Source organism: Noviherbaspirillum sp. ST9 (genome assembly GCF_048799745.1).
GTDB lineage: Bacteria > Pseudomonadota > Gammaproteobacteria > Burkholderiales > Burkholderiaceae_D > Noviherbaspirillum.
Map to the genome: position 1 here is coordinate 115,343 of NZ_JBLWFR010000005.1, position 55,857 is coordinate 171,199.

At 61.4% G+C, this 55,857-nt stretch carries 57 protein-coding genes (2 of these 57 only partly in view); 16 read left to right on the top strand and 41 right to left on the bottom strand.

The features are described from left to right. The 12 genes from ACNOHI_RS12440 to ACNOHI_RS12495 all read right to left on the bottom strand — a co-directional run. A protein-coding gene (locus tag ACNOHI_RS12440) for a hypothetical protein (protein ID WP_420474988.1) crosses the window boundary here: on the bottom strand, nt 1-183 show its 5' end (the start). It extends 462 nt beyond the left edge of the window; 183 of the gene's 645 nt are visible here — the first part of the coding sequence; it begins with the start codon at nt 181-183; its stop codon lies off the left edge, out of view. A 10-nt stretch (nt 184-193) separates the two neighbouring features. Continuing rightward, nucleotides 194-727, bottom strand: a complete 534-nt coding sequence (locus ACNOHI_RS12445; protein ID WP_420475358.1) for a nitrous oxide reductase accessory protein NosL — start codon at nt 725-727, stop codon at nt 194-196. Further along, complete coding sequence (locus ACNOHI_RS12450; protein WP_420474989.1) at nt 718-1,542, bottom strand: ABC transporter permease; 825 nt, start codon at nt 1,540-1,542, stop codon at nt 718-720. The genes ACNOHI_RS12445 and ACNOHI_RS12450 overlap by 10 nt, the downstream gene beginning before the upstream one ends. Further along, nucleotides 1,535-2,455: an ABC transporter ATP-binding protein gene (locus tag ACNOHI_RS12455; protein WP_420474990.1), complete on the bottom strand. Its 921-nt coding sequence runs from the start codon at nt 2,453-2,455 to the stop codon at nt 1,535-1,537. The genes ACNOHI_RS12450 and ACNOHI_RS12455 overlap by 8 nt, the downstream gene beginning before the upstream one ends. Next, a complete protein-coding gene (locus ACNOHI_RS12460; RefSeq protein WP_420474991.1) occupies nt 2,427-3,719 on the bottom strand; it encodes a nitrous oxide reductase family maturation protein NosD in 1,293 nt (430 codons plus the stop codon). Before ACNOHI_RS12460 ends, ACNOHI_RS12455 begins: the two co-directional genes overlap by 29 nt. Next, entirely contained in the window at nt 3,719-5,932 is a 2,214-nt protein-coding gene (locus tag ACNOHI_RS12465; protein WP_420474992.1) for a 4Fe-4S binding protein, read from the bottom strand. The genes ACNOHI_RS12460 and ACNOHI_RS12465 overlap by 1 nt, the downstream gene beginning before the upstream one ends. A gap of 299 nt (nt 5,933-6,231) precedes the next feature. Continuing rightward, complete coding sequence (gene nosZ, locus ACNOHI_RS12470; protein ID WP_420474993.1) at nt 6,232-8,169, bottom strand: TAT-dependent nitrous-oxide reductase; 1,938 nt, start codon at nt 8,167-8,169, stop codon at nt 6,232-6,234. 251 nt (nt 8,170-8,420) lie between these two features. Next, complete coding sequence (locus ACNOHI_RS12475) at nt 8,421-8,822, bottom strand: putative zinc-binding protein (RefSeq protein WP_420474994.1); 402 nt, start codon at nt 8,820-8,822, stop codon at nt 8,421-8,423. A 6-nt stretch (nt 8,823-8,828) separates the two neighbouring features. Then, the gene (gene ubiT / locus ACNOHI_RS12480; RefSeq protein WP_420474995.1) at nt 8,829-9,308 is read right to left on the bottom strand and encodes a ubiquinone anaerobic biosynthesis accessory factor UbiT; all 480 of its coding nucleotides are present in this window, start codon (nt 9,306-9,308) and stop codon (nt 8,829-8,831) included. A 26-nt stretch (nt 9,309-9,334) separates the two neighbouring features. Next, nucleotides 9,335-10,225, bottom strand: a complete 891-nt coding sequence (gene ubiV / locus ACNOHI_RS12485) for a ubiquinone anaerobic biosynthesis protein UbiV (protein WP_420474996.1) — start codon at nt 10,223-10,225, stop codon at nt 9,335-9,337. 11 nt (nt 10,226-10,236) lie between these two features. After that, entirely contained in the window at nt 10,237-11,232 is a 996-nt protein-coding gene (gene ubiU / locus ACNOHI_RS12490) for a ubiquinone anaerobic biosynthesis protein UbiU (RefSeq protein WP_420475359.1), read from the bottom strand. 60 nt (nt 11,233-11,292) lie between these two features. Further along, nucleotides 11,293-12,522 (bottom strand): NAD(P)H-dependent flavin oxidoreductase, encoded by a 1,230-nt coding sequence (locus ACNOHI_RS12495; RefSeq protein ID WP_420474997.1) that lies wholly within the window; start codon nt 12,520-12,522, stop codon nt 11,293-11,295. 224 nt (nt 12,523-12,746) lie between these two features. On the opposite strand from ACNOHI_RS12495, the gene ACNOHI_RS12500 reads away from it, so the two are divergent. From ACNOHI_RS12500 to ACNOHI_RS12510, 3 genes are read left to right on the top strand one after another with little or no spacing between them, the layout of a single operon-like run. Further along, complete coding sequence (locus tag ACNOHI_RS12500; RefSeq protein ID WP_420474998.1) at nt 12,747-13,193, top strand: hemerythrin domain-containing protein; 447 nt, start codon at nt 12,747-12,749, stop codon at nt 13,191-13,193. Continuing rightward, complete coding sequence (locus ACNOHI_RS12505) at nt 13,190-13,426, top strand: DUF2249 domain-containing protein (RefSeq protein WP_420474999.1); 237 nt, start codon at nt 13,190-13,192, stop codon at nt 13,424-13,426. The genes ACNOHI_RS12500 and ACNOHI_RS12505 overlap by 4 nt, the downstream gene beginning before the upstream one ends. 2 nt (nt 13,427-13,428) lie before the next feature. After that, on the top strand, nt 13,429-14,724 hold the full coding sequence (locus tag ACNOHI_RS12510; RefSeq protein WP_420475000.1) for a hypothetical protein: 1,296 nt from the start codon (nt 13,429-13,431) through the stop codon (nt 14,722-14,724). A 149-nt stretch (nt 14,725-14,873) separates the two neighbouring features. Here the strand turns inward: ACNOHI_RS12510 and ACNOHI_RS12515 are convergent, their stop codons facing one another. Both ACNOHI_RS12515 and ACNOHI_RS12520 read right to left on the bottom strand, forming a co-directional pair. Next, nucleotides 14,874-15,557, bottom strand: coding sequence for a Crp/Fnr family transcriptional regulator (locus tag ACNOHI_RS12515; RefSeq protein WP_420475001.1), 684 nt, complete (start codon nt 15,555-15,557; stop codon nt 14,874-14,876). Between the two features lie 7 nt (nt 15,558-15,564). Further along, nucleotides 15,565-15,990 (bottom strand): universal stress protein, encoded by a 426-nt coding sequence (locus ACNOHI_RS12520; RefSeq protein ID WP_420475002.1) that lies wholly within the window; start codon nt 15,988-15,990, stop codon nt 15,565-15,567. 169 nt (nt 15,991-16,159) lie between these two features. Between ACNOHI_RS12520 and ACNOHI_RS12525 the strand changes: the two genes are divergently transcribed. Further along, nucleotides 16,160-17,488, top strand: a complete 1,329-nt coding sequence (locus ACNOHI_RS12525; protein ID WP_420475003.1) for an NAD(P)/FAD-dependent oxidoreductase — start codon at nt 16,160-16,162, stop codon at nt 17,486-17,488. Here ACNOHI_RS12525 and ACNOHI_RS12530 read toward each other — a convergent pair. Next, nucleotides 17,485-17,949, bottom strand: coding sequence for a Spy/CpxP family protein refolding chaperone (locus ACNOHI_RS12530; RefSeq protein WP_420475004.1), 465 nt, complete (start codon nt 17,947-17,949; stop codon nt 17,485-17,487). The genes ACNOHI_RS12525 and ACNOHI_RS12530 overlap by 4 nt on opposite strands. Nucleotides 17,950-18,164: 215 nt before the next feature. On the opposite strand from ACNOHI_RS12530, the gene ACNOHI_RS12535 reads away from it, so the two are divergent. Then, on the top strand, nt 18,165-18,884 hold the full coding sequence (locus ACNOHI_RS12535) for a response regulator (protein ID WP_420475005.1): 720 nt from the start codon (nt 18,165-18,167) through the stop codon (nt 18,882-18,884). After that, the gene (locus ACNOHI_RS12540) at nt 18,881-20,227 is read left to right on the top strand and encodes an ATP-binding protein (RefSeq protein ID WP_420475006.1); all 1,347 of its coding nucleotides are present in this window, start codon (nt 18,881-18,883) and stop codon (nt 20,225-20,227) included. Before ACNOHI_RS12535 ends, ACNOHI_RS12540 begins: the two co-directional genes overlap by 4 nt. Here the strand turns inward: ACNOHI_RS12540 and ACNOHI_RS12545 are convergent. The 7 genes from ACNOHI_RS12545 to mltG are packed head-to-tail and all read right to left on the bottom strand — an operon-like array spanning nt 20,224 to nt 25,304. Beyond that, the gene (locus ACNOHI_RS12545) at nt 20,224-20,904 is read right to left on the bottom strand and encodes an ankyrin repeat domain-containing protein (RefSeq protein ID WP_420475007.1); all 681 of its coding nucleotides are present in this window, start codon (nt 20,902-20,904) and stop codon (nt 20,224-20,226) included. The two genes, ACNOHI_RS12540 and ACNOHI_RS12545, sit on opposite strands and share 4 nt — an antisense overlap. Further along, a complete protein-coding gene (locus ACNOHI_RS12550) occupies nt 20,901-21,686 on the bottom strand; it encodes a TatD family hydrolase (protein ID WP_420475008.1) in 786 nt (261 codons plus the stop codon). Before ACNOHI_RS12550 ends, ACNOHI_RS12545 begins: the two co-directional genes overlap by 4 nt. A gap of 24 nt (nt 21,687-21,710) precedes the next feature. Further along, nucleotides 21,711-22,208, bottom strand: a complete 498-nt coding sequence (locus ACNOHI_RS12555) for a GNAT family N-acetyltransferase (RefSeq protein ID WP_420475009.1) — start codon at nt 22,206-22,208, stop codon at nt 21,711-21,713. Nucleotides 22,209-22,227: 19 nt separating this feature from the next. Continuing rightward, nucleotides 22,228-22,620 carry a PilZ domain-containing protein gene (locus ACNOHI_RS12560; protein ID WP_420475010.1) on the bottom strand — a complete coding sequence of 131 codons (393 nt, stop codon included), beginning with the start codon at nt 22,618-22,620 and terminating at the stop codon, nt 22,228-22,230. Nucleotides 22,621-22,639: 19 nt separating this feature from the next. Further along, entirely contained in the window at nt 22,640-23,680 is a 1,041-nt protein-coding gene (locus tag ACNOHI_RS12565) for a DNA polymerase III subunit delta' (protein ID WP_420475011.1), read from the bottom strand. 5 nt (nt 23,681-23,685) lie between these two features. Continuing rightward, entirely contained in the window at nt 23,686-24,294 is a 609-nt protein-coding gene (gene tmk / locus ACNOHI_RS12570; protein WP_420475012.1) for a dTMP kinase, read from the bottom strand. A 29-nt stretch (nt 24,295-24,323) separates the two neighbouring features. Next, nucleotides 24,324-25,304, bottom strand: coding sequence for an endolytic transglycosylase MltG (mltG, locus tag ACNOHI_RS12575; RefSeq protein ID WP_420475360.1), 981 nt, complete (start codon nt 25,302-25,304; stop codon nt 24,324-24,326). 119 nt (nt 25,305-25,423) lie between these two features. On the opposite strand from mltG, the gene ACNOHI_RS12580 reads away from it, so the two are divergent. Genes ACNOHI_RS12580 through ACNOHI_RS12590 form a run of 3 tightly spaced genes read left to right on the top strand, consistent with a single transcriptional unit; the run spans nt 25,424 to nt 27,498 of the window. Beyond that, the gene (locus tag ACNOHI_RS12580; RefSeq protein WP_420475013.1) at nt 25,424-26,473 is read left to right on the top strand and encodes a YgfZ/GcvT domain-containing protein; all 1,050 of its coding nucleotides are present in this window, start codon (nt 25,424-25,426) and stop codon (nt 26,471-26,473) included. 21 nt (nt 26,474-26,494) lie between these two features. Continuing rightward, entirely contained in the window at nt 26,495-26,782 is a 288-nt protein-coding gene (locus ACNOHI_RS12585; protein WP_420475014.1) for a DUF4936 family protein, read from the top strand. Further along, the gene (locus ACNOHI_RS12590) at nt 26,773-27,498 is read left to right on the top strand and encodes an NRDE family protein (protein ID WP_420475015.1); all 726 of its coding nucleotides are present in this window, start codon (nt 26,773-26,775) and stop codon (nt 27,496-27,498) included. The genes ACNOHI_RS12585 and ACNOHI_RS12590 overlap by 10 nt, the downstream gene beginning before the upstream one ends. Here the strand turns inward: ACNOHI_RS12590 and ACNOHI_RS12595 are convergent. The 10 genes from ACNOHI_RS12595 to ACNOHI_RS12640 form a co-directional block, all read right to left on the bottom strand. After that, nucleotides 27,491-27,916 carry a GNAT family N-acetyltransferase gene (locus ACNOHI_RS12595; protein ID WP_420475016.1) on the bottom strand — a complete coding sequence of 142 codons (426 nt, stop codon included), beginning with the start codon at nt 27,914-27,916 and terminating at the stop codon, nt 27,491-27,493. The two genes, ACNOHI_RS12590 and ACNOHI_RS12595, sit on opposite strands and share 8 nt — an antisense overlap. Next, complete coding sequence (locus ACNOHI_RS12600) at nt 27,913-28,350, bottom strand: acyl-CoA thioesterase (protein ID WP_420475017.1); 438 nt, start codon at nt 28,348-28,350, stop codon at nt 27,913-27,915. Before ACNOHI_RS12600 ends, ACNOHI_RS12595 begins: the two co-directional genes overlap by 4 nt. 60 nt (nt 28,351-28,410) lie before the next feature. Then, nucleotides 28,411-29,307, bottom strand: coding sequence for an alpha/beta fold hydrolase (locus ACNOHI_RS12605; protein ID WP_420475018.1), 897 nt, complete (start codon nt 29,305-29,307; stop codon nt 28,411-28,413). 14 nt (nt 29,308-29,321) lie between these two features. Continuing rightward, nucleotides 29,322-30,227, bottom strand: a complete 906-nt coding sequence (locus ACNOHI_RS12610) for an SDR family oxidoreductase (RefSeq protein ID WP_420475019.1) — start codon at nt 30,225-30,227, stop codon at nt 29,322-29,324. A gap of 21 nt (nt 30,228-30,248) precedes the next feature. Next, nucleotides 30,249-31,178 (bottom strand): glutathione S-transferase family protein, encoded by a 930-nt coding sequence (locus ACNOHI_RS12615; protein ID WP_420475020.1) that lies wholly within the window; start codon nt 31,176-31,178, stop codon nt 30,249-30,251. Nucleotides 31,179-31,192: 14 nt separating this feature from the next. Further along, a complete protein-coding gene (locus ACNOHI_RS12620; protein WP_420475021.1) occupies nt 31,193-32,188 on the bottom strand; it encodes an NADP-dependent oxidoreductase in 996 nt (331 codons plus the stop codon). Nucleotides 32,189-32,207: 19 nt separating this feature from the next. Beyond that, nucleotides 32,208-32,642, bottom strand: coding sequence for a PaaI family thioesterase (locus ACNOHI_RS12625; RefSeq protein ID WP_420475022.1), 435 nt, complete (start codon nt 32,640-32,642; stop codon nt 32,208-32,210). After that, nucleotides 32,642-33,427, bottom strand: coding sequence for an SDR family oxidoreductase (locus tag ACNOHI_RS12630; protein WP_420475023.1), 786 nt, complete (start codon nt 33,425-33,427; stop codon nt 32,642-32,644). Before ACNOHI_RS12630 ends, ACNOHI_RS12625 begins: the two co-directional genes overlap by 1 nt. Nucleotides 33,428-33,452: 25 nt before the next feature. Continuing rightward, complete coding sequence (locus ACNOHI_RS12635) at nt 33,453-35,267, bottom strand: acyl-CoA dehydrogenase (protein WP_420475024.1); 1,815 nt, start codon at nt 35,265-35,267, stop codon at nt 33,453-33,455. A 90-nt stretch (nt 35,268-35,357) separates the two neighbouring features. Next, a complete protein-coding gene (locus ACNOHI_RS12640; protein ID WP_420475025.1) occupies nt 35,358-36,536 on the bottom strand; it encodes an acetyl-CoA C-acyltransferase in 1,179 nt (392 codons plus the stop codon). A 331-nt stretch (nt 36,537-36,867) separates the two neighbouring features. Between ACNOHI_RS12640 and ACNOHI_RS12645 the strand changes: the two genes are divergently transcribed. After that, nucleotides 36,868-38,532, top strand: a complete 1,665-nt coding sequence (locus ACNOHI_RS12645; protein WP_420475026.1) for an MFS transporter — start codon at nt 36,868-36,870, stop codon at nt 38,530-38,532. A gap of 150 nt (nt 38,533-38,682) precedes the next feature. Here ACNOHI_RS12645 and ACNOHI_RS12650 read toward each other — a convergent pair whose 3' ends face one another. Beyond that, entirely contained in the window at nt 38,683-41,115 is a 2,433-nt protein-coding gene (locus ACNOHI_RS12650) for a penicillin acylase family protein (RefSeq protein ID WP_420475027.1), read from the bottom strand. A gap of 142 nt (nt 41,116-41,257) precedes the next feature. Here ACNOHI_RS12650 and nadB point away from each other — a divergent pair, with 142 nt between their 5' ends. Then, the gene (gene nadB, locus ACNOHI_RS12655; protein WP_420475028.1) at nt 41,258-42,859 is read left to right on the top strand and encodes an L-aspartate oxidase; all 1,602 of its coding nucleotides are present in this window, start codon (nt 41,258-41,260) and stop codon (nt 42,857-42,859) included. Nucleotides 42,860-43,012: 153 nt separating this feature from the next. Next, complete coding sequence (locus tag ACNOHI_RS12660) at nt 43,013-44,287, top strand: EAL and HDOD domain-containing protein (protein ID WP_420475029.1); 1,275 nt, start codon at nt 43,013-43,015, stop codon at nt 44,285-44,287. Between the two features lie 5 nt (nt 44,288-44,292). Here the strand turns inward: ACNOHI_RS12660 and nadC are convergent, their stop codons facing one another. Beyond that, nucleotides 44,293-45,159 (bottom strand): carboxylating nicotinate-nucleotide diphosphorylase, encoded by an 867-nt coding sequence (nadC, locus tag ACNOHI_RS12665; protein ID WP_420475030.1) that lies wholly within the window; start codon nt 45,157-45,159, stop codon nt 44,293-44,295. Continuing rightward, complete coding sequence (gene nadA, locus ACNOHI_RS12670; RefSeq protein ID WP_420475031.1) at nt 45,156-46,295, bottom strand: quinolinate synthase NadA; 1,140 nt, start codon at nt 46,293-46,295, stop codon at nt 45,156-45,158. The genes nadC and nadA overlap by 4 nt, the downstream gene beginning before the upstream one ends. A gap of 388 nt (nt 46,296-46,683) precedes the next feature. On the opposite strand from nadA, the gene ACNOHI_RS12675 reads away from it, so the two are divergent. Next, entirely contained in the window at nt 46,684-47,253 is a 570-nt protein-coding gene (locus ACNOHI_RS12675; protein ID WP_420475032.1) for a hypothetical protein, read from the top strand. Between the two features lies 1 nt (nt 47,254). Here ACNOHI_RS12675 and ACNOHI_RS12680 read toward each other — a convergent pair whose 3' ends face one another. Genes ACNOHI_RS12680 through ACNOHI_RS12695 form a run of 4 tightly spaced genes read right to left on the bottom strand, consistent with a single transcriptional unit; the run spans nt 47,255 to nt 51,264 of the window. Beyond that, nucleotides 47,255-48,853 (bottom strand): ABC-F family ATPase, encoded by a 1,599-nt coding sequence (locus ACNOHI_RS12680; RefSeq protein WP_420475033.1) that lies wholly within the window; start codon nt 48,851-48,853, stop codon nt 47,255-47,257. Between the two features lie 49 nt (nt 48,854-48,902). Further along, nucleotides 48,903-49,535: a 2-dehydro-3-deoxy-6-phosphogalactonate aldolase gene (locus ACNOHI_RS12685; RefSeq protein ID WP_420475034.1), complete on the bottom strand. Its 633-nt coding sequence runs from the start codon at nt 49,533-49,535 to the stop codon at nt 48,903-48,905. 6 nt (nt 49,536-49,541) lie between these two features. After that, the gene (locus ACNOHI_RS12690; protein ID WP_420475035.1) at nt 49,542-50,450 is read right to left on the bottom strand and encodes a 2-dehydro-3-deoxygalactonokinase; all 909 of its coding nucleotides are present in this window, start codon (nt 50,448-50,450) and stop codon (nt 49,542-49,544) included. A gap of 28 nt (nt 50,451-50,478) precedes the next feature. Beyond that, nucleotides 50,479-51,264, bottom strand: coding sequence for an SDR family NAD(P)-dependent oxidoreductase (locus ACNOHI_RS12695; RefSeq protein WP_420475036.1), 786 nt, complete (start codon nt 51,262-51,264; stop codon nt 50,479-50,481). A 94-nt stretch (nt 51,265-51,358) separates the two neighbouring features. Here ACNOHI_RS12695 and araD point away from each other — a divergent pair, with 94 nt between their 5' ends. The 3 genes from araD to ACNOHI_RS12710 are packed head-to-tail and all read left to right on the top strand — an operon-like array spanning nt 51,359 to nt 54,873. Continuing rightward, nucleotides 51,359-53,080 (top strand): L-arabinonate dehydratase, encoded by a 1,722-nt coding sequence (gene araD / locus ACNOHI_RS12700; protein ID WP_420475037.1) that lies wholly within the window; start codon nt 51,359-51,361, stop codon nt 53,078-53,080. Nucleotides 53,081-53,094: 14 nt separating this feature from the next. After that, nucleotides 53,095-53,967: an SMP-30/gluconolactonase/LRE family protein gene (locus tag ACNOHI_RS12705; protein WP_420475038.1), complete on the top strand. Its 873-nt coding sequence runs from the start codon at nt 53,095-53,097 to the stop codon at nt 53,965-53,967. A gap of 9 nt (nt 53,968-53,976) precedes the next feature. Then, nucleotides 53,977-54,873 carry an aldose 1-epimerase gene (locus ACNOHI_RS12710; protein WP_420475039.1) on the top strand — a complete coding sequence of 299 codons (897 nt, stop codon included), beginning with the start codon at nt 53,977-53,979 and terminating at the stop codon, nt 54,871-54,873. Here the strand turns inward: ACNOHI_RS12710 and ldcA are convergent. Next, entirely contained in the window at nt 54,856-55,773 is a 918-nt protein-coding gene (gene ldcA / locus ACNOHI_RS12715) for a muramoyltetrapeptide carboxypeptidase (RefSeq protein ID WP_420475040.1), read from the bottom strand. The two genes, ACNOHI_RS12710 and ldcA, sit on opposite strands and share 18 nt — an antisense overlap. Nucleotides 55,774-55,845: 72 nt before the next feature. Continuing rightward, nucleotides 55,846-55,857 carry the final stretch of an esterase/lipase family protein gene (locus ACNOHI_RS12720; RefSeq protein ID WP_420475041.1) on the bottom strand. The gene runs 840 nt beyond the window's last position, so 12 of the gene's 852 nt are visible here — the last part of the coding sequence; its start codon lies off the right edge, out of view; the stop codon is at nt 55,846-55,848.

A 55,857-nucleotide genomic window follows, 5' to 3' on the forward strand; every position in this document is an offset into this window, starting at 1 on the left:
GGCGGGATGTTCGCTCACCTCGCCTGCGCGAATTCTGTCCAGTAATTGCGCTTCGTCGCTGACGCCATACCTGTTCAACAAGGCCTTGCGCGACTCCCGCAACCGGTACAACGCCTTCGCATACAGCGACTGCATCGCTGCCGGGTCCATGCCGCTGTCCATGTCATCGGTCAAGTCCTTCATTGTCTTTCCCTCAATGCATCTTGCTGTCGTGCGATGCGCCCTTCTTGGGCTGATTGACCATGTCCAGCGTCATCTGTTCATAACGGTGGATCGTTCCGCCTTCCATCTTTGCAAAGGCTTCCGCATCCGGCAGGCTGGCAAACGAGCCGAAGGTGGCGCCCATCGACCCAACCTTTTTGCTGCCGACGACGTAATACGCCGCTTTTGCGTCGATCCAGTGCCCCTCGGGATGCGCCCAGTCTGTCTTGCCCATGTCCTGGACGAAGACGCCGGCGACCGGCCGCTTCTGTTCGGGCGCAAGCAGCATGCCGAACAGTTCAACGAGGTCGCAGAAAAACTCCGGCGGGCCTTCCTTGTAGTGGATCTGCGCTTTCGGTCCCGGATAATCCTTCAGCACCATGCCGTCCAGCGCGCAGGCGGTTCCCTGGTCCGGCTCGACGGCAGCGACCTGCACGACTTCCTTGCCGCAGGCCGCCAGCAATGCCACGATGGCAATCAATGCCGGCTTGCGCAGCGCAGCGAACGATAGTGCTTTCATTTGAATCTCCAACGGGCAATCAGGAATGGGGTGGCGATCCAGCCGAACATGATGGCCGTCAGGATCATGGGGTCGGTCAGGCGTTCGGGCATCACGGTCGCCAGGCCGTACATGGACTGAACCTGTTCCGAGCTGAAAATATTCAGCAGGCGGAATACGTCAGCGGGATTCAGCATCAGCAAGGCGCCGAACACGCCGCTGCCAAGACCACCATCGCTGACGACGAGCGCACCGGTCAGCACGAGGTCGAAGATCAGGACAAAGAAGAACCAGAGCGCAATCGCTACGCCTGATGCACGCATGCGGTCCGAGGCCAGCACCGACACCAGCAGCGACAGGCTGAGGAAAGCCATGCCCATCAGGATCGCGGAGAACACGAAACCGGCATAGTGGTAGACATCGCCGGTACTCAGCTGCGAAACCATCGGCAGCAATCCCGCGCCAAAGCCAACGAGTGTCGACACCGCCAGGGCGCCGGACAGGCCGATATATTTCCCGAGCAGGATTTCAAAGCGCGTGATCGGCATCGACAGCAGCAGCTCCATCGAACCGCGTTCGCGCTCGCCGACGATTGCGTCATAACCAAGGATGAGCGCGATCAGCGGTACGAGGTAAATGACGAGGCTCACCAGGCTGGCGATCGTCACGTCAATGCCGCGGAATCCCACCGTCCCCTGCTGCGCCGTGCCGAAGTACGCGATGGCAAGTGCGAACAAGGAAAAGATCAGGGCCACCGACAACACCCAGAGGTTGCGGATGCGGTCGCGGAATTCCTTGCCGGCGATGATCCTCACCTGGGCGCAATCGAAGAACTTATGCATGCTGGCCTCCATAGCCAAGGAACAGGTCTTCCAGCGAAGGTTCGTGGATGCTGATGTCGCGTACGGCATGCGCCATCGAGGCAAGCAGCTGCAGTACCGCCACCTTTTCCGAAGGCGGGCACGAAATGCGCGCCACGTTCTCGTCCATCCGCATGTCCAGTCCATCGGTTCCGGCAAATGCCCCGTGGATCTGCTGCTGGTAGCCTGGATTCAGGCTGACTTCGATCACTGAAGGCAGCACCAGTTGCGCGCGCAGTTGCGCGATCGTGCCTTGTGCCGCCACGCGGCCGGATGTCAGGATGACCAGGCGGTCAACGCGCTCCTGGATCTCGGCGAGGATGTGCGAAGTGATGACGATGGTCGCGCCCTGCGACTGCACCTCGCGCAGGATGCGATAGAAGTCGTGGATGCCTTCCGCATCAAGGCCATTGGTCGGCTCGTCCAGGAAGATGAGGTCGGGATTGCCCAGCAGGACCTGTGCAAAACCCAGGCGTTGCCGCATGCCTTTGGAATAGCCCCGCACCCGACGGCCAGCCGCTTCGCCAAGGCCGACACGCTCCAGCAGCGCCTCGCACTCACGGCGCGGTACCCGCTTGAGATCGGCGAACAGCCTCAGCACTTCCAGTCCCGTCAGGTTGTCATAGGTGACGAAGTTCTCCGGCAGGTAGCCGATACGCCGGCGCACATCGCGGAAATCCTTGCCGGCTGTCGATGCGCCATGCACGCGCACCTCGCCTGCCGACGCCGGCAACAGCCCGAGCATCAATTTGAACAAGGTGCTCTTGCCCGCGCCGTTGTGGCCAATGAGGCCGAACATTTCACCTTTGCCGACGCTCAGGCTGACACCGTCAAGCGCCTGGACGTCGCCGAAGCGCTTGGTGACTTCAGTCACCTGGATAGGGACGCTTGTCATTCCACTTTCTCCAATCCTGATTCAAGGGGCGCGTGCGCGGATTCTTGTCGACGACGCTGGGGGCGCGCAGCACAGGGAACTGACGCGCGACGAAGCGCAGCGTCTGGATCGACGGGCTGGTCAGCAGGAGCTTGAGCAAGGGGTACTGCCCATTGAGCCGGTCCACGACGTCGTTGGCTTCGTAGGCAATGTCACCCTTGCCGTCGCCGTCCTGGTCCCACCCGCTGTAATTGCTCCAGTAATTGCCCCTGGCCTTGCCCCATTCCACATCGCGCGAGGCCACGTACTTGACCTGCTGGCGGTTGTCGATGAAATCATTGCCATCGACCTTGTTGTTGCCCGAACCTGCTGACAGGTGGACGCCGACGTCGTTTCCCGTCACCAGGTTGGCGCGGACGATGTTGTACTCGGCGTCGTAGATGAAAAAGCCGCGTCCGTTGCCCGCGACGATATTGTTCTCGACGGTCGAATCCTGGATGGTGCGCAGCATGATGCCGTGGTCGGTGTTCCCCCAGGCGATGTTGTTGCGCACGGTGAGATCCTTCACCTCCATCAGCGCCAACCCACCGCGGTTGTTGTACACCTCGTTGTTTTCCCACACGCTGTTGTTGGTATTCATGTAATGCGTGCCATACCGCAGGTGATGGATGCGGTTGCCGCGGAAAACGGATTTGCGCGACAGGTCGACATAGATGCCGTCGCGCGCGTAGCTGATGTGATTATTGAGAACCTTGGCGCCGGCCGAGTTGTAGAGCTGGATGCCGTTGCCGCGCGCGGCAGTCTGCAGGTCGCGGCGGCCGACAATCGTATTCCGCTGGATAAGCGCATCGTCCACCTTCTCGACCCAGATTCCGAACAGGTTGTGCACGACGTCGCAGTCCTGCACCACAGGGCGGTGCGCGCCCGGCTCGAAGTAGATTCCGGAATTTTGCGCGGTCTGGTCGGTGCCGCTGTCGCGGATGATGATGCCCTCGATGGTCACGTCGCTCGCGCGCACCCGGATCACGTCACCGGAAAGGCCGCCGCGAATGGTCGGCCGTCCCACGCCGCGCAAGGTCAGCGGCTTGTCGATCACGACATGTTCGTCGTACTCGCCACGCGCAATCTCGACGGTATCGCCTGCCTTCGCGGCACTGACGACTGCGGCAATCGAGCCGCCCGTCTCCACTTTCAGGACGGCTGCCCAGGCAGTATTGGCAAGCCATAATGCCGCCGCCAGCACCGCCATCCTGCAACCGTTTTTCCTGTCGTCCTGCAATTGCATTACTCCTGTCTTGCTGCCATCTGCGCCGTCTTCTCGGACAGATTGCGCCGCACGCTTTCGAGCGGGATGAAGTAGCCCTTCGCATCGATGGCGGTAAGCGGCAGCCCTTGCTTCTCGCGCGACTTGCGTTCCTTGACAAGCGGCGGGCAGGCGTGATCGTCGTAATACATCACCATGCAGTCCAGGCACAGCAGGCATTCCTTCTGGTCGATGTTGCCCGCCGCATCGATCGCATGAGAACCGCAACCCGATGCGCAGGCGTGGCAAGTCTGGCATTCGCTCTTGCGCTTTAACCCGAACAGCCGGAACTTGCCGGGAATCGCGAGGCCGGCGCCAAGCGGACAGATGTATTTGCAATACGGCCGCTCGCTCAGGATGGAAATGGCCAGGATCACACCGACGAACAACACGAAGGGCCAGGAACGATTCCATGCACCGACCAGGAAGGTGGTCTTGAACGGTTCGATCTCGGCCAGCACCTCCGCCGTCTCCATCGAGTAGAACGACACCAGCACCAGCACGGCGAACACAACGTACTTCAGCCACTTCAGCTTGTCATGCAGCTTTTTCGGCAACAGCTTCTGGAAGCGTTTCAAGCCTAGCCACTGGCCGCCTTTGAAGGCCAGGTGCTGCAGCGAGCCGAACGGGCATATCCAGCCGCAGAACAGTCCTCGTCCCCACAGCGCGATCGTGGCGATCATGAACCACCAGAAGATGAAGATGAACGGATCCGACAGGAAAAGTTCCCATTTCCACTGGTGGATGAGCGAATGGAACCACGTCATCACCTGTGTGATGCTGGGCTGCGCCTTGAGGTAGAAGCCAATGAAGCCGACGCTGAGCACCCACAGCAGCGTGCGCGGGATGGAGATCAGGGGTTTGTGCTTGCGATTGGACGCGCGTACCAGGCGGTCGCGTTGCGAATAGATCAAGGCCGTCGCGCCGAGGATGAGGGCGAACAGCGCGATTTCCAGCATCCGGCCATTCCAGATCGCCTTCCATGCGGCCTGCGGCCTTTCCACGTGCGGACGTCCGCCTTCGAGGTAGCGCGCCGGCAGCCAGTATTCGCGATCGAAATGCGCGAACGTCCTGGTGCCCTTCTGCGTATCGATCTTGTTGGCAAGGAAGCTCAGGTCCCAGGGGTACGCCGGATTGAAGTCGGCCGACCGAAGGATGAAGATGGCGGATTCCTTGAATACCGGTGTTCCCGCCGCAGCCAGCTTGTACAGGTTGAAGTAGTCGGTATCGCGGAACGTGAACGACGCCGGGTCCTGCCGGACCTGGATGCGGTCGTAGATACCGCCGCGGACGAAGCCTGATCCCTTGAACGAAGTCTGGCCATTGGCGACGATGAAAATGGCGTGTTCGTTCGGCTTCAGGTCGTGCATCAGGCTGGCATAGCCTTGTTCGCCGAGGACGCTCTTGCCGATTGCAGGCGCGTTCAGGTAACCAAAATACAAGTCGATATACGGCTCGCCGTTTTCGATGCCGCCGGCATCCTTGGGCTCCACGCGCAAGTGCTCGATGCTGCCTTCCTTGACCATGGCCTCCCAGTCAAGCTTCTCATTGATGGCTGCGAAGCGGGCGGGCGGACGCGGTTCGGCCTTGATGATGCCGACCTGGCGCGCGATATCGTAGGCGCTGCGCGAGATCACCTGGTTTTCCGCAATCGCGGTGACGGTCGCGCCGCTGATGCCGTCGAGGCCGGTCACGCCGCTGCGTCCCTGGCCGATCTCCAGCTTGGCGCCGGCGCTTTTACCGTGGTACTGGTGAATGAAGGTCACGAGCACCGATTCCGGAATCCCGGCCAGCAGGATCGGTTCGGAATGCTTGAGGATCTGGATGCCCGTGATGACGCCGCGCGTATCCATGCCGATCAGCGTGACGATGGGCTTGCCTGAGTAGGCCGGAATATCAACGATGTCCGTCGACAGGAATACGTAACCGACCACGCGCTTCTGGCCGTTGTCGGTTGCGTATGCCTCGACGTAGGTCGGCATGCCTTTGCGCTTGGAGAATTCCTGCGCGGCGGGCATGACGTCCTTGCATGGCGCTTGCGCGCACAGGTCGGGGCCATGCAGCAGCTCTTCGGAGAGCACGGTGTCGTACATCGATGCCAGCGCTGCGCGTGGAATGGAGAAAAAGACAATCAGCGTTGCCATCAGCACCAGCAGGTGCGGCAGCATTTGCGCGCGGTCAAACCTGAGTTTCATATGCGGATGGGTGCAGGGTTAAATGAATGGGCCCTGCTGAATAGTGAATCATGGGGTGCTGGCGGGCGGGTGCTTCCGTAAAACGTTTCACGTCCCCTCCCCCCGTCATTCCCGCGAAGGCCTCGGCGGCCCCGCGGCAATCCATACTGACGCTGCCTCGACAACCTGTCCATGGATTCCCGCCTTCGCGGGAATGACGGGTGTCTTGGGTGCGATGCGCCGAACGAACCACCCGCCTGCAAGCAGGTGGCCCGCCCTGCCGTCGTCCGACATCCGGACGCGGCAGAGAGACAACTACATCAAGCCTCAACCAGGAACCGGCTGCGCATTTCCAGATGCAGCGCGTGGCAGAAGTGTGTGCAATACAGCCAGAACGCACCAGGCTTGTCAGCCTTGAAGGTCACCGACTTGGTTTCCTGCGGGTTGACGATGAAGTTGATGTTGTAGTTCGGGATCGCGCAGCCGTGGGCAAGATCTTCGATCTTGTCATGGTTGGTCAGGGTCAGCGTGACTTCGTCGCCCTTCTTGACCTTGATGATCGGCAGGCTGAACGCCGGCGCCTGCGACATCATGCGCACGTGCACCTTGTTGCCCTTGCGCTCGATGCCCATGTTCTCCGGCGTGACCTTGTTCGCGAAATCGTCCAGGTTGTAAATCTTGCGGGTCTTGACGACGTCGCGCTTGACGATGATGCCGTCATGCGGTTCCGGATAGGCGGTGTGGTCGGCGATCAGCTTCATCTTTTCGCCGCTGATGTCGAGCAGCTGTTCCGTTTCCGGATGCAGCGGGCCAACCGGCAGGAAGCGGTCCTTCGAGAACTTGTTGCCGGAGTTGAAGTACTTGCCGTCCGCTTCCTTGGTTTCGCCCATGGAGGCGAAGCCGTGGCCGGGCTGGTAATGCACGTCGATGCGGTCCACGACATATTTCGCGGACTTGTCGCCCTTGCTGAAGGCGATCGCCTTTTCCACGTTCCACTTGACGACCTGGCTGTCAAGGAACAGCGAGGTGTAGGCATTGCCCTTGCCGTCGAAGCCGGTGTGCAACGGGCCGAGGCCGAGTTCCACTTCGGCGACGACAGCGTCGCGCTCCTTGGGCAGTTCACCGGCGAACCACTTGTGCACCTGGGCGAGTTCGATCACGGTGCCCGTCGGGGACAGCTTGCCCGAGCAGACGAAGTACTTACCGTCCGGGCTGGCATTAACGCCGTGCGGGTTCTTGCCGACCGGGACGTAGCAGGTGACCGCAGTCTTCGGATCGCTGTTGGCGGTCTTGCGGCCGTCGACGACCGGCACTTTCGATTTGCCGATGGTGGTGAACTTGCCGTCCTTGACCAGCTTCTCGATGCGCTCCACGTTGAGGAACACGCAAGCATCATGTTCGGACGACATCATGCCGCCGAGTTCAGCCGAGTTTTCGACGTTGTACTGGTTGGAGGCAACCAGTTTGCCGTCATACGAAGTCGCGGTCAGGTCCATGTTGCCGTCGACGCGCACTTGCCAGCGGACTTCCATGGTCTCTGCATCGACGCAGGAGAACAGTGCGCCCCACTTGCTCGGATCGTCCAGGTCGCGGCCATCGTTCGGCAGCGGGCAATGGAATTCGGCGCCGCAGAATACGCGGGTGGTGTAGTTGATTTTTTCATCCACCGGATCGCGCTTGTCCGGGAAGATGCCGTGGAAGCCCATCACATTGGGCAGCTCGGTGATCTTGTCGACTTCCATCGTATCCATGCGGATGCGAGCGATACGGGAATGGATCTTGTCGTTGACGAACAGCCAGCGGCCGTCGTACGTGCCATCCTTGTAGCTGCCGTGCACGTGGTGGGTGTCACCCGTCGTGTACCGCAGGCTGCCATCGGGATTGGTGCCGATGATGGCTTTCGATTCATTGGTGATGCCCCAACCGACCATCGGGTCGATGTTGAACACCGGGATGCGGCGCAGTTCGCGCCCGGAAGGAACACCGATCACGCGCACTTCACCGGAGTGGCCGCCGCTCGAGAAGTGGTAATACTCGTCCAGCTGGCCCGGCTGCACTTCGTGGCTGCCGGCGGCATGTGCCGGTGCGGCAGCGGGAGTCGCCGCCGCTGCGGGCTTGGCATCGTCCTTGCAGCCTGCGAGGCCCATGGAAACGCCGGCGCCGGCCAGGCCCAGCAACGCGCTGCGGCCGAGGAAGCGCCTGCGGTTTTCCATCACCGGCGCGTCTTGTGTGTTCAGGTCCTTCTTGTCCTTGCCCATTAAATTTTCTCCGACATGTTTGCTACCACGAATCAAATAGGGAAACGTTGATTTCCGTCCCAGTGCACTTCTGCGGTGCATTCTCCGATTTGATACATTAAAAATACATGATATGTATCAAGAATCCGGGATACGCTTCGGCAAGCTTTCCAGAGGGAAGTTCGACAAATTTTTTCCAAGGCGCACGACAGCCCCGCTCCGCGGATGCAGAACGGCGAAGCACAGTGATCGGAATGGAATGAAGAACGGCCTTAGGTGGCCGCCGAAGTGTCTGACGCAGGCGACAGTTCGGATTGCAGGGTTTGGGTTATTTGCGCGGTGACTGCGTCGACCTGTTCCGGCTCGAAGTCCGAGTGGTAACGCTTCTTGACGCCATGCTCATGCAACTGGAGGTACCAGCGCGGCGCAATGTCATGGCGGGACAGGCAACTCTTGACGCAGGCGAGCACGCAGCCGTCAATGCCGACGATCGGCCGGCCTGACTTGGCGATCTTGACGAGGTGCGGCACATCCCCGCCGACGCCGGCGATGCAGGACATTTCCGCAACGCCGAGCCGGTCGAGTTTCAACGCAACCTGGTTTGCCGTCTGCGCGGCGCTGGAGCATCCCGAGCAGGAATACACCAGCGGCAGGTCAGGATTGCGCGCGGCCATGGGCGATCAGGAGTTGCTGTTGCCGCTGCCCGTCTTGATGCGGCCGAAGACGCGGGAAGGTGCCAGCTTGCCCAGTTCAAACACGGGAAGGTCGATCGCATCCAGCGTGTTCTTCACAAGCAGCCCGAGCTCGGTGTCGCCTTCCATGGACAGGCGGCGGCTGAAGAACAAGGTGTCCGGGTCTTCCTTGCGTTGTGCCAGCAACAGGAAATCATGCGCGCTCGCACCGATGGTGAGATCCGGCTCTCCCTGACTGCTGCCCGCGGCAAAGCGGCTGCCGTTCCACACGAAGTCGAACGAAAGGCAGGCGTCGGTGACTTTGATGCGCAGCTTCTTGCCCGACAGCGATTGCTGCACGTCGGCCGGGAGGTTGCTCTTGAGCGCGAGGTTCAGGCCGGTCGCAAACAGCAGCGAACCGGGATACACCGGCAGCAGGGACAGGAGCTTGCCTACGGGTTCAGGCAACAGAAAGCGATTCGGGGTCATGTTTTACCTTTAATCTAAACGGGCGGTCATGCCACCATGCGGTCGAGGCCGGGCTTGCCATGCCAGTAGCCGTTGCACGGCTGTTCCGGCATCAGCGCTTCCATTTGTTTCAATGCATCGGCGCCGGCCAGCTTCTTGTCCAGCACGTCGCGGAACAGGCTTGCGATCCGGTCCGTATGCTGTGCTTGCGGGCTGATGCGCGCGACGTCGACACCGAGGGCTTCCATCGCGCCGAGTTCGTTGACAAGGTTGTACACCAGTGCCGACTGCGTCTGGATGCCATTGAGCGTCAGGAAATGCTGGCTTTCGCGTGTCTTCAGCGGCAGTCCGTCCGGATATTCCATGCAGGCGAACTGGCAGTCGTCCTTGGCCAGGTTGCGATGACGGGCCGTGAAGCAGCGCGCGGAGAATGCGAGCGGCATGCGGCCATAGGCAAACACCTCGGTCTCGATGCCGGCGGGACGATCCTTCTGGACGTGCGACAAGCCGGCCTGGCTCATTTCAAGCGGCATGACCCAGCGCTTCGCGCCCGTCTCCGCCATGAATTGCAGCGTCGGCGCATTGAAGATGTTCAGGTGCGGACCGGCGACGAAAGGCACCTTGCCGGCGACGCAGTTCACCGCACCCATGTCGTTCGCTTCGACCGTGAAGCGGCCGTTTTCTGTGATCCGGTGCAACGTGCCCATGTCGGTCTTGGATTCCAGCAGCGCCTGCGTAGACAGCACGACTTCCTTGCCGGCGGATGCCAGCATGTCGGCGATGTCGATCCAGTCGGACAAGCGCAGTTCGCGGCGGCGCGAGCAGACCGCTTCACCCAGGTAGACAATGTCGACCGGGGCTTTCGCCATGGTCTCGTAAAAATCGAAAACGGTATTCTTCGGCCAGAAATAGAGGATGGGCCCGAGAGAGAGCTTCACGTTGTTATTCCTTACTTCCAGGGACGGTGATAGGCGCCGAGCGTGTGCTGCTGGCCTTCCGCAACCTTGTTGAGCTCCGACATCCAGAGCGGCTTGACCGAGTAGCGCTGCGAGCTGTCGAGCGCATTGTCGATGGCTTCACGCCAGACCTTGGTCACCTGGGCAACGTACGCCGGGCTGCGCTGGCGGCCTTCGATCTTGATGGCCTTCACGCCGAGTGCCAGCAGTTGCGGCAGCAGTTCCAGCGTGTTGAGACTGGTCGGCTCCTCGATCGCGTAATAGCTTTCGTTGTTGACGTCGAAACGCCCCTTGCACAGCGTCGGGTAGCCGGCATTCTCGCCTTCGCCGTAGCGGTCGATCAGCACGCCGTTCAGGCGCGACTCGAGTCCCTTCGGCGTCTGTTGCCAGCGCACCGCCTTCGCTGGCGAGCACACGCCGTGCGTATTCGGCGCTTCGCCCGTCACATAGGACGACAGCGCGCAGCGGCCTTCCACCATCACGCACAGACTGCCGAAACCGAAGACTTCGATTTCCACCGGCGTGTTGGCGGTCACATGCTCCACCTGCTCCATCGACAGCACGCGCGGCAACACGGCGCGCTGGATGTTGAAACGCTTGTGGTAGAAGTTGATCGCTTCGTAGTTGGTCGCCGAGCCCTGCACGGACAGATGCAGGCGCAGTTCCGGATACTTGTTCGCCGCGTATTGCATCAGCGCGGGATCGGCCAGGATGATGGCATCGATGCCCGCCTGCGCGGCGCGGTCGACAGCGGTGCGCCAAGGCGCCCAGTTTTCCGCCTGCGGATAGGTGTTCAGCGCGAGCAGCACCTTGCTGCCCTTGCTGTGCGCGTAACGGATGCCTTCGGCGATCGCGTTGTCGTCGAAATTCAGGCCCGCAAAATTGCGCGCGTTGGTCGCGTCGCGGAAGCCGAGGTAAACACAGTCGGCGCCGTTATCGACGGCGGCCTTCAGAGCCGGCAGGCTTCCTGCCGGCGCCACGAGTTCCATCTTGGTTGTCGTTTGCTGCACGAGTTTTATTTCCTGGAAACAGGTCAGTTGGTTCGCCGCTCAGGCAGGCGTCGCGTCCTTGTACACCATGATCGGCGCGGTTTGGGCTTTCGGTTCGGGTTGCTTGCCGGCGAGGAGGAATTCCACCAGTTCGCGTACCGAGCGGATCTCGCTGCCGAAGGGAAGCTTTTCGGAGCCGCGGAAGAACAGGCCGCGCTTGACGTCGCCTTCCAGTGCGAACGCCAGCTGCGTGTCGATGCAGAACTGGCCAGCCTTGGCGATGCCGTCACGCAGGCCGCACTGTGCGAGGCAGTCGAAGCCGACGGTGCACTGCTTGGGACCGGCCTTGCTCTGCAGCTTGGCTTCCTTGTCGAGGTAGTTCATCAGCCACGGGGTGCGCACGCCGCGCGCCGGCAGTCCGGCCACGCTCATGAAGGTCACGATGTCTTCCGGCTTGGCTTCGGCCAGGATCTTCTTGAAGTTGATGTGCGCGTCGCCTTCTTCGGTCACGGCGAATGCGGTGCCGAGCTGGATGGCGCTGGCGCCCATCTTGAACAGTTCCTGCACCTGCTCGTGCGAGTTGACGCCGCCGGCAGCGATCAGCGGAATGCGCTCGCGCTCGATGCCGAGTTCCTTGAACAGTTCCAGCGTACCTTCCAGCACGGCGGGGAAGGCGAAATGCGGCGCATTCACGTCTTCCGGCTTCGCTGCGCCGAGGTGGCCTGCTGCGTACTTGGGGTTTTCGATGACGATCGCGTCCGGCAGGCGGTTCTTGCGCATCCACTTCTTCATGATGAGCGCAATGCCGCGCACGTCCGACAGGATCGGGATCAGGGCGATATCGGGATAGTCGACGGTCAGTTCGGGAAGGTCGAGCGGAAGGCCGGCGCCGACGACGACGGCATCGATGCCGCTCTCGCAAGCCTGCTTCACGTAGTTTGCGTATTCTGCGACGGCGCGCATGATGTTCACGGCGACCATGCCGTTGCCGTCTGCGATGACCTTGGCTGCCTTGATCTCGCGGTCCAGCGCGATCAGGTTGACGCGGTCGATCAATTCCTTGTCGCGCGACTTCTTGGTCTGCGCCATGAGGTCCGGATGATGGCGGCGCAGGTCGACGCTGGAAATGGTGCCGACGCCACCCAGGCGGGCAACGTTACCGGCGAGCCTGTGTGCGGAAACACCTACACCCATGCCTCCCTGAACAATAGGAAGCAGGGGCCGACCCCTGACGTTAAAAGTATCAAAAGCAGTTTTAAGCACAGAGGTCCTTCCAGTTCCGATAAGCAACGACGGAATGTAGCAAAAGCGAAATCCAATTAGTTTGATCTCAGTCAAGTAATCCGGACTTGCCTCTGCTAAGCAGCATTGCAAAAAAAATGTTCAGCTTTTATGGCAATTTTGATCACTGTAGTCGCGAGCGCACCTTGCATTCCTTAACCTGAATCAAGGATTGCCATTTGACGCCGAGGTCACAATCCGTTACACGCTCCCTCCCCCTTCGAAAGGACGAAATGGAAACAATTGCCCGCCACCTTGGCACCGATCACAAGCGTTGCGACGATTTTTTCGCCCAGGCGGAAACCGCAGTAGCCGCCACCCTGTGGACCAATGCCGAATTGGCAATGAGTGCATTCAGCGAAGCCCTCGAACAGCACTTCACGATGGAAGAGCAGGTTCTCTTTCCGCAATTTGAAGAAGCCGTCGGCAGCCGTGAAGGCCCGACCGCCGTCATGCGCATGGAACACGCACAGATGCGCGAGATCCTATCCATGCTGAACGAATGTCTGGGCAAGCGCGATGCGGACGGATTCCTCGGCTACTCGGAAACCCTCAACACGCTCATGCAGCAGCACAACATGAAGGAAGAAGGCATCCTTTACCCGATGACCGACCGCGTGCTGAACGGCAGGCAGGAAGCGATCATCGGCGCGATGCGCGAAGTTGGAGTCTCATCGTGAGCACCAGTCAACCCGACCTTGAAATTGATGTCTGCGGCCTCGAGCCACCGGAGCCGATGGAGCGCGTGCTCGACGCGCTCGGCACGCTGCAGCCCGGACAGCGATTGAAAGTATTGATCCCGCGCGAGCCTTACCCGCTCTACGGCATCCTCGACCGCAACGGCTACTTGCACGAGACGAAGAGCCGCGAGGATTTCCTGTATGAAGTCCTGATCTGGCCGAAGGGCGCATAACGATGCAGCGCGTCCTCTCCTTCGAGCAGACGCCGGCGCTCGCGGTGCCGCTGCGCTTCTTCCTGACCGCCCCTGCTTTCGCCGTACTCGCGGGGGTTCTGCTGCTCTGGAGCGGACCGGGCATGTTCGTGTCCCGCTGGACGCCGGAAACACTCGCCCTCACCCACCTGCTGACCCTGGGCTTTCTCGGCATGTGCATGATCGGCGCCTTGCTGCAGATCCTGCCCGTGGTCGCGGGCATCGACATTCCCTACACCCGCCATACGGCTGCGGGTATCTACGGCCTGCTCGCCTCCGGCACCGTCGCGCTGTCAGCGGCCTTCCTCGCAGAATCGCCCGTGACTTTCCGGATCGCCCTGCTCCTGCTCGGATGTGCTTTCGCGTGGCTGCTGCTGAGCGTGTTGTGGCGCGTTTGGACGGCACAGCATGCTGCGCCGATGTTAATCGCCATACGGATGGCGCTGACATCCCTTGCCGCTGCCGTCGCCTTTGGTCTTGCGGCGGGGTCAGGCTTTGCCTGGCCGCTGCAACTGCCGCTGCTGTTGATCGCCGACCTGCATGTATCGTGGGGTTTGCTTGGATGGGTGGGCCTGCTCGTCGCCGGGGTCGCCTATCAGGTCGTGCCGATGTTCCAGGTGACGCCGGTGTATCCGCAATGGATGACGCGTGGTCTTGCGTGGGCCGTCTTCGCCCTGCTCGTGCTGCGCACGGCGGTGTCCGTTCTGGTCGCTGAATGGGAGCCGTTGTTGACGGCCCTGCTGGTATTGGTATGGGTCGCGTTCTGCGTGGCCACTTTCCATTTGCTGCGCCAGCGCAAGCGCCCGAAACCGGATGCGACGACGTTTTTCTGGAAGACTTCGCTGGCCAGCGGCGTTTGTGCCGCGCTGCTCTGGACGGCTGCGCTCGCCTTCCCCACCGTGGAGCACCATCCTGCCTATCCGCTCGCAACAGGTGCACTCCTGATTGTGGGCTTTGGCTACTCCGTCATCAACGGCATGTTGTACAAGATCGTGCCTTTCCTCGCCTGGTACCACCTGCAGAACAAACTGGCGGGTAGCGGCGCGAAGCCACCCAGCGTGAAACAGCTCCTTCCTGACCGGGACGCGGAGCGCCAGTTCGAACTGCACCTGCTCGCGCTGGTGCTGCTCGTCGCCGCCACGCTGTTCCCCGGCTGGATGTCGCACGCTGCGGCGCTTGCCTTCATCGCGTCGTCGGGCTGGCTCTGGCTCAACCTGCTGAAATCGATGCGGAAGTATCGTGAGATGGTGTCCAATGCTTCCGCGCTGCCGGCGGTTTAAGCAGGTCCGCGAAAGCTTCTTGCGGTGTTGAGCGCACAAACCTCTAATTTTCGTCATTCCCGCGAAGGCGGGAATCCAACCTGACATTTTCTCGACAACCTGCCGATGGGTTCCCGCCTTCGCGGGAACGACGAGTTTCGGCCATCAGCCTAGCGCCCCTCGTAAGAACGCAGCTTTTCGATATTGAGGATGGTGATCGTGCGCCCGTCCACGCTGATCAGCTGTTTCGCGGCCAGATCGTGGAGAATGCGCGAGAAGTGCTCTGGCGTCAGATTCAGACGTGACGCCAGCACCGTCTTGCTTACGGCCAGCGTGAGCTGCTCGCCGTCCTGCTGCGGCTCCGACTTCAGCAGGTAACCAATTACGCGCTGCGCCCCTGAACTCAGCGAGTACGCCTCGACGTCGGAAATCAGGCCATGCAGGCGGCGGCTCAAACCCGCCAGCATCTTGCGCGCAAACTTGGTGTCGCGTTCGAGTTCGTCGAACACTGCCTGCTTCGGCACGTGCAGCAACAGGGAATCCGCCAGCGCCTGCGCCGCCACGATGTAAGGCTTCTCCATGAACATCAGCGCCTCGCCGAAGCTGTGTCCGGGCCCGATGATCTCCACCACCTTTTCATTGCCGTCGGGCGACGTGAATGCCAGTTTTACCTGTCCATAGATGACGATGTGGAATCCCACGCAGGGATCGCCTCGACGGAAGATGATCTCGCCGCGAGCGACATGGCTCTCGGTGACCGACTCCGCGATCTGCTTCAATTCCTCGGGCGGGATCTCATTGAACAGCGGGAGCTTGTTCAGGAATTCCTCGACCTTGACCTTTGTACTTGCCATTTCCGCCTCAACGCACGATCAGGACCGGCGCCACGGTGGACGCCAGCACCTTGGTTGCCACCGAGCCCATCACCAGGTTGCTCAGTGCGCCATGGCCGTGCGAACCCATGACGATCATGTCGATCTTGTTCTTCTTCACGTAGGACTGGATTTCCTGCGCGATGTCCCCCACCTTATACCCGCTGCGAAACGGGATGTCATTCTTGCGCAACAACTTTTCCGATTGTGCAAGGGCCGACTCCGATTCTTCCCGGTAATAGCTGTTCACCAGGTCGCCGCCGAGGAAGGAGCGGGCACGGCCCGGCGGCAAGGGCAGCTTGACATGCAGCAAATGCAGTTCAGGCGGTCCGCTGAACCAGTTGAAGTGCTTGATGACGTGCTTGACCGCCTTGATGCTGTAGGGAGAACCGTCAACAGCGATGAGGATTTTCATTTTTGTCCTTGAATCGGGCAACGAACTATTTTCTGAGCTGAATCAGTCTTCGCGGGCGATCATACGATGCCTTTGGCCGTCATACCAGTGGAGACTGACTGGGCAAGGCCCGGGAAAATATCAAATTCACAAGAAAATAGCCGTATCCCTGCCAGAAAAGGAGTCCCGATTGAGCCCGCACCCGGAATTGTCCCAGCACCACATCGTCATTGTCGGCGGCGGCGCCGGTGGCCTGGAACTCGCCGTCTATCTGGGCAGGCGGCTCGGACGAAAAGGAAAGGCGCGTATCACCCTCGTCGACGCCGCGCGCACCCATCTATGGAAGCCCCTGCTGCACCAGGTCGCCGCCGGCACCATGGACAGCCATGCGGATGAACTCGAGTACCTTGCCCTCGCCCGCGCCAACCACTTCGGTTTCCGCTTGGGCCGCATGGACGGCCTGCGCCGCGCGGACAAGGAAGTGTGCCTGGCGCCGACCTGGGACGAGGACGGCGAGGAAATCCTGCCCCGCCAGTCCATCAAGTACGACACCCTGGTCCTTGCCATCGGCAGCCAGACCAACGATTTCGGCACGCCCGGCGTGCATGAACACACGATCATGCTGGATTCGCCCGAATCCGCGGAACGCTTCCACGAGCGGCTGATCAACTCCTGCCTGCGGGCACAAGCACGGTCCAAGGGTCCGGGTGAAGGACGCTTCACGGTAACCATCATCGGCGGCGGCGCGACTGGCGTCGAACTCTCCGCCGAGCTTCACCTGACGACAAAAGTCCTCTCCAGCTATGGCATGGCCAACTTCGATCCGGAAAAGGACTTGAAGATCGTGGTGGTGGACGCCGGGCCGCGCATCCTGGCCGCATTGCCGGAACGTCTTTCGGCCTCCGTCGCACATGAATTGCGCCAGCTCGATATTGACGTCCACACGAATGAACGCGTGGTCGAGATTCGCAAGGACGGGGTGCAGATGGCCAGCGGAAAATTCATCCCGAGCGGGATCGTGGTGTGGTGCGCCGGCATCAAGGTGCCGGATTTCCTGAAAGAGATCGACGGGCTGGAGAGCAACCGCATCAATCAGCTGGTCGTACATCGAACGCTGCAGACGACGCGCGATCCGTCGATTTTTGCAATGGGGGATTGCGCCGCCTGTCCGCAGGGGGAAGGACAGCCGACTGTCCCACCTCGCGCGCAAGCCGCGCACCAGCAGGCGACGCTGCTGGCAAAGTCATTGCAGCGCATGCTGGAAGGCAAGCCGCTGCTGGAATTCACCTACCGCGACCGCGGCTCGCTCGTGTCGCTGGGCGACTACAGCGCGGTAGGCAGCCTGATGGGCGCAATCGCGCGCGGTTCCGTTTTCATTGAAGGCCACATCGCGAAGTGGATGTACTGGTGGCTGCACAAGCACCACCAGATTGCCGTCAACGGATGGTTCCGGACCTGGCTCGCGACCTGGTCCGAAACCATCGATTGGGTGCGCAATCCCCGCATCAAACTGCATTAGCCCCGATGGCGGCGGTGTCCCGGTCCGGGTCGGAATTCTTCATCGAAGACCTTCTTCTGCTCCGGCGTCAGCACCGCATAGAATTCCTTCGTCGCCGCGATGCGGTCCGCCATGCGCTTCTCGTTTTCCTGCATGAAGCCGAACATCCTGTCCATGCGTTCCGGCGCGGGCAGCTTATCGATCTCGGCGCGGTCGGGGCGCTTTGGCGGTTCCTGCGGCTTGATGCGCGCCATGTAGTTCTTCCACGCGCCTTCCTGGTTTGCGTTCAGCTTGAGCTTGTCGTGCAGTTCAGACTGGCGCTTATCGAAGTGCTCCGCCATTTTTTCCGGCGAACGCCCGTGGCCGCCGAACCCGGCTCCCATCGGTCCGCAATCACCCCTGTCCGCATAGGCGCCAAACGAGGCTGCGCCCAGGCCGGCAGCCAGCACACCGATCAGGAAACGTTTGCGAAATGTCGTCATGATTCATCCCTTCTGCTTGTGTTGAATTCGTGCCCTTTGCACGGTTCCCATGATGCAGCGGGAATGTATCCGCACCGTGTCTTGCGCATGCGATGTTGTAGCGGCAAGTAACGTGCGCGGCCGGCTTTGTATCGCTCTGTATCAGGCGTTTCCGGGAAGACGCCCGCGATACAATTCGCTAACTTCCCTGCATCCCGACTTGCGATAATGCGTCCATGGAAACTCCCTCCCGCATCCTGATCGTCGACGACGACCGCGAAATCAGCTCCCTCCTGGCCGAATACCTGGAGAAGAACGGCTACCGCACCAGCACTGCCGGCGACGGCAAGGCGATGTGGAAGGCGCTGGACGACCAGCGCATCGACCTGATCGTCCTCGACCTGAACCTGCCCGGCGACGACGGCCTGACACTGTGCCGCAACCTGCGTGCGCGTTCCAGCATCCCGGTAATCATGCTGACCGCCCGGGGCGAACCGGTCGACCGCATCCTCGGCCTGGAAATGGGGGCCGATGATTACGTACCCAAGCCATTCGAACCACGCGAACTGTTTGCGCGCATCCGTAGCGTGCTGCGCCGGACCCAAGCCGCGCCCGTGTCGTCCGAAGCGCCCGAATCCCAGATGGTGCACTTCGCCGGCTGGACCATGGATACCACCGCGCGTCATCTGATCAACCCGCAGGGCGTGGTCGTCGCCCTGTCCGGCGCGGAATTCCGTCTTCTGAAGATCTTCCTTGACCACGCCAATCGCGTGCTCAGCCGTGACCAGTTGCTCAACATGACCGCTGGGCGAGACGCTGATCCCTTTGACCGCTCCATCGACCTGCAGATCAGCCGCCTGCGGCAGAAGCTCGGCGAAGATGCGCGCTCGCCGCAGATCATCAAGACAGTGCGCAATGAAGGCTACGTCCTGGCCACGGTGGTAACGCGCGAATGAAAGCCATCTTCCAGTCGATGACGAGCCGCGTGATCCTGGTGCTGGTCGCCGGTGTGATCGCCAGCGCCCTCATCACCCTCGGCCTCGCCTTTGACGAGCGTCAGCGGATGATCGGCCAGTTCCGCGATTATCACGCGGTCGAGCGCATCGCCCAGTTCGTCCTCTCCCTCGACACGGTCGCGCCGGACATGCGTTCGCCTTTTTTGTCCGCTGCCCGCGGCATGGGCATGCGCGCGGAGGCGGCATCATCGGCCGAGGAAGGGACGATTGCAAAATCCGAACTCGCCGCCATGCTCGAGCGCCGCCTCCCAGACGGTTATCGCATTGCCTCCACGGCTGTACGCCCGGATGACTGCGATTTCAGTCATCGCATGCACCGCCGCCGCCAATCCGAGTTGCGCCCGCTGTGCGAGTCCATGCTGGTCACGCTGCCCGACAATTCGCGCCTGCGCCTGACGGTCCTGCCGCCCCGCCCGCCTCCGGTTGCGCCACGGGGCGATTTCACCACCTATGCGATCCTGTTTCTCCTCAGTATCGGCATCCTCGCCGCCATCGTGGCGCGCATGACGATGCGGCCGCTCAAGCAACTGGCGCAGGCGGCCACCGAACTGGGCAACGATATCGAGCGACCGCCGCTGCCCGAACGCGGCGCGACCGAAATCCGCCAGGCTGCCGCGGCGTTCAATGTCATGCAGACGCGCATCCGTTCGCACATCCGCCAGCGCGCCCAGATCCTGGCCGCAATCACGCATGACTTGCAGACGCCCCTGACGCGTTTGCGGCTGCGCCTGGAGAAGGTAGAGGATGACGAGTTGCGAGAGAAGCTGATCGGCGACCTGACCGCGATGCAGGGGATGGTGCGCGAAGGGCTGGACCTGGCGCGAAGCATGGATGCGGCCGGGCCGATGCAGCGGCTCGACCTCGATTCGCTGATCGGCAGCGTCTGTGACGACGCTACCGATGCAGGACAGGAAGTGACGCTGGAAGGCAGTACAGGCGCCGCACTGATGGCGCGACCCATCGCGCTGCGCCGTTGCATCACCAACCTGATCGACAACGCCTGCAAGTACGGCGGGTTCGCGAAAATTGCCGTCCGGCGCGAAGGCCGCACGGCGGTTATCCGTATCGAGGACGGCGGCCCGGGCATTCCGGAAGAAGAGATGAAAAACGTGTTCGAGCCGTTCTACCGCGTCGAGGCATCGCGGTCGCGCGAAACCGGCGGCACCGGCCTCGGCCTGACCATTGCGAGGAACATTGCCGAGCAGCATGGTGGAGGCATCGTCCTGCGGAACCTTCCGGAAAAAGGTCTGGAAGTGACGCTCTCGCTGCCTTGCGCTGACTAGAGCTTCCCGGCCTTGCGCAACCGGCTCGTGAGACCCTCGGCTATATCGTTGTGCTCGTACTTCGCCGCGAAGTCGATCGCGCTCATACCAAGGTCGTTCTTCAATGTGGCATCCGCGCCTTCGTCGAGCAACAGCTTGACGGTGTAGATGTGTCCGCCGCGCGCGGCCATCATCATCGGCGTTGTCTTGTTGGGCGATTCGGCGTCGATATACGCCGACTTGTCGAGCAGCAGGCGAATGATGTCATTATGGCCGCTCGCCGCAGCATAATGCAGCGGCGTCCAGCCCGGCCGGTTCACTTCCGCGCCCTTGGCCAGCAAGGCCTCCACTGCAGCCTTGTTGCCCCTGAAGCAAGCGATCATCAAGGCCGTATCGCCATTGCCGGATTTGGCTTCGAGGTCGATTTCCGGCGCGTTGAGCAGCAGCTCGAACACCGCCATCGAATCCTCGCGCAATGCCAGGATCATGCCGGTATCGCCCCGTTCCGGTTCGATGATGTTCGGATCGAGGCCGCGCGCCAGGAGCGATTTCACGATAGGCGCGTGATCGATCTTCACGGCACGGAAAAATTCGACGTAGGCACCGGCGGCGAACACGGCTCCTGGCAGCATGCCGAACGCCGGAATTGCCGACAGCGCGACGAGGAGCTGCCTGCGGCGGGAAACGCGGTCGCTCATGCCGTCCTCGGAATCTTGAAGAGCGTGAAAAAGTTGTCGGTGGTCGTCCGCGCCACATCCTCCAACGGCGATTCCTTCAGCTTCGCGAGGAATTCGGCCACATGGCTGACGAGGCCCGGTTCATTCATCTTGCCCCGGTGCGGCACGGGGGCAAGATACGGCGCATCGGTTTCGATCAGCATGCGTTCCAGCGGAACGGCGCGCGCAACGGCCTGCAAGTCCTTTGCACTCTTGAAGGTGACGATGCCGGAAAACGAAATGTAGAAACCCATTTCCATCGCGGCTTCCGCCACCTGCAGCGACTCGGTAAAGCAGTGCATGACACCGCCAGCGCCGCCGGCATCGGTACCCGCACCCTCTTCACGCATGATACGGATCGTATCCTCGGAGGCCGACCTGGTATGGATGATCAGCGGCTTGCCCGTCGCGCGGGATGCGCGAATGTGGGTGCGAAAACGCTCACGCTGCCATTCGAGGTCACCCTCCAGCCGGTAGTAGTCGAGGCCGGTCTCGCCAATTCCGACGATCTTCGGATGCTGCGACAGCCGCACGAGGTCGTCCGCGCTGACTTCCGGCGTTTCCTCGTAGTCAGGATGGACGCCGACGGATGCGTAAATGTTGGGATATTTTTCCGCCAGTTCGAGCACCGACGGAAACTCCGGCATGTTCACGGACACGCAGAGGGCATGCGTGACCTTGTTCTCCGCCATCTTGCCGAAAATCTCTGGCAGGCGAACCGATAACTCGGGGAAATTAATGTGGCAATGGGAATCGATATACATCCCATCATTTTAACGCCACCCAGCTCAGGCGACGCGCTTGCCCAGGATATCGAGGTCGCGTTCGATGCCGTCGAGCGTGGCAACGCGCGGCATGTGCGCCCAGCGCTCGAAACCGAAGGCTTCGAACAGCTTCAGGCTGGGAGTGTTGTGCCCGAAGATGAATCCGAGCAAGGTGTGCACGCCGATCTTGGGTGCGAAGGCAATCGCTTCGGCCAGGAAGTAGCGTCCCAGTCCCTTGCCGCGCGCCGCTTCGTGCAGGTAGATCGACAGCTCGGCGGTACCGTTATAGGCCGGGCGGCCATAGAAGTTCGAATACGAAAGCCAGCCGATTACCTGGCCATTGTCTTCCACCACCCACAACGGACGGCGCTCCGGCGTGTGTTCTGCAAACCATGCGTGGCGCGATTCGACCGTCACCGGCTCGGTGTCGGCCGTCACCTGCCGCGAAGGCACGGTGCTGTTGTAGATGGAAACGATGGCGGGAAGATCTTCGAAACGGGCGAGGCGATGCGTGTATGACATGAAGGAAAACGTGTTTTTTTTATAGGGTGTGGGTGGCACGGGTCGAGCGCAGTGCCGCGCCGAGCAATTCTTCGATGCGATGCTTGACCCGCTGGCCGCTTTCATCGGACGAGAAATGCACGCCGATGCCCTGTGCCTTGTTGTTATTGGCGCCGGCCGGCGTAATCCAGGCGATCTTGCCCGCGATCGGATACTTGGTCGGGTCATCCATCAGCGTCAGGATCAGGTAGATCTCGTCGCCGATCTTGTAGGGTTTGTTGGTCGGCACGAAGATGCCGCCGTTTTGCATGAATGGCATGTATGCGGCATACAACGCCGCCTTTTCCTTGATCGGCAGGGACAGGACCGACGGACGCGCGACCGCCGCGCCACCGGCGCCGGGAGGGATCGGGCTCACAGTATTTTCGGCCATGACAATCCTTGCTTGTTTGTCAGTTGGGGAAAAGCGATGCGTATTCCAGCAACATGTCTTCGATGAACAGCTTTGCGGACAACGGGTGGTCGGCGATCGCACGGCGCTCGTTGACCGCCTTCAGCGCCCGCAGGAGGCCCGCTACATCGGCGATTTGCGCCAGCGCCGCGAGCTCCTTCCGATACCGCGGATAATACCGGATTCTGCCCGAAAGTTTGAGCGAAAACACGTCGTAGAGCCAACGCTGCAACCACGCCACAAGATCCGCCACCGGGGCTTTCTGCAACTTTTCCGCCGCCTTCAGCGCCCCTTCCACGCCGGGTTTCGCCAGGACGCGCAACAACTCGTCCATGGTTTCGCGCGTGTCGCCTTGCGCCGATGCCAGCGCGGCCAGCGGCGCGCCGCCCTGCTCCGACAGCCATACGTCCGCGTCGTCGACGCCCTGCGCCTTCAGCCACGCCAGCGCCTCCTCCTGTAACGGCATCGCCAGCGCAAACTTGCGGCAACGCGACAGGATGGTGGGCAAAAGCCGGTCGAGGTTGTTCGAAACAAGAAGGAACAGCGTGGCCGGTGGTGGTTCTTCCAGCGTCTTGAGCAAGGCATTCGCGGCGGCGGTGTTCAACGCCTCCGCCGGGTACAGCAACACAATGCGCATGCCCTGGCGGTGCGTCGACACATTCATGAAATCGGCCAGCGCGCGAATCTGGTCGATCTTGATTTCCTTGGAAGGCGCCTTGGTGGACTTTCCCTTTTTGCCCTCGTTTGGCTCCGCGCCTTCCTCGGCTTCGCCGGCGCCGTCTTCTTCCAGCACTTCCGGACGGACGCGGCGGTAATCGGGGTGGCTGTATTGCGAAAACCAGCCGCACGGATCGCACTGTCCGCAGGCATGTCCGTCGGCGGTGGGCGCTTGGCACAGGAGCGACTGCGCGAGGTGCTCGGCGAATGCCGTTTTGCCAATCCCTTCAGGACCGTGGAACAGGATGGCGTGCGGCATCCGTCCGCGCAGCTGTTGCAATTGCTGCCACGGTGCGTGCTGCCATGAAAAGAGTGTCGACGACATGTCAGTCAAATACCGGAAATGATCTGCTCAAGCTCGCGCTGGATATCCGAGATCGCGCGCGTGGAATCAATCACGCGGAAACGCGCCGGGTGCGCGGCGGCGCGGCGCAGGTATTCGTTGCGGGTCGCGGCGAAGAAGTCGGCCTTTTCCTGTTCGAACTTGTCCAGCTCCCGCGTCGCGTCCAGCCGTGCGCGCGCCACGTCGAGCGGAACGTCGAACAGCAGCGTCAGGTCCGGTTGAAGGTGGGGATGGACCCAGTGTTCCAGCGTCTCCAACTTGTCGAGCGCCAGCTTGCGCCCGCCGCCCTGGTAGGCGAAGGTGGCATCGGTAAACCGGTCCGAGATCACCCAGTCGCCGCGTTCGAGCGCGGGTGCGATCACCTGCGCGATGTGTTCGCGACGCGATGCGAACATCAGCAAGGCCTCGGTTTCGAGGTGCATTTCCTCGTGCAGCAGCAGGTCGCGCAGTTTCTCGCCCAAGGGCGTACCACCCGGCTCGCGGGTGACGACGACCTGTTTTCCACGCCCTCTTAGCAAGTCGGCAACATAGGCGAGGTGCGTGGATTTGCCGGCACCGTCGATGCCTTCGAACGTGATGAATTTCCCTGATGCCATATTTTTCTTGTCCTGCGAACCAGCCGGCATTATCGCTGGTATTTGTTCACTGCGCGGTTGTGATCGGCAAGGTTGTTGGAAAATTCGCTGGTCCCGTTGCCCCGCGAGACAAAGTACAGCACGTCGGAAGCAGCCGGATTAAGCGCCGCAGCGAGCGACTCCGCACCGGGCAAGGCGATCGGCGTCGGCGGCAAGCCGGGGCGCGTGTAGGTGTTGTACGGCGTGTCCGTTTCGAGGTCCTTCCGGCGGATATTCCCCTGGAAGCGGTCGCCCATCCCGTAGATTACGGTCGGATCGGTCTGCAGCAGCATGCCAAGCCGCAGGCGATTGACGAACACCGCGGCGATCATGTTGCGCTCGGATTTCTGGCCGGTTTCCTTCTCCACGATCGACGCCATGATCAGCGCCTCGTACGGCGACTTGTACGGTACCGTGGAGGCGCGATTCTTCCATGCCTCGTCCAGCCGCTTTTGCAGCAACGCATGGGCCTGCTTGTAAATCTGCAGGTCGCTCGACCCCTTGGCGAACAGGTAGGTGTCCGGGAAAAACAAGCCCTCCGGGTGCTTGTAATCGGTGGAGATCTTCGCCAGCAGCTCCTTGTCCGACAGCCCGGCAGTGTCATGCTTGATTTTCGGATGCCCGTCGATCGCCTGGCGCATCTGCTTGAACGTCCAGCCTTCGATAATGGCCAGCGATTCCTGCGCAAACTCGCCGCGCACCAGCTGGTCGATGAGGGTCATCGGCGTGGTTCCCGGCTTTAGTTCATAATTCCCGGCTTTCAGCCTGGTGCCCTTGCCGGATAAGCGTGCGAGGAGATGGAAGAGTACGGGATTGAGCGGCACGCCGGCTTCCGCAATCTGGTCCGCGCTGCTCCGGACGCTGCTGCCGGGCTTGATCGCGAATTCGATGGGCGGTTCTCCAGTAGCGAGAATTGGCCGGTGGGCCCAGTAGGCGAGCATCGCGGAGACGAACAGCGCCAGGGCGATGATGGCTGCGAGAAACTTTTTGATCAAAACCAGACCTTTACAGTGGATGCCGGACGAACCGAGGCGGCGTCGAACGGCTTTTTGAAGACGTCACTATAATCAAGCCATGATGATAATGGCTAACCCTGCAATTACCCGAGTGTATGACTGATACGACGAACACATGGTTGCAATTCCTGGAACAGCAAGGCGCGCACTTCGATGATTCCGGACGCGTCTCTGGCTTTGGCAGCGCGATGCCGCAAGGCGGCCTGGAGCGCGGCTTTGTCGCGCCGCTGACCGATACCGGCCTCATTGCCGCAACCGGCGACGATGCCGCCGTCTTCCTCCATAACCAGCTTACCAACGACGTCGAGCACCTCGGCACGCAGGAAGCGCGTCTTGCCGGCTATTGCTCGCCCAAGGGCCGCCTGCTGGCGACGCTCCTGATGTGGACGCACGACGGCGCGATCATGCTGCAATTACCGAAGCAGATCCAGGCGGCGGTGCAGAAGCGACTGCAGATGTTCGTGCTGCGATCGAAGGTGAAGCTGGCCGACGTCACGGCCGACTGGGCTGTGCTCGGCCTTGGCGGCGAAGCTGCTGGTGCTGCGCTGGCGAAGTGGTTCCCGCAGATCCCCGCCGCGCCCTTTGCCCGGACTGATTCGGAAAACGGTTCCCTGGTCCGCCTGCCGGACGCCTTCGGCCAGCCGCGATTCCAGTGGAACGCGCCGTCGGCGGTTGCCGCAGCGGTCTGGCCGGAACTGATCAAGACGCTTTCGCCCGCAGCAACCGCCTTGTGGCGCCTCACCGAAATCCACGCCGGCCTGCCGCTGGTCGTGCAGGCGACGCAGGAGCAGTTCGTCCCGCAGATGATCAACTTCGAGCTGATTGGCGGCGTCAATTTCAAGAAGGGATGCTATCCGGGCCAGGAAATCGTGGCCCGCAGCCAGTACCTGGGCAAGCTCAAGCGCCGCATGCTCCTCGCCTCCGTCGATGCCGAAGGCGTCACCTCGGGCACCGAGGTGTACTGGAGCGGCGATCCTGAGCAGCCCTGCGGCATGATCGTCAATGCGGAGCGCAACCTGGACGGCGGAATCGACTGCCTGGTGGAAACCAAGATGTCGGCGATCGAGGAAGGCACGATTCGCCTCGGTTCCGTATCGGGCGCCGTGCTGCGTTTCGTGCAGCTTCCGTACCCGTTGCCCGCGTAAGGCCAGCGGTCCGCGCGTCGCATGGACTTGTACATCTATTACCGGGTACGTATTGAAGATGCGGCCGCACTTCAGGTCCGCGTATCCGACATGCAGCATCGTCTCGCGGCCGACTACGGTGTCGCGGGCGCGCTCAAGCGTCGCCCGGAAGAGAAAGACGGCCGCCAGACCTGGATGGAGGTCTACCACGCAGTACCGGAAGGATTCGAAACCAGCCTCGAGTCTGCGGTCGCCCGCAGCGCCCTCGCCGACCTGATCGACGGTCCGCGCCATACCGAACACTTTATGGATATCCCCGCATGTGCCTGATTGTCTTCGCCTGGAAGCTTGTACCGGGAATCCCGCTTCTGGCAGCCGCCAATCGCGATGAATTCTATGAACGCCCTGCAGCCCCTGCTGCATGGTGGGAGGACCAGGCGCACATCTATGCGGGTCGCGACTTGCAGGGCGGAGGCACATGGATGGGCGTGACGCGCGAAGGCCGCTTTGCTGCGATCACCAATATTCGCGCGCCATCCGAAACGAAGGCAGTTGCACCATCGCGCGGTGAAATCGTTGCCGGCTACCTGTCAGGCATCGCCTCGCCACAGCAGTTCGTCGATGACCTCGCACCGCGCGCAGGTCAATACAACGGGTTCAACCTTCTGGTCGGCAATCGTGAAGAACTCGTGTGGTATTCGAATGGATCGCCCGACGATGCGCGCAACGGCAGGCCGTTGCAGCCCGGCGTCTACGGCCTGTCCAACGGCTCGCTCGATACGCCGTGGCCCAAGGTTGTCAGGACGAAGGCCCAGTTCTCCAGCCTCGTGTGCCAGGGAGCGCCGGAAGATGCCTATTTTGAAATGCTGGCCGATACCTCGCAGGCGCCGGATTGCCGTCTTCCAAGCACCGGCATTGGCCTGGAGTGGGAACGCATCCTGTCATCCGTACGCATAGAATCACCCGCGTACGGAACGCGATCGTCGACCATCGTCCGCCTGCCGGGCAATGGCACGCCGGTACTGCACGAACGACAGCTCAGGTAAGCGCGCGCCGCATGTGGATGTGGGGAATCCCCGCTTCCATGAACACCTCCCCCTCGCGGCGGAAGCCATTGCGTTCGTAAAACGGTTCCGCCTGGGTCTGCGCATTCAGCATCACCTCACGGTCGCCGCGCTTTCGGGCGGCCTCCACGAGCGCTTCCAGCATGAGCGCTCCGATTCCCTTGCCGCGCGCGGGCTGGCGTACCGCCATGCGTCCGACATGCCCGTCGGGAAGCAGACGCCCGGTGCCGACCGCCTGTCCTTCGGCGTCGCAGGCCACCGCATGCACGCAGCGCGCATCCATCTCGTCCCACTCCATGTCCAGCGGCACCTTCTGCTCCTCCACGAAAACCTCATACCTGACTGCCTGCGCGTCCTTGCGCTGCGTCTCCCAATCGCCCAGCGTGACACGGATGCTCATAGTGCCTCCGGTGCCAGCTTTTCGAAGCGCGTGATCGCCTCACGCCATGCGTCCGGCCAAGGCACGCCCTTGCGAATGCTGGTGTCGGCGTAGACATACACGAGTTCGCCGGAAATCAGGTGCTCGTCGCCGTGATGGATCTCGACTACGAAGCGCACCGAGGTCCGGCCAAAGCCGGCACAACGCACGCCAATGTCCAGCACGTCGTCGAAACGGGCCGGCGCCTGGTATTCGATGGTCGCCTTGCGGGCGAACATTTCCTTCCCCTCCTGCGCCTGCTGCAGCACACCGGGCAGGCCGGTCGCGCGCCAGTATTCGGTGAACGCGACATCGAAATAGGTCAGGTAATGGCCGTTGAACACAATGCCCTGCATGTCAACTTCGGCCCAGCGCACCCGCAGGGAATGGAAAAAGGAAAAGTCTTGGCGTGCCATGATGAAGGAAGTAATCGGGGAAAAGACATTATGAACGATCCTTGCGGATCGCTCATACGCCTACTGCGAGAGGAAATCGCGAATCAGACGGTTCACGCGCTCGGGTTGCTCATGGATGACCCAGTGCGTGCCTTCCGGAATGCGCTCGATCTTCAGGTCGTCGATCATGGCATCGAGGCCGTTGAGCAATGACTTCGGTAACGCAATGTCGCGTTCGCCCCAGATCACGCCTGTAGGAACGCGCACGCGGAAGTCCGACGGGTTCAGTTGCAGCTTCGCCGGGCCGGCATGTCCTTCCGTCGGCGGGTGCAGCGGTGATGCGCGGTAGTAGTTGACCCCGCCCGTCAGGCCGCGCGACCAGCATTCGTGGTAACGCGCCCTCACCTCCGATGTGAACCACGGCGTCGGCGACTGCCCCATGCCATTCAACAGCCCTTCCAGCAGCTTGAACTCGTCCCTGGCCAATGCACTCTCCGATCCCTCGGCGCGAAGCCAGTTCATGTACTCGCTCGCTGCCTTCTGCTCGGGATCGTTCGCCAGCGCCTGCGCAAACAGGTAGGGATGCGGCGAGTTGATGATGATGAGCTTGTGCAGCAGGCGCGGGAGTGCGATGGCGAAGTTCCACGCAATCGCACCGCCCCAGTCGTGCGCCACCATCACGAACTTCTCGTAGCCGAGATGCTCCGCGAGAAGACGCAGGTCGTCGACAATATGCTTCGCCTTGTACTGCGCAAGGTCGAGCGGCATGTCCGACTTGTTGAAGCCGCGCAGGTCCGGCGCGACGGCAAAATAGTCGACGCCGAACGCCGCCAGCTGCGCTTCCCACTCGTACCAGAACTCCGGAAAGCCGTGCACGAACAGGATCAGCGGTCGCCCCCTCTCGCCCGCGCTTGCATAGTGCAGGCGCATGCCATTTGGCAGCTCCGCATACTGATTGTCCTGAATGATGGCGCCCATAATCCGCGCGCCCTTTATTGGACACCCATCTTGGCTTGCAGCATCTGACGCACTTGCGGCGCTGCCGCGAACGGATCGGTCGGATTACGCTGCAGGACGATGTCTTCCATGCGGGTCTGGACATTGCCCAACGCTTGCGGATGCGAATAGATGTAGAAGGCACTGTCGCGTATCGCATTGAACGTGCGTTCGGCGACTTCCGCAGCCGTTACCTTTCCGGACGTGACCGCCTTTTCCGATACGGCGCGTTGTGCCAGCTGGCTGGCCGTCAGGGCGCCCTCTTCCTTCACATCGTCCGGACGGTTGCGCTCGGACTGGTGAATGCCGGTGGGCACGAAGTACGGGCACAAGACCGACGCGCCGATCGGCGCCTTGATCAATTGCAGGTCGTGGTACAAGGTTTCCGACAGCGACACCACGGCGTGCTTGGAAACGTTATAGACGCCCATGTTCGGCGCGTTCAACATGCCGGCCATGGAAGCGGTGTTGACGATATGTCCCTGGTAATTGGGGTCCTTCTTCGCGCACTCCAGCATCAACGGGGTGAAGGTGCGCACGCCGTGGATCACGCCCCACAGGTTGACGCCCAATACCCACTCCCAATCGGCGATGGAGTTTTCCCAAACCAGGCCGCCGGAACCGACGCCGGCGTTGTTGAATACGAGGTGCACGGCGCCGAAGCGTTCCATCGTCGCATCCGCCAGCGCCTTGACCTGCTCGGCCTTGCGCACGTCGCAGCGCATCGCCAAAACCTGGGCGCCCTGCGCTTCCAGTTCGCCCTTCACCTTGTCCAGCGCGTCCTGCTGCACGTCGGCCAGCACCAGTTTCATGCCGAGACGCGCGCCGATGATGGCGAATTCACGACCGAAACCGCTGGCGCCGCCGGTAATGACGGCGACCTTTCCGTGGAAGTCTTTCATGTTGCGTTCTCCTGAATTGATTTAGATTTTCTTGAGTTGGAATCCGAGACGGGGGAAATGCACGACCACCTCTCCAGCGACGGCATCGGTGCGGCTTACTGCCCATTCGGTGTCGGAGGAAAGGACAAGTCTTCCCTCCACCGGATCGAGCGCGTAATCCGTTGGCGTAATCGTTACCGTTTCGCCGCGTGCGATCCCATGGGTGTCGACGAAAGGCAGGTCATCGAACGACGCGGGAGCGGCCTCCTGCGCCACTTCGAGTGCGGATTCGGCGCGCAGTTTTTCCGATTGCCCATGGCCAAACTCCGCCATTCTTGCCGCCCAGGATTTCAGGTTCGGCGCCATGTCGAGGATGTCCGCCAGCGGCTGCGCAAGCTGCAGGAACCAGACGCAGTGGTAGACGGAAAAGTCCGCAATGCTTGCCTGTGCGCCCAGCAGGAAGGGCTTGCCGCCGGCAAGCATGTTCTCGAGCCGCCGCAGGTACTCCCTGAGACTGCCCGTCGCCTCGCCCACCGACATGCGGGGCGCGTTGCCGCGCATCGCTGCCCGGTCCGCGCCAAATGCCTTCATTTGCTCCGGCGTCAACGGACCGAGCAGGTAAGGCATGGCGACGGGTTGGAACACATACGCAATGACGGTCCAGAACAGGGTGGCATCCGCCCACTGCGCCAGCGTGCGCGACTGACCCTCGATCTCCAGCGGATACAGCGAGGGCGTCGGCGCGACGCGCTCCAGCACGTCGGCAATCAGGGCAGTGTCACAATAGATGTCGGCGCCAACCTGCAGCACCGGCGTGCGGCGATAGCCGCCGGTCAACGCCGTCAGGTTCGGCTTCGGCATGACGGGCGGGATGAAGACAGACTTCCACGCCAGCTTCTTGAAACCGAAAATCAGGCGCACCTTCTCCGAAAAGGGCGAGTTCTGGTAATGATGAAAGATGAGGTCGGCCAAGGCAGCGCTCCCCCTCAGATCAACTTGACCAGCTGCTTGCCGAAATTGCGCCCCTTGAGCAGGCCGATGAAGGCCTCGGGTGCCGCTTCCAGTCCCTGGGCGACCGACTCGCGGAACTTCAGCTTGCCGGTGGCGACCAGGGTGCCGAGCTCCTTCAATCCCTGCGGCCACAAGTCCATGTGCTCGGAAACGATGAAGCCGCGCATCGTCAGCCGCATGGTCAGGAAGAAGCGCGCATTGCGGATCGGCGAGGGTTCGCCGTCATAGCCGGCGATCATGCCGCACAGGGCAATGCGGCCGAACGGATTCATCCGCTCCAGGCAGGCGTCGAAAATCTCGCCACCGACATTTTCAAACACGCCGTCGATGCCGTTCGGCGTGGCCTTGGCCAGCTCTTCTTTCAGGTTGCCGGCCTTGTAGTCGATGCAGGCATCGAAGCCAAGTTCATTGACCACGTAATCGCATTTCTCCTTGCCGCCGGCAATGCCGACCGCGCGGCAGCCGCGCAGCTTGGCGAGCTGACCGACGACGCTGCCGACCGCGCCGCTCGCCGCGGACACGACGATGGTCTCACCTTCCTTCGGCTGGATGATCTGCGTCAGTCCATACCAGGCAGTCATGCCCGGCATGCCGACCGAGCCGAGATAGGCGGACAGCGGAACGTGCGTGGTATCCAGCTTGCGCAAAAGCGCCCCGTCCGACACGCCCATTTCGGCCCAGCCGAACATGCCTTGCACCTTGTCGCCCACGGCGAACTTCGGATTCTTCGATTCCAGCACTTCGCCGACCGTGCCGCCAATCATGGTCTCGCCGATCGCCTGCGGCGCTGCATAGCTCTTCACGTCTTCCATGCGCATGCGCATGTAGGGATCGAGCGACAGGTAATGGACGCGAACCAGGAGTTCACCGTCCTTCAAGGTGGGAACCGGCACTTCCTCGAGGCGGAAGTTTTCCGGAACGACGTGGCCTTGCGGACGCGAGGCCAGGACCATGCGCTTGTAAGTTTTCATGCTGTCTCCTCTGTATTCGTTATTCGTGTTCCAGCTTCTTCGCCACATCCAGTCGCTTCAGGTACTTGAAGGTGCCCATCGCCTTGGCCACCAGCTTGTCGCCGTTCCAGACCTCGCCTTCGCAGAAGCACATGGTCATGGAACGGTGGTAGGCCTTGCCCTTGGCAATGATGCGCCCGCCGGCATGCCCGCCGGGCTGCAGGAAACTGGTCTTCATCTCGATCGTGACACCGCCGCGCGCATCCGGGTCCAGTGAGCGACCGGCCATGGACATCACCACGTCGAGCAGCGTCATGGTGATTCCGCCATGGGTCACCATCCAGCTGTTCATGTGGCGGTGTTCGAGGTTCAGCGCGACCTGCGCCTCGCCATTGCCCATGCCGAGGAACTCGACGCCGAGGTCGTTCAGGAACGGGATGTCCGCCGGGAACGGTTGCGGCTTGCGGGTATCCATCAGTGCACTGCCGAAACGCCGCCGTCGACCGCGAGGATCTGGCCGGTGATGTGCTTGGACGCGTCGGACGAGAACAGCAGCGCAGCACCCTTCAGGTCTTCGTCGTCGCCGATGCGCTGCAGGGGTGCGCGCTTGGCAAGGTTGTCCTCGCCGAAGTTTTCCAGCACGCCCTTGGTCATCTTCGAGGGGAAGAAGCCCGGCGCCAGCGCATTGACGGTGATGCCGTACTTGCCCCACTCGCCAGCCAGCGTGCGCGTGAAGTTGACGACCGCTCCCTTGGACGTGTTGTACGCCACGGTCTGCATGCTGTTCGGGCCGTTGCCGGAGAGGCCGGCGATCGATGCAACGTTGATGATGCGGCCGTACTTGCGCGGAATCATCGATGCCTTGCCGACCGCCTGCGACAGCAGGAAGATGCTGCGGATGTTCAGGTTCATTACCTTGTCCCAGGCTTCCAGCGGATAGTCTTCCGCCGGTGCGCCCCAGGTCGCGCCTGCATTGTTGATGAGGATGTCGATGTGGCCGAGACGCTTCATCGCTTCGGCGACGAGCGGTGCGACGGCCGATTCTTGCGACAAGTCGGCAGCGATGGCGCTGGCCTCGATGCCGCGAGACTTCAGATGCGCGACGGCCTCGTCGAGGTCAGCCTGCTTGCGCGAGGACAGCACGATCTTGGCGCCCTGCTCGCCCAGCGCCTCGGCGATCTGCAGCCCGAGGCCGCGCGAGCCGCCGGTCACCAGTGCGGTCTTGCCGGTCAGGTCGAATAATTCCTTGGTGGTACGCATGTTGTCTCCTGTTTGTAAGCGGATGTCAGAACCAGGCGTCCTGCATGTCCAGTGTCGTCGTGTCGATGCTCTCCAGCAGGTCGAGCTGCGGATAGATCTTCGGCAGTTCCCACTTGAAGAAGTAGGTGCAGGCCTGCAGCTTGCCGCGATAGAAGTCGGCATCGTGCCCCGTCTTGCCAACGCAGAGCAAGGCCTGCTCGAGCCAGACCCAGGCAACGACCGCGTGGCCGAATGCTTCGAGGTAGGCGGATGCGTTGGCGAGCGTCTTGTTCATGTCGCCCGCCGCGTACAGCGCCTGCGTCACCTTGTCGATGCGCTGCAGCGCTGCCCCGAGCGATTGTGCGAAACCGGCAAGTTCCTTGATTTCCATGGCCTTGGCGATGGTTTTCTGCACCTCGGTGCCCAGCAGCTTGAACGCCGCGCCGCCCTGCATCGACACCTTGCGGCCCAGCAGGTCCAGGCCCTGGATGCCGTGCGTGCCTTCGTGGATCGGATTCAGGCGGTTGTCGCGGTAGAACTGCTCGACATTGTATTCCCGGGTGTAACCGTAGCCGCCGTGCACCTGGATCGCGAGGCTGTTCGCCTCGAGGCACCATTGCGAGGGCCACGACTTGGCGATCGGCGTGAGGATATCGAGCAGCAGCGATGCGTTGCGGCGCACCTCTTCGGACTCGGCGGTGCGCTCGTCGTCGACCAGGCGGGCGCAATACAGGTTGAGCGCAAGGCCGCCCTCGACATAGGACTTCTGGGCCAGCAGCATGCGCTTGACGTCGGTGTGCTGGACAATCGGTATCTGCGGCTGCGCGGCATCCTTGTTCATCGGATGGCGTCCCTGCGGACGCTCGCGAGCATATTCCAGCGCATGCAGGTAGCCGGTGTAGCCGAGCATCACCGCACCGAGGCCGACGCCGATGCGCGCCTCGTTCATCATGTGGAACATGTTGGCGAGGCCCTTGTGTTTCTCACCGACGAGGTAACCGATTGCACCGGCCTGTCCACCGGGCTTGAACTTGCCCTCGCCGAAATTCAGCAGGCAGTTGGTGGTGCCGCGGTAGCCCATCTTGTGGTTCAGGCCGGCCAGCACGACGTCGTTGCGTTCGCCGAGCGACCCGTCGGGGTTCACCAGCTTCTTCGGCACGATGAACAGCGAAATGCCCTTCACGCCCGGGATCAGCTTGCCGTTCTCGTCGGGCACCTTGGCCAGCACGAGGTGGACGATGTTTTCCGACAGCTCATGCTCGCCGGCGGAAATCCACATCTTGTTGCCCTTGAGGCGATAGGTGCCGTCCGGCTGCGGCTCCGCACGGGTGACGATGTCCGACAGCGAGGAACCTGCCTGCGGCTCGGACAGGCACATGGTGCCGAAGAAACGCCCCTCCATCATCGGACGCACGAAGGTCTCGATCTGCTCCGGCGTGCCGCATTTGATCAGCGTGTTGGCATTGCCGATGGTCAGGAAGGGATACGACGACGTGCCGACGTTGGCGCCCTTGAAGTAGGCGAAGCCGGCCTTCTCGATCACGCAGGGCAGCTGCATGCCGCCGAAATCGTAATCCTGTCCGGCCGCCATCAGGCCGGCCTCGCAGAATGCCTTCAGCGCGGTCTGCACTTCCGGGATCATGTGGACCTTCTCGCCGTCGAAGTGCGGTTCTTCCTGGTCGTTTTTCTTGTTGTGCGGCGCGAACAGGTCGGTGGCGATCTGTTCGCAGGTGTCCATGGCGGCGTTGAAGGTTTCGCGGGAATGGTCCGCGTAGCGCGCGCGCTTGGTGAGTTCTTCCGCCTTCAGCCATTCGTACAGAACGAAATCGAGGTCACGGCGGGAGACGATCTTGGATTGCATGTTGGTCCTCCATGCGTGCGGACACTCCGCCGCACGCGAGTGTGAGCGATGTCAAAACAATCGTGGGCGCCGGAGCGCCCACGATTTGCATTACACGACTTCGAACAGGCCGGCTGCGCCCTGGCCGCCGCCGATACACATCGTGACGACCACATATTTCGCGCCACGGCGCTTGCCTTCGATCAACGCGTGACCGGTCAGGCGCGCGCCCGAGACGCCGTACGGGTGACCGACGGCGATCGCGCCGCCGTTGACGTTCAGGCGATCCATCGGGATGCCCAGCTTGTCGGCGCAATACAGCACCTGCACGGCGAAGGCTTCGTTCAACTCCCACAGGCCGATGTCCTCGACCTTCAGGCCAGCTTTCTTCAGCAGCTTGGGAATGGCAAAGACCGGGCCGATACCCATTTCATCCGGCTCGCAGCCGGCGATGGCGAAACCACGGAAGATGCCCAGCGGCTGCAGGCCCTTCTGTTCGGCCAGCTTGCTGTTCATCACAATCGCGACCGAAGCGCCGTCCGAGAATTGGCTGGCGTTACCCGCCGTGATGACGCCGCCCGGAATCGCGGTGCGGATCTTGGACACGCCTTCCAGCGTCGTGTCGGCACGGATGCCTTCGTCGGCGGAGATCGTGACTTCCTTCGTGACCAGCATGCCGGTTTCCTTGTCGGCCACGCCCATGATGGTGGTCATCGGGACGATCTCATCATTGAACTTGCCGGCGGCCAGTGCGGCGGCGGCACGCTGCTGGCTCTGCACGCCGTACTCGTCCTGGCGCTCCTTGGCAATGTTGTAACGCTTGGCGACCGTCTCGGCGGTCTGCAGCATCGGCCAATAAACTTCCGGCTTGTTCTGCTGGAGCCAGACTTCCGCGATCATGTGGCGGTTGGCTTCGTTCTGCACGCAGGAGATCGACTCGACGCCGCCGGCGGCATAGATGTCGCCCTCACCCGCAATGACGCGCTGGGCGGCGGTCGCGATGGTCTGCAGGCCGGAAGAGCAGAAACGGTTGATGGTCATGCCGGCAGTGGTCACCGGGCAGCCGCCGCGCAGCGCGATCTGGCGTGCAATATTGCTGCCGGTGGCGCCTTCCGGCGTGGCGCAGCCCATGATGACGTCTTCCACTTCGCCCGCATCGATCTTCGCGCGCTCGATCGCGGCCTTCAGGACATGGCCGCCCATGGTCGCGCCGTGGGTCATGTTGAAGGCACCCTTCCAGGATTTGGCCAGGCCGGTGCGGGCGGTGGATACGATGACGGCGTCAGTCATTTGAGGCTCCTTGTATTGAATTGGTTGACGTCCCGGTCTGTGCAAGGACGCATCTTTATCGGGTTTTGCGACTTTGGTAATGCAACGAAATTTGAGAATACCACAGTTTTAGCACGATCGTTCGTAAAAAATTATTTACTGTTTCCAGAAAGCGAGATCGCTGTTTTCATAGGGAAAATTGCTCCCAAACCGTTGCCGCGGTTGTAAGTTTCTGTAAGTTTCAAGAAAGCGTGACGTAAGTTTTCAGTCGCACACTCCGAATCGTGCAATCAAATGGGCAAGTGTATTTGCACATTCATTATTTTAATTATTCGAGTTTGAGGAGATTGGCATGGCGACAGTACAAGCTACGGCTGACCGCGGCATGACAGCAGAAGAACGGAAGGTTATTTTTGCGTCTTCGCTGGGCACGGTTTTCGAGTGGTACGACTTTTATCTATACGGTTCGCTCGCAGCGATTATCGCGAAGCAGTTCTTCGCGGGCACCGACCCCAACACCGCGTTCATTTTCGCGCTGCTGGCCTTCGCAGCGGGCTTCCTGGTCCGTCCCTTCGGCGCACTCGTGTTCGGCCGCCTCGGCGACATGATCGGCCGCAAGTACACCTTCCTGGTGACCATCCTGATCATGGGTATCTCCACGTTCATCGTGGGTCTGCTGCCCAACTACGCATCGATCGGCATTACCGCGCCGATCATCCTGATCTCGCTGCGTATCCTGCAGGGCCTCGCGCTCGGCGGTGAGTACGGCGGCGCGGCAACGTACGTTGCCGAACACGCTCCGCACGGCAAGCGCGGCGCCTACACCGCATGGATCCAGACGACCGCGACCCTCGGCCTGTTCCTGTCCCTGATGGTGATTCTGGGCACCCGTACCGCCATCGGCGAAGCAGCATTCGCCGACTGGGGCTGGCGCATCCCGTTCCTGGTCTCCGTGTTCCTGCTGGCAATCTCGGTGTGGATCCGTCTGTCCATGAACGAATCCCCGGCTTTCGCCAAGATGAAGGCCGAAGGCAAGACCTCCAAGGCACCGCTGTCCGAGTCCTTCGGCCAGTGGAAGAACCTGAAGATCGTTATCCTGGCACTGGTTGGCCTGACCGCTGGCCAAGCTGTGGTCTGGTACACGGGTCAGTTCTACGCCCTGTTCTTCCTGACGCAGACGCTGAAGGTCGACGGTGCAACGGCTAACCTGCTGATCGCTGCTTCGCTGGTGATCGGTACCCCGTTCTTCATCGTGTTCGGCTCCCTGTCCGACAAGATCGGCCGCAAGCCGATCATCCTCGGCGGCTGCCTGATCGCTGCGGTGACCTACTTCCCGATCTTCAACGCCCTGACCCACTATGCCAACCCGGCCCTGGAACAGGCGATCAAGAACGCACCGGTGGTGGTGACCGCGGACCCGGCTGACTGCCAGTTCCAGTTCAACCCGACCGGCACGAAGAAGTTCACCTCTTCCTGCGACATCGTGAAGGCCAAGCTGGCTGCCGCTTCGGTGAACTACACCAACGAAGCCGCCGCTCCCGGCACCCCGGCATCCGTCAAGGTCGGCAACACCGTCATCCAGTCCTACAGCGCCAACGGCCTGTCGAAGGACGACGCTGCCGCCAAGGACAAGGCATTCTCCAAGGATCTGGGCGATGCGATCAAGGCCGCTGGTTATCCGACCAAGGCTGATCCGGCACAGATGAACAAGGGCATGGTTCTCCTGCTCCTGGTCATCCTCGTGATCTACGTAACCATGGTCTACGGCCCGATCGCTGCAATGCTCGTCGAACTGTTCCCGACCCGCATCCGCTACACCTCCATGTCCCTGCCCTACCACATCGGTAACGGCTGGTTCGGCGGCCTGCTGCCGACGACCTCGTTCGCACTCGTTGCTTACAAGGGCGACATCTACTTCGGCCTCTGGTACCCGATCGTCATCGCCCTGATGACCTTCGTGATCGGCCTGCTGTTCGTGGGCGAAACCAAGGATCGCGACATCTACGCGAACGACTAACCGTCTAATCGTCCCAGGCTTACCTTCCGGTATCCCTGGTTTCAAAGCCGCCAGTCACCTGGCGGCTTTTTTTATGGCTGAACGGAAAGATGGATACTTGCGGATCAGTCGAACTGAGGCAGGCAGATTTGGCCTTGCGGAAGAAACCGATCAGGGCTGAAGCGTCAGCACGCCCAGCTTTCCCTTCTCGACTTCTTCGCGCCGCGTTTTCATCGGCAGGTAACCGACCTCCGCCCAACGCTGCATGAAATTGCGGTAATACGGGGAAAACACATTCCCCGACTGTCCGGTGGAATGAATGAACTGCGAGTTTTCGAGATTCGACAAGTCATACAAGGCGCGCAGGCTGGCAGCATGGCGGTTGGCGAATGGCGCTTTCTCATCGCGCAGGTTGTGCCGCCCCACGTTGACTGTGAAGGTATCGCCAGGCGTAGGCACGTTGAGGTCGAAATACGGCGCCAGCATGTCCACCTTGGAAAATGGCCGGTGCTCCGAGCGCGCCACGTGGGCCTCACCCCACCGCCATTTCGCCATGTCCGCGCCGTAGCGCTTCTCGAGGTCCGCCAGCGCGGCGTCCAGGGATGCCGCCAGCACCTCTTCGCAGCCCTGCCGGTTGCCCTTGACCTCGATCGTCGCATCATTGCACCAGCGGCCCTGCCCTTCCTTGTTCATGAGCACATTGACCAGCGGACGGTGGACGTTGCGCTGTTCCCAGTAGTCTTTCATCAGCGCTTCGCCGAGCTCGTCCGCGAAGACATGCTTCGACGCCATGCGCATCCAGGCGTTATAGATCAACGGTTCGGCTCGGTTGGCATCCATCGAGCCATCCCATTTAACGATCAGGTCCAGGGCGGCCTTCGCTCGTTCCGAACGTGGCACTGTCTTGCGCAACACGGGGAGAATTTCCTGCGCCGCCAGCGACAGGTGGTCCTTCTGGATGGCCGCAAAGCTGGCCATGCTGTGCTTGCCCTGCGCGTCCAGCAGCGCGTCGATGCGGCGGGCGCGGTACGGCAGCGTCCATTCGCTGGTCAGGAAATGCGGATAATCGTCATCCACGATCTTGTGGTTGGCGGTCATGATGCGCCGGGATTCCGGATTGTATTTTCGCGGCAACTCCTCGAATGGAATGAATCCCGCCCAGTCGTAGCGGTCATCCCATCCCGGCGCCGGCGCGAGGCCCTTGAGGTCATTTTCCGGCTTGCGCATGGGGACGCGGGCAGGCGCGATGAAGCCGATATTGCCGTCCACGTCAGCGTAGACAATGCTTTGTTGCGGCGAGCCAAAATCCTTTGCGCCGTCGACGAACTGCTCCCAGTTCTGGGCCAGGTTGAACTTCATGCCGGCCTGCAGCGTCAGGTCGTCCGCTCGCAGGGCTGTCCAGGCGAAAGACACGACATACTTCTTTGCATCGACGGGTGCACGCTCGATGATGGGTAGCGCCCCGGTAATCACCGGGCCGTGGCGCGTCTCGCGCACCTCGATGGTGACGTCCGGCTGGCCTTTTACCTTGATGGTTTCGTTGCGCACCTTGAATTCGGCCCAGCCCTCCGGCGTCTGGTATTTCCGGCGGTCTTCCGGATGGACGCGCTCGATATAGAGGTCCTGGACATCCGGTGCCGTATTGGTAAATCCCCACGCAATACGGTCATTGCGCCCCAGCACGACAGACGGGATGCCCGGAAGCGTGGCACCGATCGTGTTCAGGCCCGGAGCGGACAGGTGGGCGAAATACCACAGTGCGGGGGCAGAAAGGCCGAGGTGCGGATCGTTGGCGAGGAGCGGTTTTCCGGTCTCGGACAGCGCACCCGCGACCACCCAGTTGTTCGACCCCATGCCCTCCAGATAAGACGGCGGTGCAATCGACGCCACCTTTTCCAGCTGCGCAGTCGTTCCCGCCATTTCACGGTAAAGCTGGGTGAAATCCTGCGTGGGAAGCACCGGGTCGCCGGGATACGGCGCCAGGAATTCGTTGATCTGGGCCAGCGTCAAACGCTGCGACAGCCGCATGCGCAGCAGCTCCTGCGTCCAGTTGCCGCCAAGGTCCCAAGCCATCATCGTCTGCCAGCCGATGGAGTCCACCGGATGCCACGGTGCTGGAGCGGGCGCTCCAGTAAGGAGGAATTCCGGCGGCAAGGGGCCGCTGCGGTCTTCGAGCCAGGCGTTCACGCCGCGCGCGTAGGCATCCAGTGCGTCGCGCGTCTGCTGCGACAGGTTGCCCAGGATTTTTTCCGCATTGCGCCGCACGCCGAGCGTCCGGATGAAGCGGTCCGTGTCGACCGCATTCGGTCCAAGGATCTCGGCCAATCGGCCCGCCGGGATGCGGCGGTTCAGCTCCATCTGCCAGAGACGGTCCTGGGCATGCACGTACCCCAGCGCAAAATAGGCGTCCTGTGGAGATTTCGCATAGATATGCGGAATGCCCTGTGCGTCCCGGACGATATCCACCGGTGCCGCGAGCCCTTTCAGGGTCCGCTTGCCATCCACTTGCGGCTGGCTCGCATCGCGGTACCACCAGGCGGCACCGGCGGCGGCTACCACCGGCACCAGCAGGGCCAAGGCAACTTTTTTTAATTTTCCAGTCATACGGTTATGCGCGCTCCTCTTTCTTTATCGCTGCGAGGTTATCACAGGGCATGAGGCCAATCGGCGCATTACCGTAAGGGAAGCATTGTCAGATGTTAAGATGTGGTTTCGTGTAATGACAACGCAGTCGAATTCCTATCTTATGAAATTTGATGTCGCCATTGTTGGCAGCGGCCTGGCAGGCCTGTCCGTCGCCCTGCACCTCGCGCAGACGCGCAAGGTGGTTGTGGTTTCCAAGCGCACTCTGCTCGATGGCGCAAGCAGCTGGGCACAGGGCGGCATTGCCGCAGTGCTTGATTCCGGCGACAGCCACGACCAGCACATCAGCGACACCCTGGTGGCCGGTGCGGGCCTGTGCGACGAAGGCGCGACGCGCTTCATCGTCGAACACAGCCGCGAAGCGATCGAGTGGCTGATCGAACAAGGCGTCCCCTTCACACGCGATGCCACGGCCGAGCTGGGCTATCACCTGACGCGCGAAGGCGGGCACAGCCAGCGCCGCATCATCCATGCTGCGGACGCCACTGGACACGCGGTGCAGGTCACGCTGGAACAGAAGGCGCGCAACCATCCGAATATCACCATCCTCGAGCATCATTACGCCATTGACGTCATCACTTCCGACAAGCTCGATGCCGACACCGGTGTGCATCGCTGCGTCGGCCTGTACGTCCAGGACGTCAATACCGGCAATGTGATGACGCTCGCTGCGGATCAGACCGTGCTTGCGACTGGCGGCGCAGGCAAGGTTTACCTCTACACGACCAACCCCGACACCGCGACCGGTGACGGTATCGCGATGGCGTGGCGTGCCGGCTGCCGGGTAGCGAACATGGAATTCATCCAGTTCCACCCGACCTGCCTCTACCACCCGTACGCCAAGTCCTTCCTCATTTCCGAAGCGGTGCGCGGCGAAGGCGGCTTGCTCAAGCTGCCTGCAGAGGCCGGTGCCTTGGCAGGACGCCGTTTCATGCCCGACCACGATGAGCGTGCCGAGCTTGCTCCCCGCGACGTCGTCGCGCGCGCCATCGACTTCGAAATGAAAAAGCGCGGCCTGGACTACGTCGACCTCGACATCAGCCACCAGCCGTCGGAGTTCCTCAAGGAGCACTTCCCGACCATCTATTCGCGCTGCCTGGAGCTTGGCATCGACATCACCAGGCAACCGATTCCGGTCGTCCCCGCCGCGCACTACACCTGTGGCGGCGTGGTGACGGACATGTACGGCCAGACCGACTTGCCGGGTCTGTATGCGGTTGGCGAAACCGGGTACACCGGCCTGCATGGCGCTAACCGGCTGGCCAGCAATTCGCTGCTCGAATGCCTGGTTCTCGGGCGCGCTGCAGCACAGCACATCGAAAAGCAGCCGAAGCCGAAGTCCCTGCCCCTTCCGGCCTGGGACGAAAGCCGCGTGACCGATGCCGACGAGGAAGTCGTGATTGCCCACAACTGGGACGAGCTGCGCCGCTTCATGTGGAACTATGTCGGCATCGTGCGCACCACCAAACGCCTGGAACGGGCCCAGCACCGCATCGGGCTGCTGCGTGAAGAAATTTACGAGTATTACTCGCATTTCCGCATCACGCGGGACTTGCTGGAACTGCGCAACCTGGTCGACGTCGCGTCCATGATCGTGGACAGCGCACTGTCCCGTCGTGAAAGCCGCGGTCTCCATTTCAGCCAGGACTTCCCCGAGACCCTGCCGAAGGCCTTGCCCACTGTTCTGTCGCCATCCCGGCGCTGAGCGTTACGTCCAGAGCAACGCCTCCTTCACGGAGGCGTTTTTCTTTTCAAATTGGCAATTCGCGAAAGCATTTCCGATCGTCATGGAAATGGTGCAATATAGACTCTGATCCAGAGCAGTTTGGCCCCGTTCAACTCGCTTAGATGGTCAGCCATGTCCGATATCGCATCAGGTTCTGCGCTGCAAAGCCATTGGATAAGGGAGTTCTTCCTCGCGCGCCAGCCCATCCTCAACCGCGGACAAGGGCTGGTTGCTTATGAGCTGCTGTTTCGTCGCGCCGATGCGGGCACCGCAAGCGTCGTCGACGACCTCGCTGCCACGGCAGCCGTAATCGAACATGCGACCGAGCTCGGCATGGAGAACGTGATCGGCGGATCACTCGGCTTCGTCAACATCGACAAGTCGGTGCTGATGAGCGACTTCGTGCAGTTCCTGCCCCGCGACAGGGTCGTCCTCGAAATCCTCGAAACCGTGAAGGTCAACGGCGAAGTCCTGGACCGCGTGGCCGAACTCCGGAAAGCGGGCTACACCTTCGCGCTCGACGACGTCATTAACGAATCGGAAGACGTGCGCCTGCTCCTGCCGCACGTCGACATCATCAAGGTGGACATCGCAGGACTCGCCCCCGGCGTCCTCGATCAGCTCAGTAGTCGTTTCCGCACCGCGAAGAAGAAGCTGCTCGCCGAAAAGGTCGAAAGTCTCGATGAATACCGGCGTTGCCTCGACCTTGGTTTCGATTATTTCCAGGGCTACTATTTCGCCAAGCCGGCGGTCCTGAGCGGCCGGAAGCTTTCGCCCTCCGAAGTTGCCCTGGTCCGGCTCATGTCCCAGCTGAATGCCGATGCCGAGAACGCGGACATCGAACGCACGATCAAGCAGGACGCATCGATGGGCATCACGCTGCTGCGCATGGCGAATTCCCCGGCGCTCGGCACCGGACACCGCATCACCTCGCTCGCCCAGGCCCTGCTATTGCTCGGCCGTCGCCAGCTGCAGCGCTGGGTCCAAATCCTGCTCTATGCGGAACCGATGAAATCGACGGGGATGCTGTCCCCGCTCCTCATCATGGCGACGACGCGCGGCAAACTCCTCGAACTGCTGGCGGGCCACATTGCGCCTCGCAACCGCAACATGGCGGACATGGCGTTCACAGTGGGCATCATGTCGCTGATGGATGCCCTGTTTGGCCAGCCAATGGACAAGATCCTGGAACAGATGCTGGTAGTCGATGCGGTAAAGGAAGCCTTGCTCGCGCGCGAAGGTGTTTACGGCGAAATGCTGAAACTTGCAGAGTTTATGGAGCAGGCCGGCGAGTCCCCCTTGCAGATCGATACGGCACTGACCAGCCTTGGACTGACACGAGAGGACTTGTTCGACGTCCAGGTCGATGCGTATGCCTGGAGCGAACAGGTGTCGCGCCAGGCATAGGAAGATTACTCGACAATACGCAGCGAATAGTCGGTTGCCCGGACATCCTTGGTGAGGCTGCCGATGGAAATGCGGTCCACGCCGGTCTCGGCGATGGCCCGGACAGTGCGCATGTTGACGCCGCCGGAAGCTTCGAGCAATGCGCGTCCATCGGTGATCTTCACCGCTTCACGCATCATCTCCAGGGAGAAGTTGTCGAGCAGGACGGAAGTGGCGCCGGCGGCAAGGGCTTCCTCCAGCTCCGCGAGGTTTTCCACTTCGACCTGGATGGTCACGCCGGCATGCAGCGCGATGGCGGCGCGCATGGCCGCGGTAATGCCGCCTGCTGCCGCGATATGGTTTTCCTTGATCAGGATTCCGTCGTACAGGGCGAGACGCTGGTTCTTGCCGCCGCCGACACGCACCGCGTACTTTTGCGCCAGGCGCAGCCCCGGCAGCGTCTTGCGCGTGTCCAGCACGGACGCGCGCGTACCCTTTACGACATCCGCATATTCCCGTGTAGCGCTTGCCACGCCGGACAGCAGCTGAAGGAAGTTCAGCGCGGTCCGCTCTGCCGTGAGCAGCGCACGGGCCGGCGCCTCGATAGCGCAAACTTCGCTGTCAGCCGTCATCGACGCCCCTTCGGCATAACGCCATTCGATGCGGATGCGCGGATCGAGCTGGGTCATCACGCCCTCGAACCAGGGTGCGCCGCACAGCACGGCGGCCTCACGCACGATGACACGGGCCTTCACCCATTCGTTGTCCGGGACCAGCAAGCCGGTCACATCGCCGGTACCGACGTCCTCGGCGAGCGCGGCGCGGATGTTCTCTTCAAAAGCCGCAACCAGGGCTGCGTCGAAAGGTGCAAACGGGTTCTTCAGGGTGCTCATGCGGGTCCGATTCCTGCAAACAGTTTTTGTTCTTTTGCCAAGTCGCCGCTGGGGCGGACGTTGGCTTTTCGTGCAGCGGCAAAGGCCAGCATGCGGTCGATACAGACGTAGGCCTTGCGGCCGGTCTCCGGATCGACGTGGATTTCGTTCTTGCCCGACTCCAGCACCTCGGCCAGGTTCTGCAGGCCGTTCATGGCCATCCAGGGGCAATGCGCGCAGCTCTTGCAGGTGGCGCTGTTGCCGGCCGTCGGCGCGTCGATAAAGCGCTTGCCGGGCGCAGCCATGCGCATCTTGTGCAGGATGCCGTTATCCGTGGCGACGATAAATTCATCGGCGTCCAGGGACTTTGCGGCGGCGATCAGCTGGGACGTGGAACCGACGACGTCGGCTTGCGCCACCACGGCTTCGGGCGACTCCGGATGCACCAGGATCTTCGCCTTCGGGTGTTCCTTGCGCAGCAATTCCAGCTCGACGCCCTTGAATTCGTCGTGTACGAGGCAGGAGCCTTGCCACAGCAGCATGTCGGCGCCGGTCTTCTTCTGGATGTAGCTGCCCAGGTGCTTGTCTGGCGCCCACAGGATCTTCTTGCCCTGCGCGTGCAGGTGTTCGACGATTTCCAGGCCGATCGACGAGGTCACCATCCAGTCGGCGCGCGCCTTCACCGCCGCGCTGGTGTTGGCGTAGACCACGACCGTGCGGTCGGGATGCGCATCGCAGAAGGCGGCAAATTCGTCGGCGGGACAACCGAGGTCGAGCGAACAGGTCGCGTCGAGATCCGGCATGAGGATGGTCTTGTCCGGACTCAGGATTTTGGCGGTTTCGCCCATGAACTTCACGCCGGCCACTACCAGCGTCTTGGCCGGGTGGTCGCGACCGAATCGGGCCATTTCCAGGGAGTCGGACACGCAGCCCCCGGTTTCCTCGGCCAGGTCCTGCAGGTCGGCATCCACGTAATAATGGGCGACGAGCACTGCCTCTTTCTCTTTCAGGAGGCGCTTGATTTTGTCCTTGAGGGCCGCTTTTTCCTCGGGAGACGGCGACAGGGGCACGCGCGCCCAGGCGTTGGCGACGCAACTGGTTCCCGCGTCCATCTGCGGGCGTTCGAATTCGACGGTCTTGATCGGCTGAATCTGCATGGTGAAAGTGCAAAAATCGGGCGTGGAATACGCCAAAACGGAGAGTATGCCTGATAAAGAAGAACTAAGGGTCGACGCACATATTTCAAGCGCTTCGGTGAAATTGCGCGAAATTTCTTCTGGTTAGCCGAAGAAAATTGATAAAAATCATCAATTGCGCAATTTTGATGTTTCCCCATGTCAATTTTTCATTTACGCAACCCGGTTTAGATAGCATACTGAACCTGACTAGCCGTACTGCCAGTCGGGCTATCGCATGATAAATAGTCAGTTTCTGACATTCCTGTAAGAATAAGGACGACGCGAACGACGGCATCCTGCACGCTTCCGAAGAAGGCGGCAGGTCAACAAGCAAGAATGCATTTCTGCGACGGGAGGAGACAAACCCATGACGCATCGTATTTTCGACAAGACCGACAAAGGTCGCGAAGAGATAGCAACGCGCAAGCACCAGTTGCCAACCCGGCTTCGGACCCTGCTGGTCATGGTGGACGGCAAGCAAAGCGGTGAGGAACTGCTCAAGAAGGTGGCGGGCCTTGGCCTCAATGACGAAAGTCTGGCCGAGTTGCTGAATAATGGGTTCATCCAGCCGGTGGAGCAGCCTCAACCCGCTTCGGTTACGCCGATTCCGCTCCCGGTGGCCCAAGTGCCGCAGATCGCCCCGGCGGCCGATATTCTCGACGGCGCGAGCCAGTTCCAGGCGATTTACCAGTTTTACACGGAAACCATCAAGAGCACGATTGGCCTGCGCGGTTACTCGCTTCAGCTGAAGGTCGAGAAAGCCGGTTCCATCGACGAGTTCCGCGCCCTGCGCGATCCCTACCTGGAAGCCGTGCTGAAGGCAAAGGGCAATGAACTCGCGCGCAGCCTGCGCACGCGCCTTGACCAGTTGCTTTATATGGGAGAATCCGCGCCCAACACGACGATCGTCGGGCTGAGCGCGGCGATGGCCGAATAACTTATTCGATGCCCTGGCTGGTCAGGTACTCTTCGTAGCCGCCGTGGAAGTCGATGATCTCACCTTCCCGGATTTCGAGGATGCGGGTGGCCAGCGACGAAACGAATTCCCGGTCATGCGACACGAAAATCAGCGTTCCTGCGTATTTGTCCAGCGCGATGTTGAGCGACTCGATGGACTCCATGTCCATGTGGTTGGTCGGTTCGTCCATCAGCAGCACGTTGTGACGGCCAAGCATCAGCTTGCCGTACATCATGCGACCCTTCTCGCCGCCTGACAGCACTTTCACCGACTTCTTGACATCGTCGCCCGAGAACAGCAGGCGGCCGAGGATCGAACGTACTGCCTGGTCGTCATCACCCTCCTTCGTCCACTGCCCCATCCAGTCGGTCAAGGTCTTGTCGGCGGCAAATTCCTCGGTCGGATCCTGCGGCATGTAGCCTACGTTTGCATTCTCTGCCCACTTGGAAATGCCACTGTCCGTCTGCATGCGGCATACGTCGCCACCGATAGAGCGCAGCAGCGTAGTCTTACCTGCACCGTTGGCGCCGATGATCGCGATCTTCTCGCCGGCTTCCACCATGATGTTGAAGTTCTTGAAAATCGTGCGGTCATAGGACTTCGTCAGGCCCTGCGTCTCGACGGCGAGTCGATGCAGCTTTTTCTCGCCTTCGAAGCGGATGAACGGCTCCTGGCGGCTGGACGGCTTGATGTCTTCGACCTTGATCTTCTCGATCTGCTTGGCCCGCGATGTCGCCTGGCGCGCCTTGGACTTGTTGGCCGAGAAGCGGCGCACGAATTCCTGCAGTTCGGCCACGCGTTCCTTGGCCTTGGCGTTGGCCGCCAACACCTGCGCGCGGGCCTGGGACGACGCCAGCATGTAGTCGTCGTAATTGCCCGGATAGATCTTCAGGGTGCCGTAGTCCATGTCCGCCATGTGCGTGCACACCTGGTTCAGGAAGTGGCGGTCGTGCGAAATGATGATCATGGTGGAGTTGCGCTCGTTGAGCACGTCCTCCAGCCAGCGGATGGTATTGATGTCGAGGTTGTTGGTCGGCTCGTCCAGCAGCAGGATGTCCGGATTGGAAAACAGTGCCTGCGCCAGCAGCACGCGCAGCTTCCAGCCGGGAGCGATGTTGCTCATCGGACCCTGGTGCTGGTCGAGCGGAATGCCGACGCCCAGCAGCAGTTCGCCTGCGCGCGCCTCGGCGGTGTAACCGTCGTACTCGGCGAACTTCGCCTCAAGGTCGGCCGCACGCATGTAATCGTCATCGGTCGCGTCCGGGTTCGCATAGATTGCGTCGCGTTCCGTCATCGCTGCCCACATCTCGGTATGGCCCATCATGACGACATCGAGCACGCGCTTGTCTTCATAGGCGAACTGGTCCTGGCGCAGTTTACCCAGGCGCTCGTTCGGATCGAGCATGACATTGCCGGAGCTCGGCTCCAGGTCGCCGCCGAGGATTTTCATGAAGGTCGACTTGCCGCAGCCGTTCGCGCCGATCAGGCCGTAACGGTTGCCGTCGCCAAATTTGACGGAGATGTTTTCGAACAGCGGCTTGGGGCCGAACTGCATCGTGATATTTGCGGTGGAAAGCACTGGTAAAGCCTTTTGCGGGAATTTCAGGAATAACCCGCCATTTTACCATTCACGCTGCCTCTTCCAGCAGATTCCGCCGCGCATTCATAAAGGCCTCCGCGGCCCGCCGCATTGCTGTTTCGTCAATGCGGGGCTGGTAAAGGGATCCGCCAATGCCGAAACCGGTCGCCCCCGCGGCGACGTAAGCCGCCATATTGTGCGGCTGGATACCGCCGACCGGGAACAACGGCGTATCCACCGGCATGATCGACCGGATGGCCTTTACCGCGGCAGGCGGGATCATCTCGGCAGGGAACAACTTCAGTCCGTGCGCTCCCGCCGCCAATGCCTGGAAAGCCTCGGTTGGTGTGGCGACACCTGGCAGCGCGATCATTCCGTGCTTTGCCGCATGACTGATGACATCAGGTGCGCAATGCGGCGAAACGATCAGACGCCCGCCCGCCTCCTTTACCGCGTCGACATCCTGCACGCTCAGCACGGTGCCGGCGCCGACCAGCGCATCATCCGGCGCGTTGCGCAGCAAGCAGTGGATGGCGTCGATGGCACCTGGTCGATTCAGCGGCACTTCGAGCATCCGGAAACCGGTCTCGAACAAAATCTGGCCGACCTTCGGCGCCTCCGCCGGCGTCAGTCCCCGCAGGATGGCGACGAGGGGATAGGGAGATGGGTTGAAAAGATCCATGATGGTTCACCTGCGAATATTGAACAAGGCGCCAAGCGCGGCAAGGTAGACGCCGTCCGGCTGCCACGCTCGCGCCGGTATGCCGAGCAACTCCAGCGCGCTGAGGTAACGTGACGAGAGCGCAGGACTGCCGATCACTTGCACGGGGGCCGATATCGCATCGCCGGCCTTCTTGACGATCTCGAACAGCTCCGTACCGATGAGAAGCCCCGACAGGTAGGAGGCCGCATGCGAAGCAGGCATCGCGTCCGTGACGACCATCGCGCGGCAGCAGAAGGCTGTATGCGTAAAGCCGCCCTGCCGCGCCGCCCGCAATCCTGCCGCGAACGCGTCCTGCACCGCGTCCTGCGACGAGATCACCTTGGACAGCGTTCCGTGCTGCGACATGAGCGCATAGAGCTCACCTGTCATGAATGTCATGAATTCGGTGATTCGCCCGTTGTCGATGTGCACCCACTTGCTGTGCGTCCCGGGTAGCAGGAACCAGCTTCCGGCAGCACCCAGCTCAAGCGCGCCCAACACCTGCACCTCCTCGCCGCGCATCACGTCGGGCAGGCCGTGCGGATCAATGTAGCGATAGCCGGGAACGACGCGTACGCGCGTGCCGGGAATGGACGCCTTTACCGTCATCATTGCGTCGGCAAGACGCACCAGCGGGTGGTCGACCGCGAGGTACGGCGCTTCCTGCCACCCGTTGCGACTGCCGACCATGCCGGACATGATCACGTCCGCGCGGTCGATCTCGAGCGCGTCAAGAAGCGCTCTCAGCGATGCATCGAATCCCTCACTCACATTCAGGATGCCGCAGCCGTCTTCGTGCTGGCGTATCAGGCCGCCCCGTTCATCCAGCACGTAGGCCCTGCGGTTGCTTGTTCCCCAGTCGATGCCGAGAAGTGTGGTCGATTGTCCTGTCATGGCTTTCCTGTTGCGACGCGCAGGCCGGTCAGGCCCAGCCGCCGTCGACGATGAATTCCTGCGCAGTGCACATTGCGGCATCATCCGATGCAAGGAAAAGCACCATGCGCGCAATGTGATCAGGCATGAGGCGATGCTTCAGGCACTGGCTGCGGTCGATGAGCTTTTCGCCCTCCTCGTCCAGCCACAGGTTGACCTGGCGTTCGGTCATTACCCATCCCGGCGTGACGGTATTGACGCGGATGTTGAATGGCCCGAGGTCACGTGCCAGTCCGCGTGTGAGGCCGCTCACCGCCGCCTTGGTCGTCGTGTACACGGAATAGCCGCCGTTCCCGAGATGCCAGCTGATGGAGCCGAGGTTGATGATGGCGCCGCCACCCTGCCGTTTCATGCCGTCGACAACCGCTTGCGCGGTAAAGAACATCGGCCGCTGGTTGATGGCAATGCAGTTGTTCCAGAACTCCGGCGTGACATCTTCCGGCGAATGCCGCTGGTCATTGCCCGCGTTGTTCACCAGCACGTCGAAGTCGCCCATGTTCTCGGCAAGCGTGCGGATCGTGTCCTGCAGCGCCGGGATGTCGCGAATGTCGCACTGGCGAAAGACAGGCTTTTCGGCCCCCTCCAGCGCCAGCCGTTCACACAGTGCCAGGCTCGCATCGACAGCGATATCGACGAAAGCAACCTTGGCGCCCTGTTCGGCAAACGCTCCCACAATTGCCTCACCGATTCCCGACCCGCCGCCGGTGACGAAGACGCGCTTGCCGCTGAGGCTGTAGTAGCGCGCGAGTCCTTCTTTCCTGCCCAGTGCCGACATGATTTTCTCCTGAACTTTCGATCCCACCGCTAATCAATATTGATGCTGAGTCGAAACCTTCCCGCCGCTGTTCATAGAATCCGAAGAGAACCCCATGACCATCCCCATCAAGAAACGCCGCAGCCAGGCATGGTTCGAAAAGCAGGACCGCGACGGCTTCGTCCATCGCAGCTGGACACAGAAGCCCGGCTATCCATCTGATTCCTTCGACGGACGCCCGATCATCGGCATCTGCAATACCTGGTCCGAATTAACCCCTTGCAACAGTCACTTCCGGGAACTCGCCGAATTCGTCAAACGCGGTGTACTTGAGGCAGGCGGATTCCCTCTTGAGTTCCCCGTGATGTCTCTCGGAGAAACACAACTGCGTCCGACCGCCATGCTGTTCCGCAATCTGGCCAGCATGGACGTCGAGGAATCCATACGCGGCAATCCGATTGACGGCGTCGTGCTGCTTATGGGCTGCGACAAGACGACGCCGGCACTGCTGATGGGCGCAGCAAGTTGCGGACTGCCGACGATCGGCATCTCCGGCGGTCCGATGCTAAACGGAAAATTCCGCGGCAAGGACATCGGTTCCGGGACCGGGGTGTGGATGATGTCGGAGATGGTGCGCGGCGGCCTGATGACGCAGCAGGAATTCACTGACGCGGAAGCGTGCATGAACCGCTCGGCCGGCCATTGCATGACCATGGGCACTGCATCGACGATGGCCAGCATGGTGGAAGCGCTCGGCATGTCTCTTCCCGGAAACGCAGCCATCCCTGCACCAGACACGCGCCGCAACCGCCTTGCCCAATTGAGCGGCCGGCGCATCGTGCAAATGGTCGAGGAAGACCTCGACATGGAGAAGATCATGACGCGGGAAGCCTTCGAAAATGCGATTCGCGTCAATGCCGCAATCGGCGGCTCCACCAATGCCGTTGTGCACCTGCTGGCGATTGCCGGCCGCATCGGCATCGACCTCAAGCTCGAGGACTGGGACAAGATCGGCAGCGAAATGCCCTGCCTCGCCAACCTGCAGCCGTCAGGTCATTACCTGATGGAGGATTTCTACTACGCAGGCGGCGTGCCGGCGGTAATGCGTGAAATCCGGGACATGCTCCACCTCGATGCACTGACGGTCAACGGCAAGACGCTGGGCCAGAACATCGAAGACGCGCCCTGCTACAACCGTGAAGTCATCAAGACAGTCGATGAGCCTTTCAAAGCCAAGGCGGGGATTGCCGTCCTCAAGGGCAATCTGGCGCCCAATGGCGCGGTGATCAAGCCGTCGGCGGCTTCGCTGCATCTGCTCAAGCATCGCGGCCGGGCCGTCGTGTTCGAGTCGATCGAAGACTTTCGCACACGCATCGACGACCCTGCGCTCGATATCGACGAAAACTGCGTAATGGTGCTGAAGAACTGCGGCCCCTGCGGCTATCCCGGCATGGCCGAAGTCGGCAATATGCCGTTACCGAGCAAGATCCTGCAAAAGGGGATCACGGACATGGTGCGCATTTCGGACGCGCGCATGAGCGGCACGGCGTACGGAACCGTCGTTCTGCACACCTCACCCGAAGCTGCCGTCGGCGGGCCACTTGCCCTGGTGCGCAATGGCGACATGATCCAGCTCGATGTCGGCGAGCGCAGCCTGCACCTGGAGGTGAGCGACGAGGAACTGGCCCGTCGAAAGACAGAATGGGTTGCCCCCGACATGCCAACGCGCGGGTATGCGAAGCTGTATGTGGACCATGTGCAGCAGGCCCATCTTGGGGCCGACCTCGACTTCCTGGTCGGGAAGAGCGGCGCACCCGTGCCGCGTGAATCGCATTGACGGCGGAGGCGCGGATGAAGACACCGGAATGCATCTGGAATGCGCACGCCCTGCTTGGCGAAGGCCCAATGTGGTCGGTGCGCGAACAAGCCCTGTACTGGGTGGACATCCTGGGCCACCGCCTGCACCGTTACTCGCCCTCCGAAGGACGGCGCACATGGCAGTTCGACGAGGAAGTAACCGCCGTCGTCGAGCGGACGGAAGTCGACGAACTGATCCTCACCCGGCGCCATGGCTTTGCCCGCTTCGACCCGAAAACCGAAACGCTGACGCCCCTGCTCCAGCTTGAAACCGACATTCCAACCAACCGTTTCAATGATGGGAAATGCGACCGCCTTGGACGGTTCTGGGCCGGTACGATGGACTTCGGCTGCGAGCAGCCAACAGGCTCGCTTTACTGCCTCTCTCCAGACCTCCGCTGCGAACGAATGGATTCGGGCTACGCCGTGACGAATGGGCCGGCATGGTCGGCTGACTACAGTACGATGTACCACAACGACAGCGTGAACGGCCGCGTGTATGCCTTCGATTTCGACCTGAAATCGGGCGCCATTTCCAACAAGCGCATCTTCCTCCAGTTCAGCGAAGAAGACGGCTCGCCGGACGGCATGACGACCGACGCGGACGGCGGCCTGTGGATTGCCCATTGGGGTGCAAGCAAGCTGACGCGTCACGATCCGCAAGGCAATGTACTGCACACCATTACCCTGCCCTGCAGCCAGATCACGAGTTGCGCTTTTGGCGGGCCGGATTTCCGGACGCTCTACATCACCTCGGCGGCAAATGGCCTGTCTCCCGGGCAATTGGAACGCGAGCCCTTGGCCGGCGGTCTATTTGCGCTGGAAATCGAGATCGCCGGCCTCCCGGCCAACCAGTTCCGCGGATGAGGCACGCAGATGACGGCTGCAAACATTACCCTTGAAAATGAGTCGCAACGCCTGCAACTCGCGCCCGAGATGGGTGGCAGTGTTACCGCCTGGGACTGGATGGCAGGCGGACGGGCGCAACCCTTGTTTCGTCCGTGGGACGGCGGCTCCGGCGACCGCTATACGCTGGCCTGTTTTCCGCTCGTACCATGGTCCAACCGCATCACCGGGGGCGGATTCGAGTTCGATGGAAAGTTCTACCCGATCCACGCCAATCGCACGGAAGAGCACTACCCCATACACGGTACCGGCTGGCTGCTGCCATGGAAAGTTGCCGAACGCGACGACGGCCGCATCAAATTGTCACTGGAATCGCGCGGGTTTGACGGCACCCCCTACCACTACCGAAGCACGGAAACCTTCCTGCTGCTGCCGGATGGATTGCAGATCGATCTGACCGTCACCAACCTGGGCAAGACGACCATGCCCTTCGGGCTTGGTCTCCATCCGTACTTCACGCGAAACAAGGAAACCCGTTTGATGTTCAAGGCGGAGGGCGTCTGGCTGTACGAAAAAGACCCGATTCCAACCGAGCACACCACTGCGTTCCCGGCCAGCTGGGATTACAACCGTTTCGCCCCGCTGGAAGGGCCGATGATCGATGCCTGCTATACAGGATGGAACGGCAAAACAGTGATCGACTACCCGGATCGCGGGATGTCGATCACGATGGTCATGCCAGACTGCAACGGCTTCACACTGTTCTACCGTCCGCCGGACCAGGACTTTTTCTGCATCGAACCCATCACCCATCCGATCGACGCCTTCCATATGCCAAACCAGCCGGGACTTGCGTATCTGACGCACGGCGACAGCTTTGCGCTGCGGGCCAAGTTCCTCGTCGGTCCCTCAGTCGAGCGCGGCTAGCGACGGATAGTGCGTCATGGCCAAGGTACAGGCGCGACCGTCGGATCGAAGATGCGCGTGGCTTCCCACCGCCAGCGTCGCCTTGTCGCGGATATGCCCGAAAGGCAGCCCGGTAATCACCGGCACGCCAAGACGCTCGCGCAGGTAGGCGAGCATGGTTTCAAAACTGTAGCCGTTATCGTATTCGGTCAGCGCGTAGCTCGAAAAATCCCCGAACACCACCGCCTTCTGGTCCAGCAACCCGGCGTACTCCAACTGCAGCAACATGCGCTCGATCCGGTACGGATGTTCGTTGACGTCTTCGATGAAGAGGATGCCGCCATCGATACGGGGGAGATAGGGCGTCCCGGCCAGGTGCGTCAACATGGCCAGGTTCCCGCCCCACAGCACTCCGGACACATCGAGTTCGGGATTGCCCTTCGCTTCAAAAGCAATGGTATGCGACGGTCCCTCGATGCAGCGCCTGAAGTGCTCCATCGTGAAATCGCTGGGGTCATCCCTGGAGAAATCGATGCAGACCATGGGACCGGCAAAGCTGGGCGTACCGCTTTGCGCGAGCAGCGCCATGTGCAATGCAGTAAAGTCGCTATGACCGACAAACAGCTTGCCGCTGGATGCAAGCAGTGAAAGGTCGATGCCAGGAAGGAGTCGGGACAGACCATAGCCGCCGCGCAGCGCCATGACAACCTGCACCTCCGGATTCGATGCCGCCGCATGGAGTTGCCGGATGCGATCGTCGTCGGTGCCGCCAAAGCGCTGGTGCTTCCTCTCCGGATCGTAGTACGCGTGCACGGACCATCCTTGTGCGCGCAGTCGTTCAACGCCGCGCGCATAACTGCATGGGTCGGGCGCATAGCCGCTCGGCGCAACGATTGCCACGCCGATATTGGTCCTGTCCATGTCCGGAGTCTTTCGGTTTGCCTCGAAAAGGCTATTGTAGAGCAAGCCGGAAGGCCTGCCGATGGCGGCGGCTCAGAAAACCCC

Excerpts from the sequence above, each read along its gene's own strand:
- ACNOHI_RS12610 (WP_420475019.1), bottom strand. The coding sequence starts at position 30,227 with ATGAAAGACTTCCACGGAAAGGTCGCCGTCATTACCGGCGGCGCCAGC.
- ACNOHI_RS12555 (WP_420475009.1), bottom strand. The coding sequence starts at position 22,208 with ATGTCATACACGCATCGCCTCGCCCGTTTCGAAGATCTTCCCGCCATC.
- tmk (WP_420475012.1), bottom strand. The coding sequence starts at position 24,294 with ATGGCATCAGGGAAATTCATCACGTTCGAAGGCATCGACGGTGCCGGC.
- ACNOHI_RS12710 (WP_420475039.1), top strand. The coding sequence starts at position 53,977 with ATGACGGCTGCAAACATTACCCTTGAAAATGAGTCGCAACGCCTGCAA.
- ACNOHI_RS12690 (WP_420475035.1), bottom strand. The coding sequence starts at position 50,450 with ATGACAGGACAATCGACCACACTTCTCGGCATCGACTGGGGAACAAGC.
- ubiU (WP_420475359.1), bottom strand. The coding sequence starts at position 11,232 with ATGGAACTCGTGGCGCCGGCAGGAAGCCTGCCGGCTCTGAAGGCCGCC.
- ACNOHI_RS12600 (WP_420475017.1), bottom strand. The coding sequence starts at position 28,350 with ATGGCACGCCAAGACTTTTCCTTTTTCCATTCCCTGCGGGTGCGCTGG.
- ACNOHI_RS12550 (WP_420475008.1), bottom strand. The coding sequence starts at position 21,686 with ATGTATATCGATTCCCATTGCCACATTAATTTCCCCGAGTTATCGGTT.
- ACNOHI_RS12580 (WP_420475013.1), top strand. The coding sequence starts at position 25,424 with ATGACTGATACGACGAACACATGGTTGCAATTCCTGGAACAGCAAGGC.
- ACNOHI_RS12695 (WP_420475036.1), bottom strand. The coding sequence starts at position 51,264 with ATGTCGGCACTGGGCAGGAAAGAAGGACTCGCGCGCTACTACAGCCTC.
- ACNOHI_RS12705 (WP_420475038.1), top strand. The coding sequence starts at position 53,095 with ATGAAGACACCGGAATGCATCTGGAATGCGCACGCCCTGCTTGGCGAA.
- ACNOHI_RS12685 (WP_420475034.1), bottom strand. The coding sequence starts at position 49,535 with ATGGATCTTTTCAACCCATCTCCCTATCCCCTCGTCGCCATCCTGCGG.
- nadA (WP_420475031.1), bottom strand. The coding sequence starts at position 46,295 with ATGCAGATTCAGCCGATCAAGACCGTCGAATTCGAACGCCCGCAGATG.
- ACNOHI_RS12500 (WP_420474998.1), top strand. The coding sequence starts at position 12,747 with ATGGAAACAATTGCCCGCCACCTTGGCACCGATCACAAGCGTTGCGAC.
- ACNOHI_RS12635 (WP_420475024.1), bottom strand. The coding sequence starts at position 35,267 with ATGCAATCCAAGATCGTCTCCCGCCGTGACCTCGATTTCGTTCTGTAC.
- ACNOHI_RS12640 (WP_420475025.1), bottom strand. The coding sequence starts at position 36,536 with ATGACTGACGCCGTCATCGTATCCACCGCCCGCACCGGCCTGGCCAAA.
- ACNOHI_RS12595 (WP_420475016.1), bottom strand. The coding sequence starts at position 27,916 with ATGAGCATCCGTGTCACGCTGGGCGATTGGGAGACGCAGCGCAAGGAC.
- ACNOHI_RS12460 (WP_420474991.1), bottom strand. The coding sequence starts at position 3,719 with ATGCAATTGCAGGACGACAGGAAAAACGGTTGCAGGATGGCGGTGCTG.
- nadC (WP_420475030.1), bottom strand. The coding sequence starts at position 45,159 with ATGAGCACCCTGAAGAACCCGTTTGCACCTTTCGACGCAGCCCTGGTT.
- ACNOHI_RS12535 (WP_420475005.1), top strand. The coding sequence starts at position 18,165 with ATGGAAACTCCCTCCCGCATCCTGATCGTCGACGACGACCGCGAAATC.
- ubiT (WP_420474995.1), bottom strand. The coding sequence starts at position 9,308 with ATGACCCCGAATCGCTTTCTGTTGCCTGAACCCGTAGGCAAGCTCCTG.
- ACNOHI_RS12675 (WP_420475032.1), top strand. The coding sequence starts at position 46,684 with ATGACGCATCGTATTTTCGACAAGACCGACAAAGGTCGCGAAGAGATA.
- nadB (WP_420475028.1), top strand. The coding sequence starts at position 41,258 with ATGAAATTTGATGTCGCCATTGTTGGCAGCGGCCTGGCAGGCCTGTCC.
- nosZ (WP_420474993.1), bottom strand. The coding sequence starts at position 8,169 with ATGGGCAAGGACAAGAAGGACCTGAACACACAAGACGCGCCGGTGATG.
- ldcA (WP_420475040.1), bottom strand. The coding sequence starts at position 55,773 with ATGGACAGGACCAATATCGGCGTGGCAATCGTTGCGCCGAGCGGCTAT.
- ACNOHI_RS12660 (WP_420475029.1), top strand. The coding sequence starts at position 43,013 with ATGTCCGATATCGCATCAGGTTCTGCGCTGCAAAGCCATTGGATAAGG.
- ACNOHI_RS12455 (WP_420474990.1), bottom strand. The coding sequence starts at position 2,455 with ATGACAAGCGTCCCTATCCAGGTGACTGAAGTCACCAAGCGCTTCGGC.
- ACNOHI_RS12510 (WP_420475000.1), top strand. The coding sequence starts at position 13,429 with ATGCAGCGCGTCCTCTCCTTCGAGCAGACGCCGGCGCTCGCGGTGCCG.
- ACNOHI_RS12520 (WP_420475002.1), bottom strand. The coding sequence starts at position 15,990 with ATGAAAATCCTCATCGCTGTTGACGGTTCTCCCTACAGCATCAAGGCG.
- ACNOHI_RS12645 (WP_420475026.1), top strand. The coding sequence starts at position 36,868 with ATGGCGACAGTACAAGCTACGGCTGACCGCGGCATGACAGCAGAAGAA.
- ACNOHI_RS12630 (WP_420475023.1), bottom strand. The coding sequence starts at position 33,427 with ATGCGTACCACCAAGGAATTATTCGACCTGACCGGCAAGACCGCACTG.
- ACNOHI_RS12475 (WP_420474994.1), bottom strand. The coding sequence starts at position 8,822 with ATGGCCGCGCGCAATCCTGACCTGCCGCTGGTGTATTCCTGCTCGGGA.
- ACNOHI_RS12450 (WP_420474989.1), bottom strand. The coding sequence starts at position 1,542 with ATGCATAAGTTCTTCGATTGCGCCCAGGTGAGGATCATCGCCGGCAAG.
- ACNOHI_RS12625 (WP_420475022.1), bottom strand. The coding sequence starts at position 32,642 with ATGGATACCCGCAAGCCGCAACCGTTCCCGGCGGACATCCCGTTCCTG.
- ACNOHI_RS12530 (WP_420475004.1), bottom strand. The coding sequence starts at position 17,949 with ATGACGACATTTCGCAAACGTTTCCTGATCGGTGTGCTGGCTGCCGGC.
- ACNOHI_RS12565 (WP_420475011.1), bottom strand. The coding sequence starts at position 23,680 with ATGTCGTCGACACTCTTTTCATGGCAGCACGCACCGTGGCAGCAATTG.
- ACNOHI_RS12545 (WP_420475007.1), bottom strand. The coding sequence starts at position 20,904 with ATGAGCGACCGCGTTTCCCGCCGCAGGCAGCTCCTCGTCGCGCTGTCG.
- ACNOHI_RS12540 (WP_420475006.1), top strand. The coding sequence starts at position 18,881 with ATGAAAGCCATCTTCCAGTCGATGACGAGCCGCGTGATCCTGGTGCTG.
- ACNOHI_RS12515 (WP_420475001.1), bottom strand. The coding sequence starts at position 15,557 with ATGGCAAGTACAAAGGTCAAGGTCGAGGAATTCCTGAACAAGCTCCCG.
- ACNOHI_RS12585 (WP_420475014.1), top strand. The coding sequence starts at position 26,495 with ATGGACTTGTACATCTATTACCGGGTACGTATTGAAGATGCGGCCGCA.
- ACNOHI_RS12605 (WP_420475018.1), bottom strand. The coding sequence starts at position 29,307 with ATGGGCGCCATCATTCAGGACAATCAGTATGCGGAGCTGCCAAATGGC.
- ACNOHI_RS12465 (WP_420474992.1), bottom strand. The coding sequence starts at position 5,932 with ATGAAACTCAGGTTTGACCGCGCGCAAATGCTGCCGCACCTGCTGGTG.
- ACNOHI_RS12650 (WP_420475027.1), bottom strand. The coding sequence starts at position 41,115 with ATGACTGGAAAATTAAAAAAAGTTGCCTTGGCCCTGCTGGTGCCGGTG.
- araD (WP_420475037.1), top strand. The coding sequence starts at position 51,359 with ATGACCATCCCCATCAAGAAACGCCGCAGCCAGGCATGGTTCGAAAAG.
- ACNOHI_RS12560 (WP_420475010.1), bottom strand. The coding sequence starts at position 22,620 with ATGGCCGAAAATACTGTGAGCCCGATCCCTCCCGGCGCCGGTGGCGCG.
- ACNOHI_RS12590 (WP_420475015.1), top strand. The coding sequence starts at position 26,773 with ATGTGCCTGATTGTCTTCGCCTGGAAGCTTGTACCGGGAATCCCGCTT.
- ACNOHI_RS12620 (WP_420475021.1), bottom strand. The coding sequence starts at position 32,188 with ATGAAAACTTACAAGCGCATGGTCCTGGCCTCGCGTCCGCAAGGCCAC.